58 protein-coding genes and 1 tRNA gene (2 of these 59 cut by a window edge) are annotated in these 54,020 nt (G+C 63.1%); 32 read left to right on the forward strand and 27 right to left on the reverse strand.

Annotated elements, in window-relative coordinates:
• Nucleotides 1–699, forward strand: partial view of an HlyC/CorC family transporter gene (locus IB277_RS18870; protein WP_060518524.1) — the 3' portion only. It extends 609 nt beyond the left edge of the window; only the last 699 of its 1,308 coding nucleotides appear in the window; its start codon lies beyond the left edge, outside the window; its stop codon occupies nt 697–699.
• 15 nt (nt 700–714) lie between these two features.
• Here the strand turns inward: IB277_RS18870 and IB277_RS18875 are convergent, their stop codons facing one another.
• Nucleotides 715–996, reverse strand: coding sequence for a BolA family transcriptional regulator (locus IB277_RS18875; RefSeq protein ID WP_060518522.1), 282 nt, complete (start codon nt 994–996; stop codon nt 715–717).
• A 145-nt stretch (nt 997–1,141) separates the two neighbouring features.
• Between IB277_RS18875 and IB277_RS18880 the strand changes: the two genes are divergently transcribed.
• The 5 genes from IB277_RS18880 (at nt 1,142) to IB277_RS18900 (ending at nt 6,761) form a co-directional block, all read left to right on the forward strand.
• On the forward strand, nt 1,142–1,777 hold the full coding sequence (locus IB277_RS18880) for a J domain-containing protein (RefSeq protein WP_090299898.1): 636 nt from the start codon (nt 1,142–1,144) through the stop codon (nt 1,775–1,777).
• Nucleotides 1,778–1,851: 74 nt separating this feature from the next.
• Nucleotides 1,852–2,847, forward strand: coding sequence for a cobaltochelatase subunit CobS (gene cobS, locus IB277_RS18885; RefSeq protein ID WP_034806552.1), 996 nt, complete (start codon nt 1,852–1,854; stop codon nt 2,845–2,847).
• 105 nt (nt 2,848–2,952) lie between these two features.
• On the forward strand, nt 2,953–4,848 hold the full coding sequence (gene cobT, locus IB277_RS18890; RefSeq protein ID WP_034806554.1) for a cobaltochelatase subunit CobT: 1,896 nt from the start codon (nt 2,953–2,955) through the stop codon (nt 4,846–4,848).
• A 185-nt stretch (nt 4,849–5,033) separates the two neighbouring features.
• The gene (locus tag IB277_RS18895) at nt 5,034–6,038 is read left to right on the forward strand and encodes an esterase-like activity of phytase family protein (protein ID WP_090299925.1); all 1,005 of its coding nucleotides are present in this window, start codon (nt 5,034–5,036) and stop codon (nt 6,036–6,038) included.
• A gap of 270 nt (nt 6,039–6,308) precedes the next feature.
• The gene (locus IB277_RS18900; RefSeq protein ID WP_162731774.1) at nt 6,309–6,761 is read left to right on the forward strand and encodes a GNAT family N-acetyltransferase; all 453 of its coding nucleotides are present in this window, start codon (nt 6,309–6,311) and stop codon (nt 6,759–6,761) included.
• A gap of 103 nt (nt 6,762–6,864) precedes the next feature.
• Here IB277_RS18900 and IB277_RS18905 read toward each other — a convergent pair whose 3' ends face one another.
• Both IB277_RS18905 and rpmB read right to left on the reverse strand, forming a co-directional pair.
• Entirely contained in the window at nt 6,865–7,506 is a 642-nt protein-coding gene (locus tag IB277_RS18905) for a VUT family protein (protein ID WP_034806565.1), read from the reverse strand.
• A gap of 171 nt (nt 7,507–7,677) precedes the next feature.
• A complete protein-coding gene (gene rpmB / locus IB277_RS18910; protein ID WP_034806568.1) occupies nt 7,678–7,968 on the reverse strand; it encodes a 50S ribosomal protein L28 in 291 nt (96 codons plus the stop codon).
• Nucleotides 7,969–8,355: 387 nt separating this feature from the next.
• Between rpmB and IB277_RS18915 the strand changes: the two genes are divergently transcribed.
• Nucleotides 8,356–9,132 (forward strand): DUF3108 domain-containing protein, encoded by a 777-nt coding sequence (locus IB277_RS18915; protein ID WP_034806574.1) that lies wholly within the window; start codon nt 8,356–8,358, stop codon nt 9,130–9,132.
• A 97-nt stretch (nt 9,133–9,229) separates the two neighbouring features.
• A complete protein-coding gene (locus IB277_RS18920; RefSeq protein ID WP_089044491.1) occupies nt 9,230–10,120 on the forward strand; it encodes a DMT family transporter in 891 nt (296 codons plus the stop codon).
• A 12-nt stretch (nt 10,121–10,132) separates the two neighbouring features.
• Here the strand turns inward: IB277_RS18920 and IB277_RS18925 are convergent, their stop codons facing one another.
• The gene (locus IB277_RS18925; RefSeq protein WP_060518510.1) at nt 10,133–10,570 is read right to left on the reverse strand and encodes a cupin domain-containing protein; all 438 of its coding nucleotides are present in this window, start codon (nt 10,568–10,570) and stop codon (nt 10,133–10,135) included.
• Complete coding sequence (gene gloB, locus IB277_RS18930; protein ID WP_090299893.1) at nt 10,570–11,340, reverse strand: hydroxyacylglutathione hydrolase; 771 nt, start codon at nt 11,338–11,340, stop codon at nt 10,570–10,572. The genes IB277_RS18925 and gloB overlap by 1 nt, the downstream gene beginning before the upstream one ends.
• Nucleotides 11,341–11,421: 81 nt before the next feature.
• On the opposite strand from gloB, the gene IB277_RS18935 reads away from it, so the two are divergent.
• From IB277_RS18935 to IB277_RS18945, 3 genes are all read left to right on the forward strand, one after another.
• On the forward strand, nt 11,422–12,186 hold the full coding sequence (locus tag IB277_RS18935) for a class I SAM-dependent methyltransferase (protein WP_089044490.1): 765 nt from the start codon (nt 11,422–11,424) through the stop codon (nt 12,184–12,186).
• A 146-nt stretch (nt 12,187–12,332) separates the two neighbouring features.
• Nucleotides 12,333–13,439, forward strand: coding sequence for a histidinol-phosphate transaminase (hisC, locus tag IB277_RS18940; RefSeq protein ID WP_034806587.1), 1,107 nt, complete (start codon nt 12,333–12,335; stop codon nt 13,437–13,439).
• Nucleotides 13,439–14,362, forward strand: a complete 924-nt coding sequence (locus IB277_RS18945; RefSeq protein WP_034806590.1) for a prephenate/arogenate dehydrogenase family protein — start codon at nt 13,439–13,441, stop codon at nt 14,360–14,362. The genes hisC and IB277_RS18945 overlap by 1 nt, the downstream gene beginning before the upstream one ends.
• Before the next feature lie 62 nt (nt 14,363–14,424).
• On the opposite strand, the gene IB277_RS18950 is transcribed toward IB277_RS18945, so the two are convergent.
• The gene (locus tag IB277_RS18950; RefSeq protein ID WP_090299891.1) at nt 14,425–15,435 is read right to left on the reverse strand and encodes a DUF2125 domain-containing protein; all 1,011 of its coding nucleotides are present in this window, start codon (nt 15,433–15,435) and stop codon (nt 14,425–14,427) included.
• A gap of 202 nt (nt 15,436–15,637) precedes the next feature.
• On the opposite strand from IB277_RS18950, the gene IB277_RS18955 reads away from it, so the two are divergent.
• The gene (locus IB277_RS18955; RefSeq protein WP_060518502.1) at nt 15,638–16,189 is read left to right on the forward strand and encodes a gamma-glutamylcyclotransferase; all 552 of its coding nucleotides are present in this window, start codon (nt 15,638–15,640) and stop codon (nt 16,187–16,189) included.
• A gap of 4 nt (nt 16,190–16,193) precedes the next feature.
• Here IB277_RS18955 and IB277_RS18960 read toward each other — a convergent pair whose 3' ends face one another.
• The 4 genes from IB277_RS18960 to ftsE form a co-directional block, all read right to left on the reverse strand.
• Nucleotides 16,194–16,985: a 1-acyl-sn-glycerol-3-phosphate acyltransferase gene (locus tag IB277_RS18960; protein WP_060605800.1), complete on the reverse strand. Its 792-nt coding sequence runs from the start codon at nt 16,983–16,985 to the stop codon at nt 16,194–16,196.
• A gap of 135 nt (nt 16,986–17,120) precedes the next feature.
• The gene (locus tag IB277_RS18965) at nt 17,121–17,819 is read right to left on the reverse strand and encodes a YdcF family protein (protein WP_060581207.1); all 699 of its coding nucleotides are present in this window, start codon (nt 17,817–17,819) and stop codon (nt 17,121–17,123) included.
• 97 nt (nt 17,820–17,916) lie between these two features.
• Nucleotides 17,917–18,939: an ABC transporter permease gene (locus tag IB277_RS18970; RefSeq protein WP_162731776.1), complete on the reverse strand. Its 1,023-nt coding sequence runs from the start codon at nt 18,937–18,939 to the stop codon at nt 17,917–17,919.
• Complete coding sequence (gene ftsE / locus IB277_RS18975) at nt 18,932–19,591, reverse strand: cell division ATP-binding protein FtsE (protein WP_034806610.1); 660 nt, start codon at nt 19,589–19,591, stop codon at nt 18,932–18,934. Before ftsE ends, IB277_RS18970 begins: the two co-directional genes overlap by 8 nt.
• Nucleotides 19,592–19,898: 307 nt before the next feature.
• On the opposite strand from ftsE, the gene IB277_RS18980 reads away from it, so the two are divergent.
• From IB277_RS18980 to IB277_RS18990, 3 genes are all read left to right on the forward strand, one after another.
• Nucleotides 19,899–20,567: a hypothetical protein gene (locus IB277_RS18980; protein WP_060518649.1), complete on the forward strand. Its 669-nt coding sequence runs from the start codon at nt 19,899–19,901 to the stop codon at nt 20,565–20,567.
• Between the two features lie 64 nt (nt 20,568–20,631).
• Entirely contained in the window at nt 20,632–21,177 is a 546-nt protein-coding gene (hpt, locus tag IB277_RS18985; protein WP_034806612.1) for a hypoxanthine phosphoribosyltransferase, read from the forward strand.
• Nucleotides 21,178–21,399: 222 nt separating this feature from the next.
• Nucleotides 21,400–21,759 carry a response regulator gene (locus IB277_RS18990; protein ID WP_034806737.1) on the forward strand — a complete coding sequence of 120 codons (360 nt, stop codon included), beginning with the start codon at nt 21,400–21,402 and terminating at the stop codon, nt 21,757–21,759.
• A 118-nt stretch (nt 21,760–21,877) separates the two neighbouring features.
• Here IB277_RS18990 and IB277_RS18995 read toward each other — a convergent pair whose 3' ends face one another.
• The 4 genes from IB277_RS18995 to argH form a co-directional block, all read right to left on the reverse strand.
• Nucleotides 21,878–24,538, reverse strand: a complete 2,661-nt coding sequence (locus IB277_RS18995) for a TIGR02302 family protein (protein ID WP_090299887.1) — start codon at nt 24,536–24,538, stop codon at nt 21,878–21,880.
• 206 nt (nt 24,539–24,744) lie between these two features.
• Nucleotides 24,745–26,013: a diaminopimelate decarboxylase gene (lysA, locus tag IB277_RS19000; protein ID WP_034806740.1), complete on the reverse strand. Its 1,269-nt coding sequence runs from the start codon at nt 26,011–26,013 to the stop codon at nt 24,745–24,747.
• Nucleotides 26,014–26,085: 72 nt separating this feature from the next.
• On the reverse strand, nt 26,086–26,280 hold the full coding sequence (locus IB277_RS19005; protein ID WP_034806616.1) for a lipoprotein: 195 nt from the start codon (nt 26,278–26,280) through the stop codon (nt 26,086–26,088).
• A gap of 118 nt (nt 26,281–26,398) precedes the next feature.
• Nucleotides 26,399–27,802: an argininosuccinate lyase gene (gene argH, locus IB277_RS19010; RefSeq protein WP_034806619.1), complete on the reverse strand. Its 1,404-nt coding sequence runs from the start codon at nt 27,800–27,802 to the stop codon at nt 26,399–26,401.
• 26 nt (nt 27,803–27,828) lie between these two features.
• On the opposite strand from argH, the gene IB277_RS19015 reads away from it, so the two are divergent.
• Entirely contained in the window at nt 27,829–28,500 is a 672-nt protein-coding gene (locus IB277_RS19015) for a TlpA disulfide reductase family protein (protein ID WP_090299883.1), read from the forward strand.
• 69 nt (nt 28,501–28,569) lie between these two features.
• Here the strand turns inward: IB277_RS19015 and IB277_RS19020 are convergent, their stop codons facing one another.
• From IB277_RS19020 to IB277_RS19050, 7 genes are all read right to left on the reverse strand, one after another.
• The gene (locus IB277_RS19020; protein WP_034806743.1) at nt 28,570–29,442 is read right to left on the reverse strand and encodes a 3-hydroxybutyryl-CoA dehydrogenase; all 873 of its coding nucleotides are present in this window, start codon (nt 29,440–29,442) and stop codon (nt 28,570–28,572) included.
• A 151-nt stretch (nt 29,443–29,593) separates the two neighbouring features.
• Nucleotides 29,594–30,523 (reverse strand): electron transfer flavoprotein subunit alpha/FixB family protein, encoded by a 930-nt coding sequence (locus IB277_RS19025; protein WP_060643815.1) that lies wholly within the window; start codon nt 30,521–30,523, stop codon nt 29,594–29,596.
• A gap of 22 nt (nt 30,524–30,545) precedes the next feature.
• Nucleotides 30,546–31,295, reverse strand: a complete 750-nt coding sequence (locus IB277_RS19030; protein ID WP_060518495.1) for an electron transfer flavoprotein subunit beta/FixA family protein — start codon at nt 31,293–31,295, stop codon at nt 30,546–30,548.
• 285 nt (nt 31,296–31,580) lie between these two features.
• A complete protein-coding gene (locus IB277_RS19035) occupies nt 31,581–32,378 on the reverse strand; it encodes a rhomboid family intramembrane serine protease (RefSeq protein ID WP_034797866.1) in 798 nt (265 codons plus the stop codon).
• A 77-nt stretch (nt 32,379–32,455) separates the two neighbouring features.
• Nucleotides 32,456–33,034, reverse strand: a complete 579-nt coding sequence (locus IB277_RS19040; RefSeq protein WP_034797864.1) for a cob(I)yrinic acid a,c-diamide adenosyltransferase — start codon at nt 33,032–33,034, stop codon at nt 32,456–32,458.
• A gap of 67 nt (nt 33,035–33,101) precedes the next feature.
• The gene (locus IB277_RS19045; RefSeq protein WP_034797863.1) at nt 33,102–33,305 is read right to left on the reverse strand and encodes a twin transmembrane helix small protein; all 204 of its coding nucleotides are present in this window, start codon (nt 33,303–33,305) and stop codon (nt 33,102–33,104) included.
• Nucleotides 33,306–33,329: 24 nt separating this feature from the next.
• The gene (locus tag IB277_RS19050) at nt 33,330–34,163 is read right to left on the reverse strand and encodes an SDR family oxidoreductase (RefSeq protein ID WP_192371335.1); all 834 of its coding nucleotides are present in this window, start codon (nt 34,161–34,163) and stop codon (nt 33,330–33,332) included.
• Nucleotides 34,164–34,344: 181 nt separating this feature from the next.
• Between IB277_RS19050 and IB277_RS19055 the strand changes: the two genes are divergently transcribed.
• Entirely contained in the window at nt 34,345–35,253 is a 909-nt protein-coding gene (locus IB277_RS19055) for a YihY/virulence factor BrkB family protein (protein ID WP_034797861.1), read from the forward strand.
• Here the strand turns inward: IB277_RS19055 and gluQRS are convergent.
• Complete coding sequence (gene gluQRS, locus IB277_RS19060; RefSeq protein WP_060609800.1) at nt 35,242–36,123, reverse strand: tRNA glutamyl-Q(34) synthetase GluQRS; 882 nt, start codon at nt 36,121–36,123, stop codon at nt 35,242–35,244. The two genes, IB277_RS19055 and gluQRS, sit on opposite strands and share 12 nt — an antisense overlap.
• 54 nt (nt 36,124–36,177) lie before the next feature.
• On the opposite strand from gluQRS, the gene IB277_RS19065 reads away from it, so the two are divergent.
• A complete protein-coding gene (locus IB277_RS19065; protein WP_034797859.1) occupies nt 36,178–36,825 on the forward strand; it encodes a DNA-3-methyladenine glycosylase in 648 nt (215 codons plus the stop codon).
• Between the two features lie 107 nt (nt 36,826–36,932).
• A complete protein-coding gene (locus IB277_RS19070; protein ID WP_034797858.1) occupies nt 36,933–37,490 on the forward strand; it encodes an HNH endonuclease in 558 nt (185 codons plus the stop codon).
• Nucleotides 37,491–37,598: 108 nt separating this feature from the next.
• On the opposite strand, the gene IB277_RS19075 is transcribed toward IB277_RS19070, so the two are convergent.
• On the reverse strand, nt 37,599–38,111 hold the full coding sequence (locus IB277_RS19075) for a disulfide bond formation protein B (protein ID WP_060584437.1): 513 nt from the start codon (nt 38,109–38,111) through the stop codon (nt 37,599–37,601).
• Between the two features lie 212 nt (nt 38,112–38,323).
• Here IB277_RS19075 and IB277_RS19080 point away from each other — a divergent pair.
• Nucleotides 38,324–38,408: transfer RNA gene (locus tag IB277_RS19080), tRNA-Leu, on the forward strand.
• Between the two features lie 118 nt (nt 38,409–38,526).
• Complete coding sequence (locus IB277_RS19085; protein ID WP_090299920.1) at nt 38,527–40,188, forward strand: AMP-binding protein; 1,662 nt, start codon at nt 38,527–38,529, stop codon at nt 40,186–40,188.
• A gap of 84 nt (nt 40,189–40,272) precedes the next feature.
• Here IB277_RS19085 and IB277_RS19090 read toward each other — a convergent pair whose 3' ends face one another.
• Nucleotides 40,273–41,547: a GNAT family N-acetyltransferase gene (locus IB277_RS19090; protein WP_034797746.1), complete on the reverse strand. Its 1,275-nt coding sequence runs from the start codon at nt 41,545–41,547 to the stop codon at nt 40,273–40,275.
• Nucleotides 41,544–42,935 (reverse strand): lipopolysaccharide biosynthesis protein, encoded by a 1,392-nt coding sequence (locus IB277_RS19095; protein ID WP_051659382.1) that lies wholly within the window; start codon nt 42,933–42,935, stop codon nt 41,544–41,546. The genes IB277_RS19090 and IB277_RS19095 overlap by 4 nt, the downstream gene beginning before the upstream one ends.
• A 186-nt stretch (nt 42,936–43,121) precedes the next feature.
• Here IB277_RS19095 and IB277_RS19100 point away from each other — a divergent pair, with 186 nt between their 5' ends.
• Nucleotides 43,122–43,295, forward strand: a complete 174-nt coding sequence (locus IB277_RS19100) for a hypothetical protein (RefSeq protein ID WP_192371336.1) — start codon at nt 43,122–43,124, stop codon at nt 43,293–43,295.
• Between the two features lie 90 nt (nt 43,296–43,385).
• On the opposite strand, the gene secA is transcribed toward IB277_RS19100, so the two are convergent.
• The gene (gene secA / locus IB277_RS19105) at nt 43,386–46,094 is read right to left on the reverse strand and encodes a preprotein translocase subunit SecA (RefSeq protein ID WP_060584443.1); all 2,709 of its coding nucleotides are present in this window, start codon (nt 46,092–46,094) and stop codon (nt 43,386–43,388) included.
• A 243-nt stretch (nt 46,095–46,337) separates the two neighbouring features.
• On the opposite strand from secA, the gene IB277_RS19110 reads away from it, so the two are divergent.
• The 6 genes from IB277_RS19110 to IB277_RS19135 all read left to right on the forward strand — a co-directional run bounded on the left by IB277_RS19110 (nt 46,338) and on the right by IB277_RS19135 (nt 50,687).
• Nucleotides 46,338–47,204 carry a peptidylprolyl isomerase gene (locus IB277_RS19110; protein WP_034797733.1) on the forward strand — a complete coding sequence of 289 codons (867 nt, stop codon included), beginning with the start codon at nt 46,338–46,340 and terminating at the stop codon, nt 47,202–47,204.
• 211 nt (nt 47,205–47,415) lie between these two features.
• Nucleotides 47,416–48,657, forward strand: a complete 1,242-nt coding sequence (gene argJ, locus IB277_RS19115) for a bifunctional glutamate N-acetyltransferase/amino-acid acetyltransferase ArgJ (protein ID WP_060518380.1) — start codon at nt 47,416–47,418, stop codon at nt 48,655–48,657.
• 56 nt (nt 48,658–48,713) lie between these two features.
• Nucleotides 48,714–49,532, forward strand: coding sequence for an N-acetyltransferase (locus IB277_RS19120; RefSeq protein WP_060518378.1), 819 nt, complete (start codon nt 48,714–48,716; stop codon nt 49,530–49,532).
• A gap of 4 nt (nt 49,533–49,536) precedes the next feature.
• Nucleotides 49,537–49,950 (forward strand): 8-oxo-dGTP diphosphatase MutT, encoded by a 414-nt coding sequence (gene mutT / locus IB277_RS19125; RefSeq protein WP_060518377.1) that lies wholly within the window; start codon nt 49,537–49,539, stop codon nt 49,948–49,950.
• Between the two features lie 179 nt (nt 49,951–50,129).
• Nucleotides 50,130–50,450 carry a hypothetical protein gene (locus tag IB277_RS19130; protein ID WP_034797725.1) on the forward strand — a complete coding sequence of 107 codons (321 nt, stop codon included), beginning with the start codon at nt 50,130–50,132 and terminating at the stop codon, nt 50,448–50,450.
• Between the two features lie 69 nt (nt 50,451–50,519).
• Entirely contained in the window at nt 50,520–50,687 is a 168-nt protein-coding gene (locus tag IB277_RS19135) for a Flp family type IVb pilin (protein ID WP_082566310.1), read from the forward strand.
• 32 nt (nt 50,688–50,719) lie between these two features.
• Here the strand turns inward: IB277_RS19135 and IB277_RS19140 are convergent, their stop codons facing one another.
• The gene (locus IB277_RS19140; protein ID WP_090299873.1) at nt 50,720–51,598 is read right to left on the reverse strand and encodes a methyltransferase domain-containing protein; all 879 of its coding nucleotides are present in this window, start codon (nt 51,596–51,598) and stop codon (nt 50,720–50,722) included.
• A 101-nt stretch (nt 51,599–51,699) separates the two neighbouring features.
• Between IB277_RS19140 and IB277_RS19145 the strand changes: the two genes are divergently transcribed.
• The 4 genes from IB277_RS19145 to IB277_RS19160 form a co-directional block, all read left to right on the forward strand.
• Complete coding sequence (locus tag IB277_RS19145; RefSeq protein ID WP_234824480.1) at nt 51,700–52,431, forward strand: ComF family protein; 732 nt, start codon at nt 51,700–51,702, stop codon at nt 52,429–52,431.
• A 47-nt stretch (nt 52,432–52,478) separates the two neighbouring features.
• On the forward strand, nt 52,479–52,736 hold the full coding sequence (gene grxC, locus IB277_RS19150) for a glutaredoxin 3 (RefSeq protein WP_034797718.1): 258 nt from the start codon (nt 52,479–52,481) through the stop codon (nt 52,734–52,736).
• 66 nt (nt 52,737–52,802) lie between these two features.
• Complete coding sequence (locus IB277_RS19155) at nt 52,803–53,660, forward strand: carbon-nitrogen hydrolase family protein (protein ID WP_090299866.1); 858 nt, start codon at nt 52,803–52,805, stop codon at nt 53,658–53,660.
• A protein-coding gene (locus IB277_RS19160) for a DUF1178 family protein (RefSeq protein ID WP_034797716.1) crosses the window boundary here: on the forward strand, nt 53,657–54,020 show its 5' portion. 65 nt of this gene lie beyond the right edge of the window; 364 of the gene's 429 nt are visible here — the first part of the coding sequence; it begins with the start codon at nt 53,657–53,659; its stop codon lies beyond the right edge, outside the window. The genes IB277_RS19155 and IB277_RS19160 overlap by 4 nt, the downstream gene beginning before the upstream one ends.

Genomic DNA, 54,020 nt, shown 5'->3' on the forward strand with positions numbered 1-54,020 from the left:
GGCGTGCTCGATCTTGGCGAGCTTGAAATCTCCGACATCATGATCCACCGCACCAGCATGCGGGCGATCAATGCCGACGAGCCGCCGGAAACCTGCGTCCGCGATATTCTCGAAAGCCCGTTCACGCGGCTGCCGCTCTGGCGCGGGTCGACGGACAACATCATCGGCGTCGTGCATTCCAAGGATTTGCTGAGGGCGCTGGCCGAACCCAATGTCGAGCCGGAAAACCTCGATATCGTCAAGATCGCGCAGAAGCCCTGGTTCGTGCCGGACACGACCAACCTCAAGGATCAGCTCAACGCGTTCCTGCGTCGCAAGCTGCATCTGGCGATCGTCGTCGACGAGTATGGTCAGGTTCAGGGTCTGGTGACGCTGGAGGACATTCTGGAGGAAATCGTCGGCGATATCGCCGATGAGCACGACCTCGACATTCAGGGCGTGCGCCAGGAAGCCGATGGCTCGATCGTCGTCGATGGCTCGGTGCCGATCCGCGATCTCAACCGCGCGCTCGACTGGTCGCTGCCGGACGAGGAGGCGACGACGGTGGCCGGTCTGGTCATCCACGAGTCCAAGAGCATTCCGGAGGAACGCCAGGCCTTCACCTTCCACGGCAAACGCTTCATCGTGATGAAGCGGGTGAAGAACCGCATTACCAAGCTGCGCATCCGCCCGGCGGAAGAGGGCGCTCCGCTGGCCTGATGGCCGCGATTGCCTCTACCAGCGGGTCGGCTCGCCGGGGGCTGCCGGCTCGACGGCGAGCGCATGCAGGCCGGCGTCGAGTTCTGGCTTCAGGAGATCATTGATGGCGCGGTGGCGGGCGACACGGCTCATGCCGGCAAAGGCGCTAGAAACGATACGCACGCGCATGTGGGACTCGCCGGTACCATCGAAGCCCGGCTGATGGCCGGCATGCTGATGGCTCTCGTTGATGACCTCGAGCCGTTCAGGGTGGAAGGCCTCGATCAGCTTCTTTTCGATGGTCTCGGTGAGCGACATTCTTCCGTCCCATTTTGCTGTTTGCTTGGCGCCCCCTCGCAGTTAAGAACCCGGTAATCGCTGGCACGGCGGCGCAAAATGCCCGCACAAAGCCAGCAACATTCCGCTTTGTCAATTCTTGTTGTGACTCCCGCCAAACCCCATAATGAGCGCCATGAGACTCGATTCAAAATACTTCGATCGCATTCGAACCCGGCGCAAGGTCGAGCCGCAGGCAGAGCCGGCGGCTCCCGTCTGTCAGTGGGACGGCTGCGATCAGAAGGGTGTGCACCGGGCGCCCGTCGGTCGCAACGCCGAGGGGCAGTACTTCATGTTCTGCTTCGAGCACGTGAAGGAATACAACAAGGGCTACAACTTCTTCTCCGGCCTCTCCGACAGCGAGGTCGCCCGCTACCAGAAGGAAGCGATCACCGGTCATCGGCCCACCTGGACTGTCGGCGTCAACAAGAACGCGAAGAACGGCCCGACCCAGTCGCAGACGCGGTCTGGCTCTGCCGGCGCCCAGGCCCGCATGCGCGATCCCTTCGGCTTTGTCAGCGAGGCACGGGCGCGATCCGGTCGTCCCGAGCCACGTCAGCGCAAGCTGAAGACGCTCGAGGCGAAGGCCTTCGAAACGCTTGGTCTCGGAGCCTCGGCGACCACTCCCGACATCAAGGCGGCATACAAGGACCTCGTCAAGAAGCATCACCCCGATGCCAATGGCGGAGATAGAGGATCGGAAGAGCGTTTTCGCGCGGTTATTCAGGCCTACCAATTGTTAAAACAGGCTGGTTTCTGCTAACAACCCGGATTAATACAGAAGCACTTTTGCAGGCGAATGCGCGGGTGCCGTCCGGTGGCCGCTCTGGAGACATGATGAGCAAGATTGACCTCGACATTTCCAACCTCCCCGACACCACGATTTCCGTCCGGGAGGTTTTCGGCATTGATACGGATTTGCGCGTTCCTGCCTATTCGAAGGGCGACGCCTATGTCCCGGATCTGGATCCGGACTACCTCTTCGACCGCGAAACGACGCTCGCCATTCTCGCAGGCTTCGCCCACAACCGACGCGTGATGGTGTCGGGCTATCACGGCACCGGCAAGTCCACCCATATCGAGCAGGTCGCCGCGCGCCTCAACTGGCCGTGCGTGCGCGTCAACCTCGATAGCCATGTCAGCCGTATCGACCTCGTCGGCAAGGACGCGATCGTCGTCAAGGACGGCCTGCAGGTCACCGAATTCAAGGACGGCATCCTGCCCTGGGCCTACCAGCACAATGTCGCGCTCGTCTTCGACGAATACGATGCCGGCCGCCCGGACGTCATGTTCGTCATCCAGCGCGTGCTGGAATCCTCCGGCCGCCTGACGCTGCTCGACCAGAGCCGTGTCATCCGTCCGCACCCGGCCTTCCGCCTGTTTGCGACCGCCAACACCGTCGGCCTCGGCGACACGACCGGCCTCTATCATGGCACGCAGCAGATCAATCAGGCGCAGATGGACCGCTGGTCGATCGTCACCACGCTGAACTACCTGCCGCACGACAAGGAAGTCGACATCGTCGCCGCCAAGGTCAAGGGCTTCACTGCCGACAAGGGCCGCGAGACCGTCTCCAAGATGGTACGTGTCGCCGACCTCACGCGCGCAGCCTTCATCAATGGCGATCTCTCGACCGTCATGAGCCCGCGTACGGTCATCACCTGGGCCGAGAACGCCCACATCTTCGGCGACATCGCTTTCGCCTTCCGCGTGACCTTCCTCAACAAGTGCGACGAGCTGGAGCGGGCGCTGGTCGCCGAGCACTACCAGCGCGCCTTCGGCATCGAGCTGAAGGAAAGCGCTGCCAACATCGTGCTCGAAGCCACCGCCTGATCCCACGGCCTGCCGTCCCCTTTGGGAGGGTGGGCCATGACGCTGTGGCAAACCGGATGACGCCCCACTGGGGCGCCGTCGCCTCTGGCTGAAGAAGGAACTGTCGTGAGCTCGAATTCGAAGGCAAAGCCAACCACGCGCGAGAATGCTGCGGAACCGTTCAAGCGGGCGCTTTCCGGCTGCATCCGATCGATCGCGGGCGATGCCGAGGTGGAAGTCGCCTTCGCCAACGAGCGGCCGGGCATGACCGGCGAACGCATCCGTCTACCGGAACTTTCCAAGCGCCCGACCCTGCAGGAACTTGCCGTGACCCGCGGGCTCGGTGACAGCATGGCGCTGCGCAAGGCCTGTCACGATGCGCGTATCCACGCGACCATGTCGCCGCAAGGCGCAGATGCCCGCGCGATCTTCGATGCGGTGGAGCAGGCGCGTGTCGAGGCGATCGGGTCGCTGCGCATGGCGGGTGTCGCCAAGAACCTCAACGTCATGCTCGAAGAGAAATACGCCAAGGCGAATTTCGCAACGATCGAGCGCCAGGCGGACGCGCCGCTCGGCGAGGCCGTAGCGCTGCTGGTGCGCGAGAAGCTGACGGGCCAGAAGCCGCCGGCATCTGCCGGCAAGGTGCTCGACCTCTGGCGCGAGTTCATCGAGGGCAAGGCTGCCGGCGACATTGAGCACCTGTCGTCGACGATCAACAACCAGCAGGCCTTTGCCCGGGTCGTTCGCGACATGCTGACCTCGATGGAAGTCGCCGAGAAATACGGTGACGACGACAACGAGCCGGACGAGCAGGAAAGCGAGACCGACGAAGACCAGCCGCGCAGCCAGGAGCAGGACGAGAACGCCAGCGACGAGGAAGCCGGCGACGATGCCGCACCCGCCGACGAGAACCAGGCTGCCGAAGAGCAGATGGAAGAAGGCGAGATGGACGGCGCGGAGATCTCCGACGACGACCTCCAGGACGAAGGCGACGAGGACAGCGAAACGCCCGGCGAGGTCAAGCGTCCGAACCAGCCCTTCGCCGACTTCAACGAGAAGGTCGACTACGCCGTCTTCACCCGCGAGTTCGACGAGACCATCGCCTCGGAAGAGCTTTGCGACGAGGCCGAGCTCGACCGGCTGCGCGCCTTCCTCGACAAGCAGCTTGCCCATCTGCAGGGTGCGGTCGGCCGGCTTGCGAATCGGCTGCAGCGCCGCCTGATGGCGCAGCAGAACCGCTCCTGGGAGTTCGATCTCGAAGAGGGCTATCTCGACTCGGCGCGACTTCAGCGCATCATCATCGATCCGATGCAGCCGCTCTCCTTCAAGCGCGAAAAGGACACTAACTTCCGCGATACCGTCGTGACGCTGCTGATCGACAATTCCGGCTCGATGCGAGGCCGCCCGATCACGGTTGCCGCCACTTGCGCCGATATCCTGGCGCGCACGCTCGAGCGCTGCGGCGTCAAGGTCGAGATCCTTGGTTTTACCACCAAGGCGTGGAAGGGTGGGCAGTCACGCGAGAAGTGGCTGGCCGGCGGCAAGCCACAGGCCCCGGGTCGCCTCAACGACCTGCGACACATCGTCTACAAGTCTGCCGACGCTCCGTGGCGCCGCGCACGACGCAATCTGGGCCTGATGATGCGGGAAGGCCTGCTCAAGGAAAACATCGACGGCGAGGCGCTGATTTGGGCGCATGAGCGGCTGATGGCGCGGCGCGAACAGCGGCGCATCCTGATGATGATTTCGGACGGCGCGCCGGTCGACGACTCGACGCTGTCGGTCAATCCCGGAAACTATCTGGAGCGTCACCTGCGCGCGGTCATCGAGCAGATCGAAACGCGCTCGCCGGTGGAACTGCTGGCAATCGGTATCGGCCACGACGTGACGCGCTACTATCGCCGTGCCGTCACGATCGTCGATGCCGATGAGCTTGCCGGCGCGATGACCGAACAGCTGGCCGCACTCTTCGAGGACGAAAGCCAGCGCCGCGGTTCTTCGCGTCTTCGCCGCGCCGGGTGATGCTTCCCCCTTGGGGGCGGTGGAACATCGCCTCCGAGCTGCCAATCGGCACCTGCACGCATCGCTGGCGGCCGAAGTCAATTTACGGACATAGTTTTACAGTCTACCAAGCTACCATGCGTGGCGGGCTCACTGTGAGCGCACGCCGCGTCATTCCCGATGCCCCCCTGAAGGTACTTCTCTTGATGCTTGGCCGCGGTCTCCTAGCCCTTTTCCTCCTGACTTCGGCCTGCCCGGCATGGTCCGCTTCCGATAGCGAAGACCTGCCGATCCGCAGCCGCCAGATCAGTAATTTCGCTGTCGGCTCCAGCGCCACCCGGTTTGGCGCCCTGGAGTTTCTCGGCGGTCTGGAGATGACCTCGTCAAATCCGCTGTTCGGCGCGGTTTCGGCAATCCGCTTTCGTCCTGACGGCAGCTCTTTCGTTGCCGTCATGGATACCGGCCACTGGCTGGAAGGTGCGGTAACCCGCGACGAGCAGGGACGGCTTTCCGGTATCACCAACCTGACCGCCACGCCGATGGCGGATCGTAACGGTGATGTCGGCCTGGCGAAATGGAAGGTGGATTCCGAAGGGCTTGCCCTTCGAGAAGGCCAGGCGATCGTCAGTTACGAGCAGGCCCATCGCATCGACATCTATCCGGATCCGGGTTTTGCCGGCTCGAAGCCGATCGGAAGCCTGGCATTGCCGTTTCCGATCAGCGAGCTGCGCAGCAACGCCGGCATTGAGACGATCGCGGTCTCGCCGAAGGATAGCCCCCTCGCGGGCGCCATGATCGCCATTGCCGAACGCAGCGTCGACAAGGCGGACAATCTTTTGGCCGGCATCCTCGACGGGCCACAGCGCGGCGCATTCAGCGTCGTGCGCAAGGATCCCTATGCGGCAACCGATGGTGCCTTCCTGCCGAACGGCGACCTCTTGCTGCTGGAGCGACGTTTCTCCTTCGGCTCAGGTCTCGGCATGCAGATCCGTCGGATCCCAGGCGATAAGATCAAGCCCGGCGCGGTCGTCGACGGCGAAGTCCTCCTCGAAGCGGACATGGGCTACCAGATCGACAACATGGAAGGCCTCGACGTCGTCGTGCGTCCCGACGGCGAAGTGCGGGTCATCGTCGTCTCCGACGACAACCATTCGATCCTCGAGCGCAACCTGATGCTGGAGTTCCGGCTCAACACCGCGCTGACACAATAAGCCAGCCAACTCCTGAATAGTGCGATCCGCCCGATCGTGTGGAGATCCGGCCAAGAGCCGGTGAAGGATCGAGCCGTCTCGCTCGGCGGGGCTGCGCAGAGGCCCGAACAAGCTCGTCCGATGCTTGACGGTGTCCCGGCAAAGGCCTATTGGCCGATTGTCCGTTGAAGGAGATTTATGCGCAGAGGCTGAAAATTTACCCGCATTCGCGGTTGTTCAAGGCGCCGAACAGGCGTCCCTCTTGACGCATATCTATTGAACGGAAAAACCATGAAAAAAATGGGTGTGATGATCCGCGCCTATCGTGCTGCGGATTTGGAAGAACTGTCGGCCATCTGGTTCGAGGCCTCGATAACGGCGCACGCTTTTGTCGGCGAGGCGCGGTTGTGTGAACAGCGCCTGTTGATCGAGACCGTCTATCTGCCGAACGCGGAGACTTGGGTCGCCATCCGGGACGGCGAACCGGCCGGGTTCGTCAGCTTGCTCGACGATTTCATCGGCGGGCTGTTCGTCTCGCCGCGACACCAGGGTGCCGGCATCGGCCGCTTGCTGGTTTCGCATGCCCTGCAGCTGAAGGGGCAGCTCCGCTTGGAGGTCTACACCGCCAATTCGCAGGCCTATGCCTTCTACGAGAACCTCGGCTTTGAAGAACAGTCCCGGCGGTCGGAAGACGACGAAGGGCTGCCATTCGAAAACGCTCAGATGCTTTTGAAGCAGCGCTAGAAGGTGAGGCGCGGGGAAGGGCGGCTGCTGCTCTTCCCCGCGCCTTGCAATCGACGCCCGGTCGCCGCTTCGGCGCGGGCCGAGGCGTGCCGGCAGGCGGCCCTTAGGCCGCCTGCTTTTCCGCAGCGGGCATGGGCTTCACGATGCTCATCAGCGCGCCATAGGGGAGCAGCATGACGAGGCCGCAGAGGATCTTCACGCTCAAGTCACCGACCGCCCAGGAGATCCAGCGCGGTGCTTCAGCCGCAAGTACGCCGAGGAGCGGTGCGGTTTCCAGCGCAAAGCTGTCGTTCGGGCCGAAGAACACGAAGAACGGTGCGAACGCAAAGGAGAAGAACATTGCGGTATCGAGCGCCGAGCCGATCAGCGAGCCTGCGAGCGGCGCATGCCACCAGCTCTGACGGCGGAGCCGGTTGAACACCGATATGTCCAGGAGTTGACCGAACAGGAAGGCCGAGCCCGACGCGATAGCGATGCGCGGCGTGGCGGCGACGATGGAGAGCAGAATGGCGACGATGAAGCCTGCGACTACCACGCGACGCGCGATGCGCGGCCCGAACTGGCGGTTGGTAAGGTCGGTCACCAGGAAGGCGAAGGGATAGCTGAAGGCGCCCCAGGTGAGGAGATCGCCGAGCTGCATACCGGCAATCGAGCCCGGTAGCGGAAACTGAACGAGGATGTTCGAGGCGACGACCACGAGGGTCATCAGCGCGACATAGACGAAGAAAGTGCGGTTGATCAGCATTTTTTTATCCTGGGGTATGCCACCAGCTAGAGGGATGAAAGCAGGGCAGTGCACCCGGCCGATGAAGGCAAAAGCGCGTATCGGTTAAGAAACGTGCGCACGAGAAAAAGGCTTGCCGGATGAACCCGCAAGCCTTTTAAACGCGTGTCAAAGACGGTGCGCTGGCGCCGATTAGGCGGCTTCAGCAACCTTCTTGACGATCTGGCGACGCAGCAGGCGAGCGCGCATGCTCAACTCGTTCTCGTCCGACTTCAGCAGGAAGGCGTCGAGGCCGCCACGGTGTTCAACCGAGCGGAGAGCAGCTGCGGAAACGCGCAGGCGGTAGCGCTGGCCGAGAGCATCGGAAATCAGCGTGACGTTGCACAGGTTCGGAAGGAACCGGCGCTTGGTCTTGTTGTTGGCGTGGCTTACATTGTTGCCCGACTGGACGCCCTTGCCGGTCAATTCGCAACTACGGGACATGGTACACCTATTCTCTTTATCGCCGCCGGACAATGCGGTAGCGGGCCCAGAGCCCAGGCCGCGTTCCTAGGCCATTATTGGAAAGTCGCGGTTCTATAGTCAGAGACGGCCCGCCCGTCAAGCCAAACCTCTTGCATTCTCGGAAAACCGCGGTTTTTCCCGGCCGATCTGCCCATGCGAAGCGCTATCCGGGCAACAATAATGGTGCGTGAGACCCATTCCAAGCGGTTTTGCTATGCGCTATTTCTTGACCGAGGACACACGACGGTTTGGTTCCGTGATTGGACCGACCGCGTAGCCGGCGACAGCGAAATGGCGCAGAAAAGCCGTAAACACCCTGCATTTCAGGGTATTGCGGCGATGTTCAAGTGATGGATTCCTAAAGGCATGAAGTTGCGAAATGGCTTTCGCGGGGCAATGCTGCTTTCGGCGGTCTTGTTTTCCACAGCATCATCGGCCGCCGATGCCGAGCATCTGACGGATTACAGCATCTCGCTGTCCGGTCTGCCGGTGGCGCGCGCCTCATTCCACACCGAGGTTCAGAAGAATCGCTACACGATATCGGGGACGCTGAAATCGGCGGGCCTGCTCGATATCCTCAGCCGCACGTCGGGCCAGACACAGGTTTCCGGCGTTGTCGACAAGGATTACCTGCGCGCGTCGCAATATTCGATGTCCTATCGCAGCGGCTCGAAGAGCCGGGCGATCAGCGTTACCTACCGCAACGGCAATGTCGTGCATGCGAGCATGACGCCGAAGCGCACGCCTTTGCCGAAGAACTGGGTGCCGGTCACCTCGCGCGACATGCGCAACGTTCTCGATCCGCTTTCGGGGCTGATCATTCCGGCGCAAGCGCGCGTCTGCCCCAACACCCTGCCGATTTTCGACGGCGAGTCGCGGCTCGACATCAAGCTTTCGCCGAAGGGCACCAGGCCTTTCAAGACGAAGGGCTTCGAAGGCGAGGTGATCGTCTGCGGCATCCGCTTCGTGCCGAAGGCCGGCTACAAGAAGGGCCGCGAGGACGTCGAATATCTGCGGCGACTGCAGACGATGGAAATCTGGTTCGCCAAGGCTGAGACCATGAATGTCTATGCCCCCGTCTATGTCCGCATCCCCACCAAGCTCGGGCCGGTCACGGTCTCGGCGACGCGATTTGGTGGTTGACGCGCGATCGCGTGCAACTAAAAGGTTAAATACCAGCAAGCACCGTGATTTTGACGGCGCAGGTTTCCGTTGAGAGAAATCGCGCCCGGGGACGACTATGAAACTCAAGGCAACTCTGATCGGTTTTTCGGCCATCCTGATGTGGTCGCTGCTCGCGCTGTTCACGGCGGCATCGGGCAAGATGCCGCCGTTCCAGCTTTCGGCAATCTGTTTCCTGATCGGCAGCCTGCCCGGCCTTGCGGTGCTTGTGGCAAAACCGGAGCGCCTGGCGCTGCTCAAGCAGCCGGCGAAGGTCTGGATCACGGGCATTGCCGGCCTCTTCGGCTATCACTTCCTCTACTTCACGGCGCTGCGCAATGCGCCGGCGGTGGAGGCCGGGCTGATCGCCTATCTCTGGCCGCTCTTGATCGTTGTCGGTTCGGCACTGCTGCCGGGGGAGCGGCTGCGCTGGTATCACATCGCCGGCGCGCTTGCGGGCCTCGTCGGCACGATCCTGATCGTCGCGCGCAACGGCGTCGCCTTCGACGATGCCTATCTCATCGGCTATGGCGCGGCCTTCCTCTGCGCCTTTACCTGGTCGGGTTATTCGCTGATCACACGCCGCTTCGAGGCGGTTTCGACCGATGTGGTCACCGGCTTCTGCCTTGCCACCTCGATCCTGTCCTTCGTCTGCCATCTCGCGCTCGAAACGACGGTCTGGCCGGCGACGACCTTCGAGTGGCTGGCGGTCGCGGGCCTCGGCCTCTTGCCGGTGGGGGCGGCCTTCTATGCCTGGGACTTCGGGGTGAAGAACGGCGACATCCAGCTTCTCGGCGTTTCGAGCTATGCAGCACCGGTGCTCTCGACGCTGATCCTGATCCTCTTCGGCTTTGCCGAGCCATCCTGGCGCATAGCGCTTGCCTGCCTGTTCGTCACCGGCGGGGCGGTGCTCGCCGCCCAGGATCTGATCTTGCGCAAGGATGCCGCGGCCACCCAGCCGGCGGAATAGTCCGAAAGATCGCTATCGGGTTGGCGGCTGCCAGTCGGGGGCTGCCATCTCGAAGGCGGCAAAATCGAAGGCCGGCGCGACCGTGCAGCCGACCAGCGTCCAATCGCCGAGCGAGGCAGCCGACTGCCACCAGTTGGCCGGCACCACGCCCTGCGGCCGCTCACCGTCCCGGATGTCGGGCCCAAGCCGCAACGTCTCGGCGGGCTTCCCGTCCTCGGCAATGCTGAGTTCGAGTGGCGCGCCGGCGTGGTAGTGCCAGATCTCGACGGCGTCGCGGACGCGGTGCCAGTGCGAACGGTCGCCACGCTCAAGCAGATAATAGATCGCCGTCGAATGACCCCGCGGGCCGCCGGCCGTGTCACGGAAGGTCTCGATGTACCAGCCGCCCTCCGGATGGCGTGTGAGGCCGAGCGCCTCGATGACCTCTTCCGCCGTCTGTGCTTCAGCCATCAGAAGTTATCCTTCCGCTTGCGGATTTCCGCAAAGACCGCGGCATCGTCGGCATCTCGCAGGCCGAGATGGGCGCGAATGCCGGGATCGGCGGCGCGCAGGAACGGGTTCGTACGCTTCTCCAGGCCGATTGTCGTCGGCGCGGTGAAGCCGCCGTCGCAGCGGATTTCCTCGATCTCGGCAGCGCGCGCCTTGAGTTCGGCATTGTCGGGATCGACCGTGACCGCGAAGCGGGCATTGGAGAGCGTGTATTCGTGGCCGAAATAGACGGTCGTGTCGTCCGGCAAGGCCATCAGCCGGCTGAGAGACTGCCACATGGTCGCCGGCGTCCCCTCGAACAGACGGCCGCAGCCGAGCGCAAAAAGCGTGTCGGCGGCAAAGAGCAGCTTGTCCTGTGGAAAATGGAAGCAGATATGGCCGGCGGTATGGCCGGGTGTTTCGATCACCTCGACGTTGCGGCCCGCAAACTCGAAGCGTTCGCCATGACGCACCGTCTTGTCGAGGCCCGGAATTTTCGCGGCCTCGTTGAACGGACCGATGATGATGGCGCCGAAGCGGGCTTTCAACGCGTCATTGGCCGCGACGTGGTCGCCATGATGGTGCGTCGTGAGAATATGGGTAAGCGTCCAGCCGCGGCGTTCCAGCGCCTCCAGGATTGGCGGCTCCTCGGGCGCGTCGATCGAGGCGGTCAGGCCGCTTTCGGGGTCGTGGATCAGCACGCCGAAATTGTCGGTGCGGCAGAGGAAAAGATCGAGTTCGAGCGCGGCCATGGCAGGTCCTCCGGTCAGGAGAGGGGAGATGCTGCCGAATGTAGCGAGCCTTACCTTGAAGTCTACCGCTTCGAAGCTAACATGTTGCGAATGCATACCGATATTGTCGACCTTCGCGAATTCTATCACTCCGAGCTTGGCCGGATGGCGGAGCAATCCGTCACCATGGCGCTTTCGTCCGTCTGGGCGCGGCTGCCGGACGAGCGGCTGGTCGGCCTCGGCTATGCCGTTCCCTATCTCGAGCGGTTCCGCAAGGACACGGAGCGCACCTTCGCCTTCATGCCTGCGGGCCAGGGCGCGGTGAACTGGCCGGTTGCCGAGCTTTCCTCGACGGCGCTGGTGTTCGACGAGGAATTGCCGCTGCCGGACGCATCGATCGACCGGGTGCTGATGGTGCATTCGCTGGAATTTGCCGAAAGTCCGCGCGAGACGATGAAGGAGATCTGGCGGGTGCTGGCGCCGGGCGGCCGGCTCGTGATCGTCGTGCCCAATCGACGCGGCGTCTGGGCACGCATGGAGCATACGCCCTTCGGCTCCGGCCGACCCTATTCGCGCGGGCAGCTGACGGCGCTGTTGCGCGAGACCAACTTCACGCCGGGGGCTACGGCCGACGCGCTGTTCTTCCCGCCGTCGAAGCTCCGGGCGATCCTGCGGCTGCGCCGAGGCTTTGAGCGGCTCGGCCGCTGGCTCTGGCCAGTGTTCTCAGGCGTCATCGTCGTCGAGGCGCAGAAGCGGCTTTACCAGGGGCTACCGGTTGCAGCGCGTGCGTCCCGCCGTGTCTTCGTGCCGGTGTTGGCGCCGCAGGGCGTGCCGAGCACACGCGAACGGCCACGCCTCACCCGATAAGGCGCTGCGTACAGGCGGCGGACCCTCGACAAAAGCCGCTTGCGCCGGTAATGGCTTGACCTCTTTTCCTGCCTATAGCGCCCCGCGCCTCCCAAGGCGCGACAAAGGTCGCTGTGGCACCTTGATGGCCATAGAAAGCTGACCCGATGAGCCTTGCTTCGAAGAGCCCTGAGCCGCGTCCCGGCATCCTTGACATTGCCGCCTATGTGCCAGGCAAGGAGCATGCGCCGGGTGTCGCCAAGGTGCATAAGCTCTCGTCGAACGAAACGCCGCTCGGTGCCAGCCCGAAGGCGATAGAAGCCTTCCAGGCGATGGCCTTCAATCTGGAGCGCTATCCGGACGGCCAGGCGCGGGCGCTGCGGGAGGCGATCGGGGCCGTTCACGGGCTCAATCCGGCAAACATCATGTGCGGCAACGGCTCGGACGAATTGCTCGGGTTGCTGTGCCACACCTATCTCGGCCCCGGCGACGAAGGCATCATCACCGAGCACGGTTTCCTTGTCTACAAGATCCAGATCCTGGCGGCCGGTGCGACGCCCGTAACCGTCGAGGAAAAGGATGCGCGCGTCGATGTGGACGCCATCCTTTCCGCGGTCACCGAGCGGACCAAGATGGTCTTTCTCGCCAATCCCGCCAATCCGACCGGCACCTATATCCCGGTCGACGAAGTCCGCCGGCTGCATGCGGGCCTGCCCGAGGGCGTGCTCCTGGTGCTCGACGCCGCCTATGCCGAATATGTGCGCCGCAACGACTATGCCGCCGGTCTTGAGCTCGTCTCGGCCAGCCGCAACGTGGTAATGACCCGCACCTTCTCGAAGATCTATGGTCTTGCCGGCCTGCGCATCGGCTGGATGTATGCGCCGCCGGAAGTGATCGACGCGGTCGACCGTGTCCGCGGGCCGTTCAATCTCAGTGCGCCTTCCATTGCGGCGGGTGCGGCGGCGATCCGCGATCAGGCTTTCGTCGCAACGGCGGTCGATCACAATCTCACCTGGCTTGCCCGCGTTGCCGAAGCGCTCGAGGCGATCGGGCTCCGCATCACGCCGTCGGTCACGAATTTCGTGCTGATCCATTTCCCCGACGAGGCCGGCAAGCGGGCGGAGGAGGCCGATGAGTTCCTGACCCGCCGCGGCTATATCCTCAGGGCAGTCCGCAGCTACGGCTTCCCGAATGCGTTGCGCATGACCATCGGCTCCGCGGAAGCCAACGAGGGCGTCATCGCGGCGCTGACCGAATTCATGGGACGGAAATAATGGCTCAGCAGTTTGAAACGATCGCCCTCATCGGCATTGGTCTGATCGGCTCGTCGATCGCGCGCGAAATCCGCGAGAAGCAACTCGCCGGCACGCTCGTGGTCTCCACGCGCAGCGAGGCGACGCTGAAGCGGACGCAGGAACTCGGGCTCGGCGATCGCTATACGCTGTCGGCCGCCGACGCCGTTCGCGACGCGGATCTCGTTATCGTCTCGGTGCCGGTCGGCGCGTCCGGTGCCGTTGCCGCCGAGATCTCAGCCCATCTGAAGCCAGGCGCCATCGTCACCGACGTTGGTTCGACCAAGGGTTCGGTGATCGCACAGATGGCGCCGCACTTGCCCGAGAACGTGCATTTCGTGCCGGGGCACCCGATCGCCGGTACCGAGCATTCCGGCCCGGATGCCGGCTTCGTCGGCCTCTTCCGCGGCCGCTGGTGCATCCTGACGCCGCCCCCTGGCGCGGATGAGGAAGCGGTGGCGCGGCTGCGGCTTTTCTGGGAGACGCTCGGCTCGATGGTCGAGGAGATGGACGCCGAACACCACGACAAGGTGCTGGCAATCGTTTCGCACCTGCCGCACATCATCGCCTACAACATCGTCGGCACGGCTGATGATCTCGAGACCGTTACCGAATCCGAAGTCATTAAATATTCGGCTTCGGGCTTCCGCGACTTCACGCGTCTGGCGGCATCCGACCCGACCATGTGGCGCGACGTCTGCCTGCATAACAAGGATGCGATCCTGGAGATGCTGGCGCGGTTTTCGGAAGATCTCGCCTACCTCCAGCGGGCGATCCGCTGGGGCGACGGCGACAAGCTGTTCGATCTCTTTACCCGCACCCGGGCCATTCGCCGCTCGATCATTCAGGCCGGCCAGGACACGGCGATGCCGGACTTCGGTCGCCATGCCATGGATCAGAAATAGCCTGAGCAGATCAAGGAAGACCGTGGAGCGGTCTTCCTTCCTATGAGGCGTATGATCGTAGCCTAGAGGGTCGGCAGGACGCCGATCGGGATGAAGGCGAGGAATGCCGTGCCGTCGCGCACGTTGAGCTTCACGGTCGCCTCGTTCTTGCCGTTGGCGAGAGCCTTCAGCATGTTGGCGGTGTTGTCGACGAGGTTGGCATCATCCGGGATCAGGGTGACCAGATTGGCGCGCCAGGCCTCGATATTGGTCATCGTCAGCGAGAACTCGCCAGAAATCAGTCCCTGATCATTGACCGAGAACGGCCCGGAAAGCTTGGCGTTCATGCCTGAGCCGAGGTCGAGGGTGAGCTGTCGCAGCTCGCCCTTGCTGCCGCGAAACATCTCAGGCGTCGGCGGGGTTGTCATCCATCCGGCCCGGTCGGTGAAGGTCAGGTCGGCGGCGACGGTCGCCGGCGGTGCGAGGCTCGGGCCTTCCTCGGGCCGAACGTCCAGTTTGTCGACGCTCAAGGCGGCGTCGAGATCCGCGCCGTTCTGGCGCAGGTGCAATTCGCCGTGGCTGGCGCCGAAGCCAAATCCGTCGCCTTCAAGCGGCAATCGCAACCGGCCCGTCAGGTTGTCGTAGGTTAGCGACGTGCGGTCAACGCCGGACAGGGTCGCGCGCACGCTCGCATGCAGCAACGTCCAGTCGGCGAAGATGTTGAGGCCGGGGGAAGCCCGGATCTCGGCCGGGCCGTCAAGCTCGATCACCGCATGGCCCGGCTGGTAGACCTGGGCAGCGGTCCTCAGCGCTCCGAACGAGGCCGAGGTGCCGTTGCGGGTGTCGTCCAGATGGACCTTGTCGCAGAAGAGGCCGATGCGGAACGGGAAGCCGCGCACGTCCATGTTGGTGCATTCGCCGCCGAGGCCGGCCGCCTGTCCTTCAGCGAGGCGGGTCGCAAACCGCTTCTCGATCTGGTCGGCGGCGAGAAACCAGCCGGCCGAATAAACGCCTGTGACAAGCACGATGCCTGCCAGGAGCCAGCGGAATTTCCGGCTGACCGGCGATGGGTTGGAGACTGCGGTGGCCGACATGGGCGGGGGTACCTCACTCAAAACAGGATGGAGGCTGCCTTTCGGGTGGCGCCATCGATCCGCAAAACTATTCTTTCCTTCGGCCGCAGGAGGACGACCTTGTCTCTTTCGTGCCGGGATGCTGTGCCGTAGAAACCGAAAATGGCTCACCGTCCCACGCGACCGATCGTGATTCGGCAGTGAGAACAGCAGCGCGGGTTGAATGACAGTGGATATGGACGAATTTTGGGTCTTTGGCTACGGCTCGCTGATGTGGAACCCGGGCTTTGCCTTCGAGGAGAAGCTCACGGCACGTGCCTTCGGTTTTCGCCGCTCACTCTGCGTGCATTCCTGGGTTCACCGTGGCACCGAACAGCGGCCGGGGCTGGTGCTTGGGCTCGACCGCGGCGGCTCCTGCATCGGGACGGCGTTTCGCGTCCAGCGCGGGCAGCAGGCGGATGTCGTCGATTATCTGCGCGAGCGTGAACTGGTGACCCACGTCTACAAGGAACGCACCATGCCGGTGCTGCTTGCCGACGGCCGACGCGTTCCGGCGCTCGCCTACGTCATCGACCGCGCCCACGTCCAGTATGCGGGCTCGCTGACCACCACGGAGGCGGCCGGAATCGTCGCGGTTTCGACGGGAAAATCCGGGCCGAACAGCGAATACGTGTTCAACACGCTCGCCCATCTCAAGGAGATGGGCATCCGCGATCACTGGCTGGAAGAGGTGGTCGGATTGCTGCGGCAGGCGCCGCGTTCAGCCCGGGCCTGAAGGCTCAGGCCCGGCCTTCTGCCTTCAGTTCCTTCAGCCGCTGCTCGGCGGTCGGCGGCAGTGGCAGGTGCGGATTGGCCTTCACGGTTTCGACGAGCAACTCGTCGCTCGCCCTCTCGGTTACCTCGACGAGCTTCGCCAGGAAAGCGTCCGGGTCCATGCCGGCCTCGATGGGCGGCAGGATGCGAACCTTGAAGTGGCCGGGAAAGCGCAGGAACTTGCGGCGCGGCCAGAAGAGGCCGGGATGCATGGCGACCGGCACCACCGGCACGCTGAGGTCGCGGTAGAGGCGGGCGATGCCGTATTTGTATTCCGGCGGAGCGCCCGGCGGGCGACGCGTGCCTTCCGGGTAGATGATGAGCTCGCGGCCGGTTGCCATTTCCTGCTTGGTGCGGTCCATCACGCCGGTCATCGCCTTGCCGCGGGCCGCGCGATTTACCGGAACCATGCGTTGCTTGAGCACATACCAGCCGAAGAGCGGGATCCAGGTGAGCTCGCGCTTCAGGATATAAAAGGGATCGCTGAGCCAGGGGAGCAGCGCATAGGCATCCCAGAAGGACTGGTGTTTGGGAGCGAAGATATAGGGAACCTCGGGGATATTCTCCAAGCCTTCGATCTCGAAGGTCGTGCCGACCATCTTTTCCATGAGCCAGTGGTTGCTGCGTACCCAGTTCTTCGGCACGAACCACGCCTTCTTGCGCGGCAGCAGGAAGTAGATCGGGGTCAGCACGATCATCTGCACGATCAGATTGGCGTAGAACACCATGTTGAAAAGGATCGAACGCAAGACGATCATCAGGCACGCTCTCACAGGCGAGGTCTCAAGGGGACCGGCGTCTTTGAGCCGGTTGATCGCTGCCTACACGATTAAGTGCTGAAGGAAAACTGCTCTGTTTCACTTTGCAGTGGCGAAGGCTGTTCCTGCCGGCCCTTATTCTTCGGCGGGCGTCGCGCGCGATGCGTCGGTGCGCAGGCCGCTGGTCGGGCGGGCGCCGGCGAAGTCGCGTATCGAAGCCACCGTATACTTGCCGAATTCCAGAAGGATCGACTTCAGCACCATCGGATTGCGCAGCCAGTTTGTGGTCTTCAGATCGGAGTTGACGACCGGGTAGGGGATGAACTCCGTTTCCGGCCGGGCGCGGCGCAGTTCCAGGAGGCTGCGCGGCATGTGATAGTTGTTGGTGACGACGAGCACGCTCGCATAGCCGCGATCATGGATCCATTGCGCCGCTTCCGTGGCATTTCCGATGGTATCGATCGCCTCATGGCCGATGTCGACGCAGCACTTGAAAAGGTCGGCCGAGCTCTGGGTGTTGCGGCGGATCTGGCTGCCTGTGGTCGTTGGGTGAACCCCGGAGATCAGCAGGCGCTTGCCGGCGCCACCCTTCAGAAGATCGACCGCCTGGTCGATGCGCTGGAAACCGCCGGTCAGGACCACGATCGCATCGGCCTTCGGATGACCCGGCGGCTGCAGGGAGGCGACCGTGTCGGCAAAGTTCAGGAAGGCGGCGATCAGGATTGCCAGCGGCAGGAGCAGGACGAAGAAGGTTCGGCGGAGGATTTTGCGCAGGAGACTGCGGGACCGCCGGCGATCGTCGGCTTGCCCGTGCCATTTATCTCCTCCGGCCATTCCGTTCCCGCGTAGCTCTCGCGCCATCATGATTCTCTTCACATAGCCGCAGATTGCGGCAAGGAATAGATCGAGTGGCGGCGAAACATCAGGCGGCTCAGCTTTGGTAGAGGTCGGTACGGCCGGGGTCCGAGCGGATGAGGTCGATTTCGTAGATCGTGCGGGTAACCGTCAGCCGCGCCGTAACGGTCGTCAGGATGGCGATGACGACGATGATCGCGGCAATGCCGAGATAGCCACCATAGCCGATGGTGAAGGTACCGAAGAGGGCGGTGGCCTGGTCTGTCTCGGGGGTCGCCAAGGTCCGTGACTGCCAGAAACCCGCGATCGCAAAGAAAAGTGCTGCGAGCAGACCGCCGGCGCCGGCGCCCTTGAGGCTGATCCTGAGGAAGTGCTTCTGGAATTCCGACGCGACGAAGCCGGCTTCGGCACCGACGAAATGCAGCACCTCGACGATATGGCGATTGCCCGACAGCGCGCCGCGCGTTGCGAAGACCACTGTCAGCACCATGGCGGAAAAGACCAAGGTCAGCACGCCGGTGCCGATCATGGCCGTGGTGTTGGCCATGGCGACCAGCCGGTCGACCCAGGTGCGATGGTCATCGAGGAAAGCCTGCGGGATTATTTCTGTCAGCGCCTTGCGCATGGCCGCAAAGTCCGGCGGGTTGCTTTCGTCGATGGTGATGATGACGAGGCGCGGCACGGGCAATTCGTCAAGATCGAGGCCTTCGCCGAGCCAGGGTTCGAGCAGGCGGGCGGTGGCGGCCCGGTCGACGATCTTGCCGTCCGTCGTGCCACTGAAGGTCAGCGCCAGGTCGCGGGCATCCGCCAGCGCCTTTTCCATGTCGAGATTGTCGTCGGGCTTGATCTGGATGGTGATCTCGCGGGAGATCTGCGATTGCCAGCTCTGGGCCGTGGCTCGCACCATGCTGACGCCGCCGAGCGTCAGGCAGGCGAGGAACGACATGATGGCGATGACGCACATCAGCGCATGGCCCGACACATTGCTCGACGGCACGATCGGGCCGGTCGGGCGCACGCGCATTTCCGTCCGGCGCTGTTGTGCCTCCGGTGCCTGTTCGGGCACATCCTTTTGGTGTTTCGTGCGGCTGTCACTCATAGATGTCGAGCCGCCCTTGCGAAAGGATCATGCGCCGCGCCTCCACCTGGTCCATCAGCGACAGATCGTGGGTGGCGATCACGACCGCCGTGCCGAGCCGGTTGAGCTCGAGGAAAAGATTGAGCAGGCGCCTTGCCATCGGCGGATCGACGTTGCCGGTCGGCTCGTCGGCAAGCAGGATCTCCGGCCGGTCGATCAGCGCCCGAGCGATGGCGGCGCGCTGTTTTTCACCGCCGGAAAGGACCGGTGGCAGCACGTTGATGCGCTCGCCGAGACCCACCCATTTCAAAAGCTCCAGCACGTCTGCACGGTAGCTCGTCTCCTCCTTGCCGCGCACGCGCAACGGCAGCGCGACGTTCTCGTAGGTGGTGAGATGATCGAGCAGGCGAAAGTCCTGGAAGACGATGCCGACGCGCCGGCGCAGCATCGGGAATTCTTCGCGCGGGATCGACGAAATGTTGCGGTCGAACATCCGGATCAGGCCGCGTGTCGGCTGCAGCGAGAGGAAAAGAAGCCGCAGCAACGTGGTCTTGCCGGCGCCCGACGGACCCGTCAGGAACTGGAATGAACGGCGTGGAATGTCGAAGGTCAGGTCCCGGAGGATTTCCGGTCCCATGCCATAGCGCAGTCCGACGTTCTCAAAGTGAATCAAGCGGCAGCCCAGTCTCTCTCACGGCCCTGCAACCGACGGCCGGTTCCGGTCCTCCGCGCATAGGACGACCAGCCAAGAAAGGCAAAACCGCCAGCGGAATCATGGTTAAGTGACGGTTAATTTTTCATGAAAAGGCGCCGCTTTCGCGACGTCTTTCCGAAACATTAACCATTCCGGTTTACGTGTCGGAAAGATTTGATGCAATGCCTAGTTCTTGCACCGCATGAGGCTTGGCATTGCCCGAGGGTTTCGCAGACAAACTGGCCGCCTGCGGCCGTGTTCTCTTGCGGGACAGGAGGAAATGATCATGCAGGCATTCCGGACCAAATCCGCCAGCAACAACGCCGATACAGATTTCCTGCCGCCCGAGCGCGGCGGACGCGACGGGGCTTCAGCGCCGAGGCGCGCCGACTATGTGGATGCGGAATTCGAGGTGATATCCGCTTCGTCGCGCCGCACGCCCTATCCTGTTTTCAACGACAATGCACAAACGGGCAGCCGCAGGCGGCCGACGCTGACGGTCGTGGAGCAGGAGCCGTCGCTCGGCGCTCGATTGTTGCGTCTTGCCGAGACGCGGCTGCGCGACATGCCGGCACGCCGCTTTGCCGGGATGGTCGCGGGCGTTGCGCTTGCTTCCTTCCTGGCGATCGTCGGCTTTGCCGGCGATGGACAGGCCGACGTCCAGCCGCTGACGATATCGGGGATCAAGAGTGGGCTCGACTACTCCGGCGGCATGCGTGTGCTGTCCGTCTATGGTTCGATCGACAATCGCTCCGATATCGAGCAGCGATTGCCGCTCGTCGTGGTGGAGATTGCCGCCAACGGGCGCAAGGTCACGACGACACGGGTGATGCCCGAGGGTGCTGCCGTCGCGCCCGGTGAGAGCCGTCATTTCATGACGAGACTGCCCTATGCGGGTGGAAAAATGCCGGATGTGACGGTTTCCTTCGCCGAAAACGGTGTTTCGGCCCGCTGATTGTGCTAAGCGGCGCCAAAGGGAAGGCTTAAGGTCTTCCGGATGAAACGCTGGAGAAGCCTTGATGCCCGTTGTTCGCGGTAAGAATATCGAACCTCTCTATACGGCCGAAACCATCGCTGCCCGCAACAGCGAGCTCGCCGGAATGATCGTCAACGGCCCGCACAAGGATCTGCTGGTGATCGCGGTGCTCAAGGGATCGTTCATCTTCGCGGCCGATCTGATCCGCTCGATGCATACGGCCGGTCTGGCACCGGAAGTCGAGTTCATCACGCTGTCGAGCTACGGCACCGGCACCGTTTCGCAGGGCGTCAAGATCACCAAGGATATCGACAGCGACGTGCATGGGCGCGACGTTCTGCTGATCGACGACATTCTCGAATCCGGCCGCACGCTGCGTTTCGCCAAGGAACTGATGTACGAGCGCGGCGCCCGCAACGTCACGATCGCCGTGCTGCTCGACAAGCGGGTCAAGCGCAAGGTCGAACTCGAGGCGGATTATGTCGGCTTCGAATGCCCCGATCACTTCGTCGTCGGCTACGGCATGGACGTCGCCTATGCCTTCCGCGAGCTGCCTTTTGTCGGTGTTGTCACCGGCGACGCCGAGTAAATGTCTCGATTTGGGGCATGCGCCCTGAAATCCAGTCGTTCGGCGTTTACGGAACACAAACGAAAAACTGGTTGTTTTGGTGCGTGCCGCAGTGATTCTCGACGGGGATCGGCGGCGCTGCAGCGCCAGTGTGTCTCCCGATGATCCACGCCCGCTGTACTTTTGGATCAGGTGCGGGTGCCGGCGTGAACGCCGGACTCGGAAGCGAACGCGGAGGCCATGATGGCGAAGATCCTGATTACCGAGGACGAGGATGCATTGCGTTCCTTCGTTGCGCGGGCCCTGAGGCTCGACGGCCACGAGACGGTCGAAGCGGGCGATGGGGCCGATGGCCTTGCCTGCCTGGAGGCCGAGGCGTTCGACCTTCTCCTCTCCGATATCCGTATGCCCGTGATGGACGGCATCGAGCTGACGCACCAGGCGTCGGCGGCCTTTCCGGCCATGAAGATCCTGCTGATGACCGGCTATGCCGAGCAGCGCGAGCGGGCTGACGATCTCACCGACAAGATCGTCGACGTCATCTCCAAGCCCTTCTCCCTTCCCGATATCCGCAAGGCAGTCGCGCTGGCGCTGGCCGCCTGACGGCCAGACCTGCCGGCCCACAGCAACAGGACTGCGACCCGGCGCATCGATTGGATGCGACGGGAGCCGTTGTCATGTTCTGCCGTGATGAGGCAAAGGGCTCAGCCGGGCGCTCGGCTCAGCGCATGTCGAGCAGGCGTTCGAGGTACTGGCGCTCCTGCTCCGGCGACAGGCTGTCGCCCAGCCTGCGGCGAATCTCGTCAAGGATTTGTCGGGCGCGCTGAGAATCGATCTCGTCTGGAACCTTGACCTGGTCGCCGAAATTCGGGCCGAGATTCTGTTGCCGCCTTCCCAAAGGATCGCGGCCGTTTTGACCGTATTGCGGAACACCCATGCCAGGGCCGCCCTGACCTTGGCCCTGCATCTGGTTCATCATATCCTGGGCGCCTTGGCGCAGGGCCTGTAGCGCGCGGCCCTGATTGCCGACGGCTTGTTCGCCCTGGCCCTTGCCGAGCGCGCCGGAAGCGCCGTCCATTTCGCGCTTGGCTTCGCCGAAGCCCTTGCCGGGCTTGATGCCCATGCTTTCCAGGCCCTTGTTCAGCTCACCGAGCTGTTTTCCGAGCGCGTCCTGCTGCTCTTTCAGCTGTTTCAGTGCATCCTTGAGCTGTTCGGCGGTCATGTTGTCGAGCGGGTTGGGCTGACCATTCGGATCGCCCTGCTGACCTGGGTCCTGCGGCATTTCCTGACCGAAGAGCTCGTTGTCTTCGCCCTGCAGCGGGTCGCCCCGCTGCATCCGGTCACGCAGGGCCTGGTCGAACTTGAAGGTCTCGTCCATCAACTGCTGCTGTTGCTGCATCAGCTTGCCGAGCTTGTCCATCTGCTGGCGCATGGCGTCGTTCTGTTCGCCCATCTGCTGCTGGCTGCGGCCAGCCTGCAGGTTGTTCATCATGCGCTGCAGTTCCGAGAGCATCTGCTGTGCCTGATCGCGCGCGCCCGAGCGCGCCAGATTCTCGATCTGGTTCATCATCTTCTCGAGGTCCTGCTGGCGCAGGATGTTGTTCGGGTCGAGCTTGCCGGTCATGCGTGGATTTTTCATCGCCTGCTCGGCGAGCGCCTGCATGTATTCCTGCATCGCCTGGCGCAGTTCCTGCATCAGCTTGGCGATTTCCTGGTCCGAAGCGTTGCGCTCCAAGGCGTCCGACAGCGCCTGCTGGGCTTCGCGCAGGCGGCGCTCGGCAAGCGACAGGTCGCCGTCCTCGATGCCGAGCGCGATCTCCCAGAGGTATCCGGCGGCATCGCGCAACATGTCGTCGTTATAGGCGAGCGCCATCCGGGTGCGCGCCGATTTCAACAGCAGGAAATGAGTGAGGTTCGGGATCCAGTCCTCGGCAAGCGAGGTGACGGCGTCGTTGAGGTCGATGGCGCGCGGCAGGTCGTTGGCATTGAGCGCGAAAACCTGACGCTGTTCGGCGACGGCGCCGGCGAGCGGCTGCGAGAACTGGCGGGCAGGCAGGATCATGTCGTGCGGCGGGCTGCGGCCTTCCTGTCCGGCAGCATCCCGGGCGACGAGCGTCACCGCTACCCGCTTGCCGGCGAGCGGATGCTCGCTGAGGTTTCGGCTGGTCGTGCCCTTTGCCTCGCGCGCGTTACGGCGCGGCAGATCGAGCCGGTATTCCGGTAGCGGATAGAGCGCGCGGGCCCCTTCTGCCGGTTCGTCGAGCGGCTTGATCTCCGCCCAGGCCTGGGCGATGCCGTAATCGTCGTTGGCCGTAAACGTGATTTCGAGCGCCGCGTTGATGGTCGGATGGGGGATTCCGTCAAAGGCGATCTGAGGCACGCCGTCCGGGGTGATCTTGAACGCCCAGCGCTGGCTGCCGACGATAAGTTCGCCATCCTTGACGACCTTGTAGACGTGGTTGCGCACGGCATTCGGACTGCGTGCCGGCTCCGTTGCAACCATTTCGGCGACCTTCGGGCCGGCATCGTCCACTTTCGGCTTGCTCTGCTTTTCCTCGGCCTTTTCGCCGGCCACCGGAATGGCGATCGGTTTGCTCCCGCCGGTTTCCGCGTAGCGCACTGGCGCGTCCGCACCGGCGCCGGTGATCCGTACGGTGATGTCGCTGAACTGCGGGATGGTGATCGCCGCGGCGTCTTCATTCACGGCAGCGGCGGCTTCCGGCTTGCCCGTCAGAAAGATTGGCGCCCGCCCGGTATAGGGCGGCGGCGTTACCCAGGCATCGACGCGGATATTGGCAGCTTCGATCGACGTCTGCGGCAGCCGGAACGCATCGCTCAGCAATCCGGCGCGGTTGGAATAGGAATAGGCAAAGGCGACGCAAGCGAGCAGCACAGGCACGGCCCTGAGCGCGAAGGGATCGTGCCTGGCGATATCGGGCCGCGGCAGGCCAGTCTCGAGGGTGCCGATCATGCGTGCCATGCGCGCCTGGTGTTCGCGCCAGAGCGCCTCGCCCAGAGGGGTGTCGGTCGCGGGGCGATCGTCCTGGACGCGGATGGCCTGATGCGGCAGCGCATTGCGCTCTTCGAGCATGCGATCGGCATCGGCATTACCGGGAAGCCGCAACCGGCTGAGCGGTACGAGAGAGGCGAGGAAGGTTAGCGCAAAGGCAAAGAGCGCCACCGCATGCAGCCAGAAAGGTGCAGCGCGAAAGAAGCCGAGCCAGGCGAAGGCAAGAAACAGAAGGGCGATCGCACCGGGCAGAAGGATACGCGGCAGGACCTGCTCGGCGACCAGCACCGCGCGCGCCAGCCATCTCTTCAGCGCCAGAGTTCTCGAAAACGGCTTCGGTTGTGGCGTTTCATCCTGCCGGAATTGCGTCATCCGCCCAAGTTTCCTTTCGGTCGCCCATCAACGCTTGTGGCTGACCCAATGTAGTGAGGCGACGGCCGAGCTCAAAAATGCACGCAACTTCGCCTATCCCGCTTGCGTTCAGGATACCATCGTTTGTGGCGAAGACGAGGGCGCAAACACAATCGTGATCGGCCGGGCGGCCGATCCACAGATTGTCGTTGTCATGCCCGGACGGGTCAGTCGAGCCAGTCCGGCACCGAATCGAGACCGATCAACGCGTCATAGTCCTGACGCGGGCGAACGACGTGGAAACGGTCGCCCTTGACCAGAACTTCCGGGATCAGGAGGCGTGAATTGTAGGTGCTGGCCTGCACGGCGCCGTAGGCGCCGGCCGAGCTGATGGCAAAGAGATCGCCAGGCTTCGGCATCGCCATCTCGCGGTCGAGCGCCAGATAGTCGCCGGTTTCGCAGACCGGGCCCACGACGTCGGCGCGGATGCGCGGCGCGTTGGCGGCGGAGATGCGGACCGGGCGGATCTCGTGATAGGCCTCATAGAGGGTCGGGCGGATGAGATCGTTCATCGCACCGTCGACGATGACGAAGGTCTTGTCGCCACCGTCCTTCACGTAGATGACTTCGGTCACCAGAATGCCGGCATTGCCGACGATCAGCCGGCCCGGTTCGGTGACGATCTTGCAGCCGAGCGACTGCAGCTGGCTCTTGACGATTTCCGCATAGGCGTCCGGCAGCGGGGGCGGATTGTTGTCGTCCTTGTAGGGAATGCCGAGGCCGCCGCCGATGTCGACATGATCGATCGAGTGGCCGTCGGAGCGCAGCGTATCGACCAGTTCGCGCAGCAGCTTGAAGGCGTCGTCGAAGGGCTGAAGTTCGGTGATCTGGCTGCCGATATGCATGTCGATGCCGGTCACCTCAATGCCGGGCAGCGTTGCGGCATGGGCGTAGACCGCGCGGGCGCGCTCCCAGGAAATGCCGAACTTGTTTTCCTTCTTGCCCGTGGAAATCTTGGAATGGGTCTTCGCGTCAACATCAGGGTTGATGCGGAAGGACACATGGGCGCGCTTGCCGGCGCGAACGGCGCGCTGGTTCAGGACCTCAAGTTCCGGCTCGGACTCGACGTTGAAGCAGTAGATGCCGGCTTCCAGTGCGAGATCCATTTCCAGCGGCGTCTTGCCGACGCCGGAGAACATGATGCGGTTTGCCGGGATGCCGGCCGCCAGCGCCCGGCGCAGCTCACCGCCGGAGACCACGTCGACGCCGGCGCCAAGGCGGCCGAGCGTCTTCAGTACCGCCTGGTTCGAGTTGGCCTTCATCGCATAGCAAACCATCGCATCCACATCGGCGAAAGCCTTGGAGAACACCGTATAGTGGCGCTCGAGTGTGGCGGTCGAGTAGCAGTAGAAGGGTGTGCCGACGGCGCGGGCGATATCGGTCACCGGCACATCTTCGGCGTAGAGAATTCCGTCGCGGTATTGAAAATGGTTCACGTCACGCAGCTCGACTTTGAGCAATTCCAGGAAAGTGCGAAGCGGCTTCCGTTCGGAATTGCGTAATTTCTACTAGAGGAGGGGATCGAGCAGGAACGAACGCTCGTCTGCTTTTTCCTTCTGCTCGACAGTTCCTGCCGGCGCCTTGGTGTTGATCGGCGCGGTCGAGCCGGGGCGATCGAGGTCGCCCTTGCGTCCACAACCGACAAGAACCAGCCCGGGGATCGCCAGCAGAAGTGCAAGCCGGGCCGCCTTCGTGAATGTCATCGTGATTTTCCTTCGCGGGAACTGATGCAGGTGCGATGTCTTACCGATTTTTCAGGCACTTGTGCACCCTGTTTCTGCGGGCGAAGAGCCGCCCGCAGCGGGCTTACCTGCGGATGCCTTAGTTGCGGGCGCGCCACCAGGCGATCTGCTTGCGAACCTCGTTGGGCGCCGTGCCGCCGAAGGAGGTACGGCTGGCCACGGAGGCTTCGACCGTCAGGACATCGAAGACCTTCTCGGTGATGTCGGCGTGGATCGACTGCAGGTCGGCAAGCGAAAGATCCGCGAGGTCGCAGCCCTTCTGTTCAGCAAGCGCCACGGCGCGGCCGGTCACATGGTGGGCGTCGCGGAAGGGCAGGCCTGCCTCACGCACCAACCAGTCGGCAAGGTCGGTCGCGGTCGAATAGCCGGAGCCGGCGGCGGCCTTCATGCGATCGCTACGGATGGTCATGTCACGAACCATGCCGGTCATGGCGGCGATCGCCAGCTCGAGGCTTTCGGCTGAGTCGAAGACCTGTTCCTTGTCTTCCTGCATGTCCTTGGAATAGGCGAGCGGCAGACCCTTCATGACCGTGAGCAGCGCGATCAACGAACCGTTGATGCGGCCGGTCTTGGCGCGCACCAGTTCAGCGGCGTCGGGATTCTTCTTCTGCGGCATGATCGAGGAGCCGGTCGAAAATGCATCCGACAGGCGGATGAAGCCGAACTGCGGCGTCGACCAGATGACGATCTCTTCGGCCAGCCGCGACAGGTGCGTGGCAGTGATCGAGGCCATCGACAGGAATTCGAGCGCGAAGTCGCGGTCCGATACCGTGTCGATCGAGTTGCGGGTCGGGCCGGCAAAGCCGAGCGCCTTGGCGGTCATGTGACGGTCGATCGGGAAGCCGGTACCGGCAAGGGCGGCGGCGCCTATCGGGCTCTCGTCCATGTGCTCGATGGCGTGACGCACGCGCGAGCGGTCGCGGCCGAACATCTCGACATAGGCCATGCAGTGATGGCCGAAGGTGACGGGCTGCGCGGTCTGCAGATGGGTGAAGCCGGGCATGACGGTATCTGCATGTTCCTCGGCGCGGTCGAGGAAGGCGGCGATCAGCGCCGTCAGCGCTTTCTCGGTGCGCTGCAGCTCTTCCTTGACCCAGAGGCGGAAGTCGAGCGCCACCTGATCGTTGCGCGAGCGGGCGGTGTGGAGGCGGCCGGCAGCCGGACCGATCAGGGTCGCGAGCCGGGCCTCGATGTTCATGTGGATGTCTTCGAGGCGGCGCGAGAACTCGAACGCACCACTTTCGATCTCTGACAGGATCGTGTTCAGGCCGTGAACGATCTTGTCTTTGTCGTCGGCCGAAATGATGCCTTGATGCGCCAGCATCGTCGCATGCGCTATTGAGCCGCGGATGTCCTGGGCATAGAGCTTCTTGTCGAAGCCGATCGAGGCATTTATTTCCTCCATGATCGCGTCCGGACCCGAGGCAAAGCGACCGCCCCACATCTGGTTGGAGGATTTCGTCTCGGAATTGCCGTCAGCCATGAAGAATGCCCGCCTTGGAGAATGAAATGCCCGACCAGAAGAAATCCCCCCCGGCCGTGAAACTGTTCGCGCTCGCCGCCCTGTTCGGCGTGATCGTCGGTGCGGCAGCGGTATACGTGAAGGAGACCGGGTCTGGCAATGGTGAGGCAACCGAAACGGCCTCCGCCAGTTGCCCGCTGACCTCGGCCAAGGTCGCTGCGCTGACACCCTTCATGAAGGGGCAGGTTGCCGCGATGTCGCCGGCGGCGTCGCCGCGGCCGATCGCGCTCGACTTCAACGGTCCGGACGGCAAGTCGACCAATGTCTCGGCCTTTGCCGGCAAAACGCTGCTCGTCAATCTCTGGGCGACGTGGTGCGTTCCCTGCCGCGAGGAAATGCCGGCCTTGAACGCCCTGCAGAAGTCGCTCGGCAGCGACAAGTTCGAAGTGGTGGCGATCAACATCGACGTCGGCGACGACGAGAAGCCGAAGGCTTTCCTCGACGAGACGGCCGTGCACGAGCTTGGCTATTATCGCGACGCCTCGATGGGCGTGTTCAACAACATGAAGAAGGAAGGCCTGGCCTTCGGCCTGCCGGCAACCCTGCTGCTCGACGACAAGGGCTGCCTGATCGGCTCGATGAACGGCCCGGCCGCCTGGGACAGCGACGACGCCAAGGCGCTGATCAGCGCGGCGCTTGCTCCTGCTGCGGGAAGCTGAAGGAGACTAGATCTGGACAAAGAAAAACCCGGCGGATCGCCGGGTTTTTCTTGTCAAATGCTGACGGAATTAGCGGGTGGGAACCGGCACTTCGCCGCGATAATCGTAGAAGCCGCGTCCGGACTTGCGGCCGAGCCAGCCGGCTTCGACATATTTCACCAGCAGCGGGCAGGGGCGATACTTCGAGTCCGCAAGGCCGTCATAGAGCACCTGCATGATCGACAGGCAGGTGTCGAGGCCGATGAAGTCGGCAAGCTGCAGCGGGCCCATGGGATGGTTGGCGCCGAGCTTCATGGCGGTATCGATCGCCTCGACACTGCCGACGCCTTCATAAAGCGTATAGATCGCCTCGTTGATCATCGGCAGCAGAATGCGGTTGACGATGAAGGCCGGAAAATCTTCGGCGACCGTCACGGTCTTGTCGAGCGTCGCGACGAATTCCTTGGCGGTCTTGAAGGTCTGTTCGTCCGTGGCGATGCCGCGCACGAGCTCGACCAGCTTCATCACCGGAACCGGGTTCATGAAGTGGATGCCCATGAAGTGCTCAGGGCGATCGGTGGCGGAGGCCAGGCGCGTGATCGACAGGGACGAGGTATTCGTCGCGAGAATCGCTTCCGGCTTCAGGATCGGACAAACCTGACCGTAGATCTTGCGCTTGATCGTTTCGTCTTCGGTGACGGCTTCAATCACAAGATCGGCCTGGGACAGGTCGTTGATATCGGAAGAGCCCTTGATCAGGGCAAGGGCTGCCTTGCGGGCCTCGTCGGTCATCTTGCCGGAGGAGACCTGACGGGCAAGGTTGCCGTTGACGGTTGCAAGGCCCGCTTCGATCCGTTCGGCGGCCAGATCATAGATCTGCACCTTGTATCCGGCGATTGCCGAAACATGTGCGATGCCACAGCCCATTTGCCCGGCACCAATAATTCCGACCGTCTTGATCATCGCGGCGAACATCCATCTTCAAGGGTTGGCGGCAAGGCCGCCATCAGACACGCAAACCGGGCCGGTTTGGCCGGCCCGGTAGATTGTTAATGCCAAGTCCCCGCTTTTGCCAGCCCTTTTCATGGGTGCGGAGGGTGGCATCGATTTGGGCTTACAGCGCCTTCTGCAACTCCGGCAGAGCGTCGAAGAGATCGGCAACCAGGCCGTAGTCGGCGACCTGGAAGATCGGCGCCTCTTCGTCCTTGTTGATGGCGACGATGACCTTCGAGTCCTTCATGCCGGCGAGGTGCTGGATGGCACCGGAAATGCCGCAGGCGATGTAGAGATCGGGTGCGACCACCTTGCCGGTCTGGCCGACCTGCCAGTCGTTCGGGGCATAACCGGCGTCGACGGCAGCGCGCGAAGCGCCGACGGCAGCGCCGAGCTTGTCGGCCACCGGCAGGATCACTTCCTGGAACTTTTCCGACGAGCCGAGCGCGCGGCCACCGGAGATGATGATCTTGGCAGACGTCAGCTCCGGGCGGTCGGACGACGACAGGGCGTCGGCGACGAAGGAGGAAACGCCGGGGTTGGCGGCAGCCGAGACGCTCTCGATCGCGGCCGAGCCGCCTTCAGGGGCGGACGCGAAGGAGGCGGTGCGCACGGTGATGACGCGCTTGGCTTCGGTCGTCTGCACCGTCTGGATGGCGTTGCCGGCATAGATCGGACGCTTGAAGGTATCCGACGAGACAACTTCGATGATTTCCGAAACCTGGGAAACGTCGAGCAGGGCTGCAACGCGCGGCATGACGTTCTTGCCGACCGAGGTCGCGGCGCTCACGATCGTGTCGTAGCTGCCAGCGAGCGAGACGATCAGGGCAGCGAGCGGTTCTGCGAGGTTGTTGGCAAGCGAGGCGTCGTCGGCAACGAGCACCTTGGCAACGCCTGCAAGCTTGGCGGCCTGTTCGGCAGCTTGCTTCGCGCCGGCGCCGGCAACGAGAACATGCACATCGCCGCCAATCTTCGAAGCGGCGCTCAGCGCCTTGGCGGTCTGGTCGGAAAGGTGGTTGCTGTCGTGGTCAGCCAGAAGAAGAATGGCCATGATAAAATCTCCCTTCCTTAAATCAGAGCACGCCGGCTTCGGTTTTGAGCTTTTCGACGAGCTCGGCGACCGACTTGACCTTGATGCCGGCCTTGCGGCCCGACGGCTCCTCGGTCTTCAGCACCTTGAGGCGGGCGGCGGTGTCGACGCCGAAGTCGGCCGGCGACTTCTTGTCGAGCGGCTTCTTCTTCGCCTTCATGATGTTCGGCAGTGAGGCGTAGCGCGGCTCGTTCAGGCGCAGGTCGGTGGTAACGACGGCCGGCAGCTTGATGTCGATCGTCTGCAGACCGCCGTCGACTTCGCGCGTCACGGTTGCTTTGCCATCGCCGATCTCGACCTTGGAGGCGAAGGTGCCTTGCGCCCAGCCGAGCAGGGCGGACAGCATCTGGCCGGTCTGGTTCGAATCGTCGTCGATTGCCTGCTTGCCGACGATAATCAGGCCCGGCTGTTCAGCCTCGGCCACACCCTTGACGATCTTGGCGACAGCGAGCGGCTCGACCTGGTCTTCGGTCTCAACCAGGATGGCGCGGTCGGCCCCCATGGCGAGCGCCGTGCGCAGCGTCTCTTCGGCCTTGGCCGGACCAACGGAAACGACGACGACTTCCTCAGCCTTGCCGGCTTCCTTCAGCCTGAGCGCCTCTTCGACCGAGATTTCGTCGAAGGGGTTCATCGACATCTTCACGTTCGCAAGTTCGACGCCCGAACCGTCTGCCTTCACCCGGATCTTGACGTTGTAGTCAACCACCCGCTTCACCGTCACAAGTATTTTCATGGATTCTTCCCTCCAAGAGCTTTCGCAGGAAAATGCGCCTTAACGGAGCCGCCTGATTGTCGGTTGGCGACATCGATACGCGTTTTTTCTCCAATTACAATCGCTGTACATGGCGCTAAATCGATATAATCCCGAGAATTGGAATTACGTTTACGTACACGTAAGAATGATCGATGGCAAGTGGCTTGGGGCCTGATGCGGCACTGTCCCGGCAGGGCCGGGCGCGCTTCAGGCAAGCCATTGAAATAACGGATCATCCTCGTTGAAGGCTGGCGATTGCCGGTGTCAGGATCCGGTCTGGCGTCCCCAGGGAACGGGCGATCTTGTCGCATCTGACGACGGCGGTTGGCTTGCGGTGACCGGTTCGGCCTTGTGCCGGACGGCGCGCGGCGTGACGATCGTGCGGTCGAAAAGCGGCACATCGCGGCGTCGCAAAATGACAACCAGAACCAGGCCCGCGACGATGCCGCCGACATGGGCGCTCCAGGACACGCCGCTGCCGGGATCGACGACCAGCATGAAGAACTGCTGGCCGATCCAGAAGGCAAGCGGGATGGCCGCGGGCAAGGGCAGCGGGATGCGGAAGAAGACAAGCACCCAGACGCGCACCTTCGGGTGTAGCAGGAAATAGGCGGCAACGACGCCGGAGATCGCGCCCGATGCGCCGATCAACGGCGCCTCGGAGGCCGGGTCGAGAAGCCCATGCGCCAGTGCGCCTGCAGCCGCGCAGAGAAGATAGAAGGCGAGATAGCGGAAGTGCCCGAGCGCATCCTCGACATTGTCGCCGAACACCCAGAGGAACAGCATGTTCATGGCGAGGTGCATGAAGTCGCCATGCAGGAAGGAATAGGTGACGAAGGTGAAGCCGTCGGGGACGACGACGAGCGAGGGATCAAGCTGCGCGTAGTCGAAAATGAGCGCCGGGATATAGCCGAAGCCCAGCAGCGCGGCGTTGGTGAATTGCTCGGAGGCAATCGGTCCGGTGATCAGCCAGACGGCAATGTTGATGACGATCAGGCTGATCGTGACGTACTGGACCTTGATGTGCTTCAGGGTGTTCGTATCGTGAAGCGGTATGAACATGCGGTCTCCCGAAGCACAGGTTATTGCCCGTTTCTCCCGCCGAATCTCGATCGGGCGCGACAATGCGCGAGCCGACGTTATCTGTTTTTTCCGGGAATCCAAAGGACGTCGGCTTGACCTTTGTCATTTGCAAAGCGCGCCGCGACGAACAGGAAATCCGACAGGCGATTGATATAGGCGATGGCTTCCGTGCTGACGACTTCACCTTCGATCTGGGCAAGGGCCACCACCTGGCGTTCCGCACGGCGTGCGACCGTGCGGGCGACGTGGAGGGCTGCGGAGGCGGGGCTTCCGGCCGGAAGCACGAAGGAGCGCAAGGGATCAAGTTCGGTATTCAGCCGGTCGATTTCGGTTTCGAGCCAGGTCACCTGCGCTGCGACGATGCGCAGCGGTTCGTATTGCGGCGGCTCGCCGGTGTCGGGTGTTGCGAGATCCGCGCCGAGATCGAAGAGATCGTTCTGGATCCGCATCAGTGCGGCGTCGAGATCGACGTTGCCGGCCGTATGCTGCCGAGCCAGGCCGACGAAGGCATTGGTTTCGTCCACTGCGCCATAAGCATCGACGCGCAGATCGCTCTTCAGCCGGCGCGGGCCGGAGACGAGCCCGGTGGTGCCGTTGTCACCCGTCCGGGTATAGATCTTGTTGAGCTTCACCATGGGCGGACGCAGTCCTCTAGCGCAATTTCAGGAACGGTGTGGAACGGTTGTCCGTTCGGAATTTGCGTCAGGTCGGACGGCCGCCGCCGGTGATCCAAAGGGTCACCATGATGAGCACGATCGCGATTGCCTGCAACAGTACACGCGCCTGCATCAACTTGTTGGACGTGTTGCCGCTGCCACCCTTTGCCATGTTCACGAGGCCGCGGATCAAAACGATCACGACCAGGCCCATGACGAACAGGGTCAAGCCGGTAAAGAAGCTGGACATCGAACTCTTCCTTGCAATTCTGCTTCAGCCAAGTCGGCCGATGATGCGATAAAACAGTGCCGCCGGCAGGAGCTTCTTCAGAAGCGCGCCCTGTCTGGCTGGCCTTGTTACAATATAGTGCGGTTTCGGTTTCTTTGCTGTCAGCGCGTGCTTCAAAACCGCATAAACCGCCTCCGGGCCGAGCTTTCCGGCCGCGGGTTTGCTTTCGCCTTTCAGGCGTCGCATCTGCCGCTCGTATTCGACGCGGTGCACCGAATTCTTGAGGTCGATGAAGCGCTCGATATAGGTAACGGCATTGGCGGTGAATTTCGATGTGATCGGCCCTGGCTCGATCAGGCTCACCTCGATACCGCTGCCGGCCAGCTCCATCTTGAGGGTGAGGGACAGGCCCTCGATCGCAAACTTGGAGGCGTTGTAGGCGCCGCGCCAGCGATAGGGCACGATGCCGAGGATGGAAGAGCACTGCACGATGCGGCCGCTGCCGCGCGCCCGCATCGCGGGGATCACCCGCCGCGTCAGGTCGTGCCAGCCAATCACGTTGGTCTCGAGCTGGAGCCTCAGCGCCTCGGTCGGCAGATCCTCGACCGCACCCGCCTGGCCATAGGCGCCGTTGTTGAACAGCGCGTCGATGCGCCCGCCGGAGAGCGCCAGCACCGTATCGGCCAGGGCAGCGATGCTCTCCGGCTTGGTGTAGTCCATCAGAAAGGTCTCGATGCCCTCGCTTTCAAGCGATTGCAGGTCCTCTTCCCGGCGCACGGTCGCAAACACCCGCCAGCCGTCGGCATGAAGCGCGCGTGCGCAATGGGCGCCGATTCCGGAGGAGCATCCGGTGACAATGATTGTGGGGCGATCCGTCATCCGGTCGAATCCTGTAGAAATCCTGCCTCGGTTTCCCATATTCATCGGCGGGATACAATTGAATTGCGCAAGCCGGAACCCGCCAGCGTTGTCGCCGTTGGGGTCATGCGAAGCCAAGGAAACGGCGCCGAGACGGACGTACTGATCGGGTAGTCCCGGCGCCTCGTAGGATTGGAATGGAATGCCAGCGTTTATACGCATCACCTGGAAAGTCGTGTTCGATGCGCTCTGGCACTTCAGCCTCGACGACGGTTGGGCGATGGCGAGCCATGTGGCGCTGTCGTCGCTGCTCGCCGTCTTTCCCTTCCTGATTTTCGGCACGGCGCTCGGCAGCTTTCTCGGGGCCGACCAGTTTGCCGAAACGGCGGTGCATCTGATTTTCGATGCCTGGCCGGAATCGATCGCCAAGCCCATCGCCGACGAAATCGTGCGGGTGCTGACGATCCCGCGCGGTGGGCTCTTGACCGTTTCGGTGCTGGCCGCCGCCTATTTCGCCTCCAACGGCGTCGAGGCGCTGCGCGTCTCGCTCAATCGCGCCTATCGAGTGACCGAGAGCCGCTACTGGTACGTCACTCGGCTTGCGAGCCTCGGCTTCGTGCTTGCCGGCGTCCTGATCCTGGCCGCACTCAGCATTCTGCTCGTCGCCGTGCCCCTGGCGGTGCGTTATGCCGGACAGTGGCTCCCCTGGCTTGGTGGCGTGCTTGCGACCGTCGACAACTGGAGCCTGCCGCTCGCTCTCGTCGTGCTGACCAGCGGATTGCTCGTGTCCCATCTCTGGCTGCCGGATGGGCACCGTAAAGTGATCGACGTTTTGCCGGGCATCGCGCTGACGCTCGTTTGCTGGACGATCGGCGCTTATGCCTTTGCTTCGTACCTCGCGACCTTCGCCACCTATGTGTCTACCTATGCTGGCCTGGCGTCGATCATGATCGTGCTGGTGTTTCTCTACATGATCGCTGCAATCTTCATCATCGGCGCCGAGATCAATGCGGCGATCCTCAAATACAGGGTCAAGAGCATGGTGCGGCGCAGCTTCCAGCTGCGCAATGGCAACGACGCGGCCCGCGAGGAGCAGGACCTAGCCGATTAGCGCGCGGATTTCCTCCGCTGTGCGACCGGCGGCGCGGAAAGCGGCGATGCCGGTATCCTGGTTGCTCTTCGACAGCTTGCGCCCATCCGGGCCGAGGATCAGCCGGTGATGGTGATAGAGCGGTTCCGGCAGATCGAGAAGCCGCTGCAGCAGCCGGTGCACGGATGTCGCATGATAGAGGTCGCGGCCGCGCACCACATGGGTGATGCCCTGCAACGCGTCGTCGACGACGACGGATAGATGGTAGCTTGACGGCGCATCGGAGCGCGACAGGATCACGTCGCCCCAGGCGGCGGGGTCGGCGATGATGGTGCCGGTTTCGTCCTCAGGACCATGGCCGCTCTCGGCCCAGCTCAGGTGGTCTTTTCCCAAAAGCGCGATGGCCTTCTCCATGTCGAGCCGCCAGGCATAGGCCTTGCCGCCCGCGCTGAGAGCCGCGCGCTCGGTTTGGGGCAATTCCCGCTCACGGCCGGGATAGAGCGGGCTGCCGTCCGGATCGCGCGGCCAGGTCTGGCCGCCGGCTTCCGCATCGGCAACGGCGGCCTTGATTTCGCCGCGGGTCATGACCGAGGGGTAGATGACACCCAGCATGTCCAGCCGTTGAAGCGCCGACGCGTAGGCGTCGAGATGTTCCGATTGCCGGCGCACCGGGCGCTCCCAGTCGAGGCCGAGCCAGGCAAGGTCTTCGAAGATCGCCGCCTCGAATTCCGGGCGGCAGCGGGTCTGGTCGATATCCTCGATGCGCAGCAGGAAACGCCCGTTCGCGGCCTTCGCCATGTCATGGTTCAGCACCGCGGAAAGCGCGTGGCCGAGATGGAGCAGCCCGTTGGGGCTCGGGGCAAAACGGAAAACGGGTGGCGTGTCAGGCATGCTTTCCCTTTGCCATGGAAGGGGTATAAAAATCATCCGCTTTGTGGAGGCGTCATGCGGATCATCCGGACACATGAGGATATCGAGGCCGGGCTGTCAGGCCTGGTGATGCTCGATGCGCGCCTCGGGCACGTCGTTGCGAGAGCCGGCCCGGTGCCGCTCCGGCGCACCGATCCCGGCTATCGCGGCCTTGCGAGCATCATCGTCTCGCAAATGGTCTCGAAGGCAAGTGCGGCTGCGATCTGGCGGCGCATGGAAGAAAAGCTCGGCGAGGTCACGGCGGCAGGCGTCAATTCGCTGAGCGACGAGGATTGCCGGGCGATCGGGCTGTCGCGGGCGAAGGCCGAGGCGCTGAGGCGCGTGGCCGAGGTGGTCGTCAGCGGTCAGATCGATCTCGACGCGATCTGCAACATCGAAGGATCGGAGGCGATCCGGGAGCTGACGGCGATCAAGGGGGTGGGGCGCTGGACGGCGGAAGTCTATCTGCTCTTCTGCGCCGGTCATCCGGATGTCTTTCCCTCCGGCGACGTCGCGCTGCAAAACGCGATCGGTCACGGACTGGGCCTCGAACTGCGCCCGAGCGCACGTGAAATTGATTCGCTCGCCGCTTCGTGGTCGCCCTGGCGCAGCGTCGCCGCACGCCTCTTCTGGGCCTATTATTCACAGGAAATGCGTCGTGATGCTGTTCCTGTGACACCTTGAAGGAAAAAGCGAATCCAGCGCACGCATTTTTGTTTCCGGCTTCACAATCCTGTTGCAACGGGCCTAATATAGAAGGTGCAGATGCCGAATCGATCAGGAGAATACGCTTGACGATTGCAGTCTCACCACAGGCCTTGCCGGCGCTCGTCTTGAACGCTGACTATAGGCCGCTGAGTTACTACCCCTTGTCGCTTTGGTCCTGGCAGGACGCGATCAAGGCCGTCTTCCTTGACCGTGTAAATATCCTTGCCGAGTACGAACATTCGGTGTCGTCTCCGAGCTTCTCGATGCGACTTCCGAGCGTTGTTTGCCTCAAGAGCTACGTGCAGCCCTCACGCCACCCGGCCTTCACCCGGTTCAACGTGTTCCTGCGCGATAAATTCGAATGCCAGTATTGCGGTTCGCCCGACGATCTCACCTTCGATCACGTGGTGCCCCGCGCTCACGGCGGCCAGACGACCTGGGACAATGTCGTCGCAGCCTGCTCGCCCTGCAATCTACGCAAGGGCAGCAAGCTGCCGAAGCAAGCCGGCATGTTCCCGCACCAGAGGCCTTTCCAGCCGACGGTGCAGGACCTGCACAACAACGGCCGGCTCTTCCCGCCGAACCATCTGCATGAAAGCTGGATGGACTATCTCTACTGGGACGTCGAACTGCAGCCCTGACGCTGTTCGTGCCTTCTTGCCGGATCTAAGCCCAAAGCGGGGTCAGGAGAGGTGCGTGCGCTCGCGAACCCCTTGTTGGGGCGTTGCCTGCCCGAGAGCGATCTGGGATCAGCGCGCCTTTGCCGCACCGCGCAAGGCGATTGCTGCGAGGATGAGGCTGGCGATCACATTCCATCCGGCAAAGGAGAGCCCGAGCACCCGCAAGGAGGCTTCGGTGCACGACGGGCCATGCTTGGAATCGAGATCGCCCAGCAGATCACCGACATTCGACGAAATCCCTTGCGCGGTCGTGGCGCAGGTGGACGGTCCTTCCCAGAAGCCCCATTCGGCGCCCGAGTGATAGACGCCCATGCCGGCGCCGACCAGCATCAGGATGCCGACGATGAGAAGCAGCGTGCGTGTCGTCCACGCCGGCAGTTTGAACGCGCTCGTGGCGATTGCCAAAACACCGACCGGGATGCCCCAGTAGTAGGGATCGCGCTGCAACAGGCAGAGCGCGCAGGGAATATAGCCACCGACATGCTCGAAGCCGAGCGCGCCGCCCACGGTCGCCGCCATGCCGAGTGTTACGATAACGGCGATCAGCAAATGCTGGCGGGATTGGGTGGCGGCGTCGATCATCTATACCTCGCGGGCGGCAACTCGAAACCGAGGGATGCCGCAGTGCAAACTGGATGGCGCCTTCTTAGGCAGGATCGTGCGCGCTGTAAATCGCAGCGGCTGTGAGCGGCCCGCACGCTTTCGTGATTGTTGGTCGTGCATCCTGAAAATGATGGTTGACCACGGCGAAATCCTTCGTGTAAATCCGAGCCGCTGATATCGCACTTCCCTGAGCCCCATTGGCGGAATTGGTAGACGCGCTCGACTCAAAATCGAGTTCCGAAAGGAGTGCTGGTTCGACCCCGGCATGGGGCACCACCACGTACACTTTCTTCACATCCATCGTCCGACATGCCTGAACGCCGCCGCAGTCATTGAACTGTCGCTTGCGAAGGTGTTAGGTGCGCTGCAGCAAAAAAACTGTCATGGCAGCGTCATGTTACCGAGAATAGAGACCTACGACGAACTCTACCGCGCCTTCCGCTGGCCGATTCCGGAAAAGTTCAATATCGGCGTTGCCGTCTGCGACGCCTGGGCTGAGCGGGCGCCGGAGCGTGTCTGTCTCCAGCATTTCGATCCTGGCGGTGCGCATCAATCGCTGACCTATCGTCAATTCGCCCGGCAATCCTCGGCCTTTGCCAAGGGGCTGACGGGGGAGGGTATCATGCCCGGCGAACGGGTGGCGATCCTGTTGCCGCAGGGGTTCGAGACGGCGATTGCCCATGCAGCGATCTACAAGCACGGTGCCATCGCGCTGCCGCTGGCGCTGCTCTTCGGCGTCGAGGCGCTCGAATACCGGCTGCGCGACGCCGGCGTGGCGGCTGTCATCACCAACGGCTTTGGCTATGAACGCATCGCGGCGATCCGTGAGCGGCTGCCTGACTTGCGGCTGGTGGTGCTGGCGGATGATCAGCCGCGTCCGGGCACGATTGTCTTCTCTGACTTGGCGTCGGGTGATCCCTCTGGCTTTGTTGCGGCCGATACCGGCCCCGACGATCCGGCCTTGATGATCTACACGTCAGGCACGACGGGGCCGCCGAAGGGGGCACTGCACGGGCACCGGGTGCTGCTCGGGCATCTGCCGGGCTTCGAGTTTCACCATCACTTCCTGCCGCAGCCGGGTGACCGCATGTGGACGCCGGCCGACTGGGCCTGGGCGGGCGGGCTGCTCAACGCGCTGTTACCGTCGCTGCTGCACGGCGTACCCGTCGTGTCGTCGCCGGCGCAGAAGTTCGACCCGCATACTGCCTTTCGCATCCTGGAAGAAATGGACGTGCGCAACGCCTTCATTCCGCCGACGGCGCTCAGGCTGATGAAGGCGGTCGAGAATCCGCGCGAGCGCTATCGGCTTAATCTCCGAACCATCGGCTCGGCTGGCGAGTCCCTCGGCCGCGAGACCTATGAATGGGCAAAGGCGGCGCTCGGTCTCGAGGTCAGCGAGTTCTACGGCCAGACCGAGTGCAACATCGTCATCTCGTCAGCCGCCGATCTCGGCGTCGTCAAGCCGGGGTCGATGGGGAAGGCCGCACCCGGCCACCGGGTGGCGATCATCGACGGCGAAGGCCGCGAACTGCCGGCCGGCAGCGTCGGGCAGGTGGCGGTGAAGCGGCCGGACCCGGTGATGTTCCTCGGCTACTGGGGCAACGCGGCGGCGGCGGAGAAGAAGTTCATCGGCGACTGGATGACGACAGGCGATCAGGGCGTGATGGACGAGGAGGGCTATTTCACCTTCTTCGGGCGTGACGACGACGTCATCACCTCGTCGGGCTATCGCATCGGCCCGGGCGAGATCGAGGATTGCCTCGCCGGCCATCCGGACGTGCAATTGGCCGCCGCTGTCGGCAAGCCCGATCCGGTGCGCACCGAGATCGTCAAGGCCTATGTCGTGCTACGGCCGGGCGTTGTTGGCGACGCGCGTGTGGCAACCTCCATCCGCGAGTGGGTGAAGACCCGGCTCTCGATGCACGAGTATCCGCGCGAGATCGCCTTCGTCGACAGCCTGCCGCTGACGACCTCGGGCAAGGTGATCAGACGGTTCCTGCGCGAGCAGGCGGCGGCGGAAGCGCGCGGGGCGATTCAGGTTTCCGAAGCGTCGTAGTCCCTTGACCGCCGCGCGATTGATTTGAATTGGCTGGAGCGGGATGCGGGCGGAAAACGGCGCACGCTTTTTCCTCATCCCGCTCTAGCGTCCGGCAAGCGCCTTGATCTTGTCGCGCAGGATCCGCGCCATGTTGCGGGTGTTGCGATAGAGGTGGAGCTGGGCTGCCACCTGGCGCACTTCGCGGTCTCGGGTCTGCTGCAGGCCGATCACCATCGTGCCCATGTCTTCGCGCTCCTGCCAGAAACGGCTCATGATCGGGTGGTCCGGCACCGCGCAGGAATCGGAGCGGGCGATGTTGGCGTCGTCGAGATGCCATTCCGTCAGTTCGGCGAGAAGCAGTTTGCCCGGCGAGAACCTGGCATAGCGCTCGTCATAGGCGGTCTTCCAGGTATAGGCCTCGCCCGACATCAGGAAGACGACCATCGAGGCGATCGCCTTGCCGTCGAGATCGAGCGTGTGGATGCGCACGCTGTCGCCGTCGGCCAGATTGGTGATCGCCTCGCGGGCAAAGGCGGCCCGAAAGCGGTCGAGCACCATGGCGCTGCGCGCCTTGCCCTTCCAGCCGGATGCTTCCAGCGCCAGGAATTCCTCCATGCGCAGGCGGACGTCGGCGGGCTGACGGGCGACCGAATAGACGAGCTCGCCCTCTTTTTCGAGATTGTTCCACTGCCGCCGCAGCTCGCGGAAATGCGCCGGGCTAATGGCCTTGCGCAGATAGGTCGGGCCGTCGAGCAGGCTTTCGAGCATCGGCCGGCTGAAGGTGTCGGTCACCGTCAGAGGCAGGTTGCGGCCGATGGCGACGGCGCGGGTGAGGCGGGCGACCTTGCCGTTGAGCCGCATGTCGGGCAGCACCAGGATCGAGGGCAGCCCGGTTGCCGGCGCGGCAAAGGCTTCGAACAGGTTGTCGATGGTCTCGGCCGCATCCTCGGCGTCGAGCAGTGGCACGCCCAGTGGCCCGAACGGGTTCGACCAGGCGCGAATGATCGGCGCGCCGATCGAGAAGCCGGGCTTTTCGATCGAGAACGGCATCAGGAAACGCAGCCGGCTGCGGCGCTCGTCGTTGTCGCGCATGATCGCGAGCCGGATGACTCGCTCTTCCAGGCGTGGCATGGCCGGCGCCAGGAAGCGTCCGGTGAAGAAGACGTTCGGCTCCAGCGCCCGGTTCGACAGAAAGTCGAGTTCGCGCTGCAACTCGTAGCCGGCCCTTGCCGGATAGATGGCAAGATGCCGTCCGGGACGTCCGACCTCGATCAGATGCTCTGCGGTCGGTCCGCTTTCGCCGTCCTGCGCCAGACCGCCGAGAACCCGTGCGGCCCGGCTGTTTGCATCGCTCGGAAGATTGGTATTGCCGATCATGGATGGACAGCCCCGTTGTTTTCATTGCCGGCCCGCGCTCTTGCGAAGGCAAAGAGCGCAAAGCCGAAGGTACGCCGGACGGCGAGGTGCAGCAGCATCGCCTCGACGAACATAGCACCAGCGGTTGCAAAAGCAGCACCGTTCAGTCCGAAAAGAGGGATGAGGCTGAGGTTGAGTGCGATGTTGACCACCAGCGCGCCGGCGTAGAGGATCACGCACAGCGTCTGCTGGCCGGCCATCGTCAGCAGCGTTTCGGCCGGGCCGATGAAAGCCTTGGCGAGGATACCCGCGAAAAGCACCATCATCAGCGGCAGCCCGGTGACGAAGGCCGGGCCGAAGAGCGAAAGCAGGAACGGCCCTGCCAGTAGCACCAGCGCGCCGACCAGAAGCGACGGCCAGAAGGCCCAGCGGGCGCTTTCGACCGCGATGCCGGGGATCTGGCCGGGATCGCGGGCCATCGCGTTGGAGACGCGCGGGCCCGCGGCTGCCTTGACCGCGAACATGACGAAATGCACAAGCGCCATGGTCTTGGCGGCAGCGAAATAGATCGCGACGTCGTCCGGCTCCAGGTAGAGGCCGACGATCACCACATCGGAATTGGTCAGCAGGAAGCCGAAGCCATCGACCAGGAAGACGGGGATCGAGACCTTGAGCCAACGGCGAAGCTCGATGCGTCGCGGTCCCGGAACATAGCGCGAGCGAAGACGGTAGGTGAGCGCGAGAAACTGCGAGACACTGGTGACATAGGCCGCGGCCATGGCTGCCATCATGGCGGTTTGCGCGGTGTGGGGCGCGCCGGCGGTGACGGCGAGCACCATGAAAACGAGCACGAGCAGCGGCCGGATGATGAAGGTGGGGCTCATCGCGGCAATCGGCCAGCCATGGGCACGCGCCGTTCCGTCCATGACGTCGCCCAGCGAGATCATCGGCAGGGTGAAGAGGCCGAGATAGAGGGGCACAAGGTAATAGGCCTCGATGTGCCCGGAAAAGAACCAGAGGCCGGCAAGGCCGAGGACGGCGACCGTGGTGGCGGAGGAAAGCGCGAAGATGCGCACCGTCGTCGTCACGCCGCGGATTTCGTCCATGGCGGCCGACGCCTGGTATTCCGGCAGGAAGCGGATGACGACGGAGTGAAAGCCGACGCAGGAGAGGCTGCCGAACAGGATGACCAGCACCCAGACGAAGACGAAGATGCCGTATTCGAACTCGCCCATCAGCCGCGCGAGGATGATCTGCGACAGGAAGGCGATGGCGGCGCTGACGATGCGAACCGTGAAGGCGACGAGCGCCATGCGGCGCGCAGCGTTCGTGGCGTCGGAACTTGTCAGGATGGGGAGAAGCCGGGCGATAATTGCGGACAGGCGGTGTCTCAGTGCCGACGGCAGCATTCGTCCGGCCGTTTGACATACCGCCATGAACACGAGAACACCCTGAGATTACGCAATACAGGGGTTCAGTACTGCCAGAACAGCGTTAACAAAGGGTGCAGCGCGGTTGTAAGGAATGGGGGCAACCATGCCGATTGTGGACAGCGAGCGGCAGCGGATTATGCAGGCGAAATCGATTGGCCGCACATGGTCGGCGATCTCCAGAAGATCGGCATCGAGCGGCTGGAGGACCTGACGGTCGCCAACGCGGAAGACCTCGCACTCCGTATCAACGCCACGCTCGGTCGCCGCCATATCAACAGCACCGGCATTCGCGCGCTCGAAAACCTGATTGCCAACGCCAGGGCATGCGATCGCTAGCAAACAGGCTCCAGGAAACGAAAATGCCGCCCGGAGGCGGCATTTCTGAAGGGCAGGGGGCGCAGACAGTACCTGCATTCCGCGGCTGGCTTATGCCTCGTAGATGCCGTGGCAGTGCTTGTACTTCTTGCCCGAACCGCAGGGGCAGAGCTCGTTGCGCGAGACCTTGCCCCAGGACAATGGGTTGGTTGCGTCTCGCTGCACTGGCGGGGCGGCCAGCAGCGTGCCGTCGCCGAAATCGTCCTCGCCGGTGAGCGGATCGATATGGTGGCCATGCATGACAGGCGGAGCCGGCTGCGGCGCTTCGGCTGCTTCGCGCACCAGCTCGACGCGCATGAGCTGTGCGGTCACGGCCTGGCGCAGGTTGCCGAGCAGGGCCTGGAACAGCTCGAAGGCTTCGGATTTGTATTCCTGCAGCGGATCGCGCTGAGCGTAGCCGCGGAAGCCGATGACCGAGCGCAGGTGATCGAGGTTGACGATGTGCTCGCGCCACAGATGGTCGAGCGTCTGCAGCACGACCGAGCGTTCGACATACTGCATGATCTCCGGACCGAAGCGTTCGGCACGGTCGGCGGCTTCCTTTTCGGCAGCGGTCATGACGCGCTCGAGAATATCGGCTTCGTCGATGCCTTCCTCGGCAGCCCATTCGGTGATCGGCAGGTCGAGATTGAGGTATTGCTGCACGTCGGCCCTGAGGCCCGCGACGTCCCACTGCTCGGCATAGGCCTTCTCGGGAATGCGCTTGCTGACCATGTCTTCGACGACTTCGGTGCGCATGTCGGTCACGGTTTCGGTGACGCTTTCGGCATCCATCAGCTCGATGCGCTGTTCGAAGATCACCTTGCGCTGATCGTTGAGAACGTCGTCGTACTTCAGAAGGTTCTTGCGGATGTCGAAGTTGCGGGCTTCAACCTTCTTCTGGGCGCGTTCGAGAGCCTTGTTGATCCACGGATGGATGATCGACTCACCTTCCTTGAGGCCCAGCTTCTGCAGCATACCGTCCATGCGGTCGGAGCCGAAGATGCGCATCAGGTCGTCCTGGAGCGACAGGTAGAACTTCGATCGACCCGGGTCGCCCTGACGGCCGGAACGGCCGCGAAGCTGGTTGTCGATGCGGCGGCTTTCGTGGCGCTCGGTAGCGAGAACGTAAAGCCCGCCGGCGGCCAGCGCTTTTTCCTTCAGCTGCTGCACTTCGGCGCGGATCGCCTGTTCGCGCTGTTCGCGCTCGGGGCCGGGCTCGACTTCCGAGAGCTCCTGCTGGATGCGCATGTCGACGTTGCCGCCGAGCTGGATGTCCGTGCCGCGACCGGCCATGTTGGTGGCGATCGTGACGGCGCCGGGCACGCCGGCCTGGGCGACGATGAAGGCTTCCTGCTCGTGGTAGCGGGCGTTGAGAACCTGGAAGTTGGCAAAGCCGGACTTCTTCAGAAGGTCGGCCAACTGCTCGGACTTTTCGATCGACGTCGTGCCGACCAGCATCGGCTGGCCGCGCTCGTGTGCCGACTTGATCTCGTCGATGATGGCGTTCAGCTTTTCGCCCTGCGTACGGTAGACCTCGTCATCCTCGTCGATACGCTTGATCGGCAGATTGGTCGGAACTTCAACGACTTCCAGGCCGTAGATGTTGCCGAATTCTTCCGCTTCGGTGGAGGCCGTACCGGTCATGCCGCCGAGCTTGGAGTACATGCGGAAGTAGTTCTGGAAGGTGATCGATGCGAGCGTCTGGTTCTCTGGCTGGATCTGCACCTTTTCCTTGGCTTCGAGCGCCTGGTGCTGGCCTTCCGAATAACGGCGGCCCGGCATCATGCGGCCGGTGAATTCGTCGATGATGACGATCTCGCCGTTGCGAACGATGTAGTCCTTGTCGCGCTGGAACAGCTTGTGGGCCTTGAGCGCATTGTTGACGTGGTGGACGATCGCGACGTTTTCGATGTCGTAGAGCGATTCACCCTTGAGCAGGCCCGCCTCGCGCAGCAGGTTTTCGAGCTTCTCGGTGCCTTCTTCGGAGAAGTTGGCCGAGCGCTGCTTCTCGTCGATCTCGTAGTCCTCAGCCGAAAGCAGCGGAATGAATTCGTTGATTGTGTTGTAGAGATCCGAGCGGTCGTCGAGCGGGCCGGAGATGATCAGCGGCGTGCGCGCTTCGTCGACGAGGATCGAGTCCACTTCGTCGACGATGGCGAAGAAGTGGCCGCGCTGGACCATCTGTCCGCGCTCGTACTTCATGTTGTCGCGCAGATAGTCGAAGCCGAGCTCGTTGTTGGTGGCATAAGTGATGTCGCAGGCATAGGCGGCTTTGCGCTGCTCGTCGGTCAGGCCGTGGACGATGACGCCCGTGGTCATGCCGAGGAAGCTATAGATGCGGTCCATGGTGCCGGCGTCGCGCTGGGCGAGGTAGTCGTTGACGGTAACGACGTGCACGCCCTTGCTCGCAAGCGCGTTCAGGTAGACCGGAAGCGTCGCGACGAGGGTCTTGCCTTCACCGGTCTTCATTTCGGCGATGGCGCGCTCGTGCAGGATCATGCCGCCGATGAGCTGGACGTCGAACGGGCGCAGGCCGAGCACGCGGCGGGCCGCCTCGCGGGCGACCGCAAAGGCCGGAACCAGAAGGTCGTCGAGCGTCTTGCCTTCTTCCAGCTGCTTGCGGAATTCCACCGTCTTGCCGGCGAGCGCCTCATCCGACAAAGCCTTCATGTCGGCTTCAAGTGCGTTGATGGCGTCCACCCGTGCCTTGTAGCCACGCACGCGGCGATCGTTGGAGGAGCCAAACAACTTGCGGGCTAGGCCGCCGAGACTGACCATACGAATGGTCCTTTCATTTTTGTTGCCTTGGGTCTCATGGCCGCGCCGCGAAAACCGCGCAATGCCGTGAAACGCCCGGAAACTGTTCTGGACGCGAGGTTGCGTGACAGATAAGAGGGGGGTCGAATTATGTCAACGCAATTGCACTGTCGGACGGCTACAGAACCGCCACATTCTGGTGTTGTGCAGCCGCTACAAGCTGCAGGCAATTGCGCCGAAGGCCAATGTGAAAGGTTAGTGAGCATGACCAAGTTGAAAACCCTGGCCGCCGTGGCACTGGTTGCGGCGATGGCCGTACATGGTGGCGCGCGGGCGGAAGACGCCGATCCGGTGGTCGCCAAGGTTGGCGGCGAGGACGTGCGTCAGTCCGAACTCAATCTTGCTCTGGGTGGTCTCGACCCGCAGCTGCAGCAGATGCCGGAAGAACAGAAGCGCGCCGCAGCACTGTCGGCGATCATCGACGTTAAGCTTCTTTCCGCCACGGCCGAGAAGGAAGGCCTGCAGGACGACGCCACTTTCAAGCAGCGCGTCGCGTACCTCACCGAGCGCGAACTTCACAACGCCTACTTCAAGAAGCATGTCGTCGACGCCATCACCAAGGAAGAGGTGAAGGCACGCTACGACAAGGAAGTCGCGGCCATTCCGGTTCAGGATGAAGTGAAGGCCCGCCATATCCTGGTCAAGACGGAAGACGAAGCCAAGGAAATCATCAAGGAACTCGACGCTGGCAAGAGCTTCGTCGAGCTTGCCAAGGCGAAGTCCACCGATCCGAACAAGAACGACGGCGGCGACCTCGGTTACTTCACCAAGGGCCGCATGGTGCCGGAATTCGAAACGGCTGCCTTCGCTCTCGAGAAGGGCGCCTACACCAAGACCCCGGTCAAGACGCAGTTCGGCTTCCACGTAATCCTGGTCGAAGACAAGCGCCCGCAGGCCCCGCCGCCGCTCGAGCAGGTCGAGCAGCAGGTTCGTCAGCTTGTCATGCGTGACAAGTATGTCGAGCTGCTTGCCGCCGCCAAGAAGGATGCAGGCGTCGAAATTTCCGACCCGGCGCTGAAGCAGGCCTATGACGAGGCCAACAAGGCGCAGGAAGCGCAACAAGCCAAGTAATTCGATCGGCGGGCCCTGCCACTGGCAGGGCCTGTTGTCACCGCTTTTTGTCGATGCCCGGCGGTGAAAACCGTTCGGGCATTTGTCGCAAGATGGATCTGGAGCCGTTTCGGTTGTAGACCGCTCCGGATCCTTGTTCTTAGGCATTTCCTGAAGGCCGCCAGGCTCTTTTGGAAATGCTTTGGCTCCAACACGTCACAGCAGGTTTCCCATGTCCGGCTCCGTTTCTCCGCTCGCTCCGAAAACCTTTGCCGAAATGCCCTCCGTGCGCGGCGTCCGCATGGCGACCGCAGCCGCCGGCATCAAGTACAAGAACCGCACCGACGTGCTGATGATGGTGTTCGACCGGCCGGCCGTCGTGGCCGGTGTCTTCACCCGTTCCAAGTGCCCTTCGGCCCCTGTCGATTTCTGCCGCAAGAACCTTGCCGGCGGTGTCGCGCGCGCGGTCGTCGTCAACTCCGGCAACGCCAATGCCTTCACCGGCAAGAAGGGCCGCGAGGCGACGGAACTGACGGCAAAGTCGGCGGCAAAGGCTGTCGGCTGCGCGGAGAGCGAAGTCTTCCTGGCGTCGACCGGCGTCATCGGCGAGCCTTTGGACGCGACCAAGTTTGCCGGCGTGCTCGACGATCTGGCTGTTGCCGGCAAGGAGGACTTCTGGTTCGAAGCCGCCAAGGCGATCATGACGACGGATACCTATCCGAAGGTAGCGACACGCAGCGCCGAAATCGACGGCGTCAAGGTGACGATCAACGGCATCTCCAAGGGCGCCGGCATGATCGCGCCCGACATGGCGACGATGCTCTCCTTCGTGGTCACAGATGCCGACATTGCGCCTTCGGCGCTGCAGGCCCTGCTTTCGGCCGGCGTCGGCCCGACCTTCAACTCGGTCACGGTCGACAGCGACACTTCGACGTCCGATACGCTGATGCTGTTCGCTACGGGCGCGGCATCGGCCGACGGCCAGCCGGCAATCTCCGATGCGACCGACCCGCGTCTTAATGCCTTCCGCGCCGCACTGAACGACCTTTTGCGCGATCTCGCGCTCCAGGTCGTGCGCGACGGCGAAGGCGCTCGCAAGATGGTCGAGGTGACTGTCGAAGGCGCCGAGAATGATGCGGCCGCCAAGCGCATCGCGCTTTCGATCGCCAATTCGCCGCTCGTCAAGACGGCGGTCGCCGGTGAAGACGCCAACTGGGGCCGCGTGGTCATGGCCGTCGGCAAGTCCGGAGAAATGGCCGAGCGCGACCGGCTGGCGATCTGGTTCGGCGACGTGCGCGTCGCCGTCGAGGGGGAGCGCGATCCCACCTATTCTGAAGCTGCGGCCACGGCCGTGATGAAGGAAGAGGACATCACGATCCGCGTCGAAATCGGCCTCGGTTCCGGTCGGGCCACTGTCTATACCTGCGACCTGACGAAGGAATATGTCGAGATCAACGGCGATTACCGGAGCTGAGGCGCCGGTTATGTGATGGTGAGCGGCCTAGCGCGCCAGGCCGTAGAGGTAGCAAGATGACATCGAATGATATTCGGCCCGTGGCGGGCAAGGCACAGGCCGAAGCTGGGGAAGTGGCAATGGTGGATCTTCCAAACGTGCGCCGTCTCGAGGCCGTGGGTTTCCGCGCCTGGCCGGCAGCGTCCGTGCAATATGATGGCAGCTGGCTGATCCGGCTCAATGCAGGCCATGATTCCAAGCGGCTGAATTCCGTCAATCCGCTTGATCCGTCCGACTATCGCGACATCCCGGTCCGTCTCGAAAAGGCTGCCCGGCGCTTTGCCGACTACGGCCGGCCGCTGACTGTGCGCCAGACGCCGCTGACGCCGCCGCAGCTTGTCGCCCATATGGATGCCGAGGGCTGGAATGCGTTCAGCCGCAGCCTGGTCATGAGCGTCGACCTGGTCGAGCGCGAGTTCGGTGACGGCATCGATCATCTGCCGATCAAGGATGTCGGCCGGTTCGTCGATGCGTGCATCGGGATTGCGAAGAGCGATCCGAAGCGCAAGGCGGCGCTGGCCGAAATCATCAACGCGATCAAGCCGGAGAGTGGCCTCTTCCTGTTCGAGGATGCCGAGATGGGGCCGACGGCCGTGGCGCTCGTCGTCCAGGACAACGATCTTGCCGGCATCATGCAGTTTGCCGTGGACGAGCGGGTCCGTGGCCGGGGCGTCGGCAAGGCGATGCTCGACGTCTGCCTGCGCTGGGCGCGTCTGCGCGGAGCCAAGAAGGCCTGGCTGCAGGTGGAAGCGGATAACAGCGCGGCTATGGCGCTTTATCGCGGCGCCGGTTTCTCCGAGGTTTACAGCTACATCTATCGAACGCCGGGAGCTTGAGGCCATGGATGCCAACGGAAAGAAGATCGTGCTTGTCGCGGCCTGCGCGCTTGTCGATTCCGATGGTCGCATCCTGCTCGCGCAGCGGCCGGAAGGAAAATCGCTTGCCGGCCTATGGGAGTTTCCGGGCGGCAAGGTTGAAGCCGGCGAGACGCCGGAGGAAACCCTGATCCGCGAGCTTGAGGAAGAACTCGGCATCCGCACCAAGGTCGCATGCCTGGCGCCGCTCACCTTCGCCAGCCACACCTATGACGACTTCCATCTGCTGATGCCGCTCTATGTCTGCCGCCGCTATGAAGGGGTTGCGATCGGGCGGGAAGGCCAGGCGATCAAGTGGGTCCGGCCAAAGGCCCTGCGCGATTTTCCGATGCCGCCGGCAGACGAACCGCTTATCCCGTTTCTTATGGATTTGCTCTGAACCTACCCGAAATCTGATTGATTATTAATCGATCGTTTATCTCCCTGGCGCAAAGATAGCTCCAATTCAGTTTTGGTACGTATCGTTGGCAACGGCGTATCGATTTCAGGCAGTGCGGTGGAACCAAGCTTGGGAAGGGCGCTTGCGTTCGCCGTATTTTGCGCGTTTGTGAGGCTGGGATGGTGGACGACGATTTCTGGAACACGGTTCAGGAAAAGGATCTGATGAATAATCAGTCCCGCCGGACAGGTGTGCTCAATCTGTCGCTGTTGTTCGGAACGGCGGTGATCGCGCTGACGCTGATCCTGACGCCCATGCTGTCATCCAAGACCGACAAGCGCATCATGGCGAACACGCCCGTCGATTACGACAACATTTCCACCGGCTCCATCCCTTCGAAGGGGACCACCAAGCGCTACACGGTTCGGCGCAGCGTCCTTCAGGAAATGCCCGGAGCGGTTTGCATTATCGATGCCGACGGCCGCAAGAGCGGCTGCTGAGGCGAACGCCATCGGCCCGTTTGGCGCTGGCGTCCGATTCGGATTGAACACAAATCTGGCTGGGGACGCATGGAAACGCTTAGACGCTTGTTTGGTGGCACGGACGGCGGCATCGCCATCGAGTATGCGCTGATCGCCGCCCTCGTCTCCCTCAGCTTAATCTTCGGGGCCAACCAGATCGGCAACGCCCTGACCTACGTCTACGACTCGCTCGCCGCAGCGTTCCCGAGCGCATAAGCACTAAAACCGGATCTGGGGTGGATGCCGCCTTAGAGCGGCTGCTCCTTCGTGCCAAGCGCTACCGAAAGCCGTTGCTTTGCTGAACCCGGCTTCAGCGGCTTCTGCTGGCTTTCGTGCGGCGCCCAGCCGGACAGATAGATGATGGAGAAGGTAGCGCGAACGCGGCCGTCCGGATCGGAGAAGCGCTCCGCGTAAATTTCCGCAGCCCTGAGGAAGAACCGCCTGGAAACGGGCGTGCGGCTGCGCGCCGAAAGCGGGCTGGTCATACCCATGGCGCGCAGGTCGCGGATCAGCGCGAACAGCGAATCGTAGCGCACCGTGTAGGTTTCAGTGTCGGTGACCGGCAGTGCGAAGCCGGCGCGTTGGAGCAGAGCGCCGACGTCACGGACATCGGCGAAGGGAATGACGCGCGGGCTGGCGCCGCCGGTCAGCTCGGCCTCTGCAGCCAGAAGCGCTTCGCGCAGCTCCTGCAGCGTGCCGCTGCCCGGGATGGCGGCGAGGAACAACCCATCGGGCTTTAGCGCCCGCCGCACCTGGATGAAGGCGCCCGGTGTATCGTTGGTCAGATGCAGGGACAGCGGCGAGACGATCAGGTTGACGCTTTCCGGTTCGACCGGAACTTCCTCGAGCGAGGCGATCGTCACCGGCGCCTCGGTCGAGCTGAAGCGGGCGTCGGTCTCGACGCGCTCGATGGCGTCGATCTTGCCGGTCGCCATCAGTTGGCGGGCCGTTTCTCCGGTATAGCCGTGCAGTTCGAGTGCGCGATCAAAATGACGCTCGACCACGCCGACACGCTCGGCGAGCTCTTCGGCAACGATGTCGAGAAGGAAACCGGCCTTCGGATCGGCGTTTCTGAGCGCCCTTGCCCGGTGCGCCTCGACGAGGCTCTGGTCAAAGATTTTTTCCACGATAGTCTCTCCGCGATGGGCAGCAAAGAGACCTTCGGAGGCACAAAGTCAACCGCATGGCATGGGAGAGGTTGCGTATTCCGCAGGCGTGGCGCGCGGGCATGCTGAAACGATTCGGACTGGGGCTCGTCGATCTCGTCTTTCCGCCTGTCTGTTGCGGTTGCGGCCGGCTGGTCGGCGATCATCGCGCGGTCTGCGCCTCCTGCTGGGCGACACTGCCGCTGATCGAACGGCCCTATTGCGATATTCTCGGCATGCCGTTTTCGGTCGATCACGGCGCCGGAGCGGTGTCACCGGAGGCGATCGCCAACCCGCCTGCATTCGATCGGTTAAGGTCGGTGGCGATCCATGAAGGTGTTGCCCGCGATCTGGTCCACGGGCTGAAATATCGCGACCGCACGGATCTCGCGCCGATGATGGCGACATGGATGATCCGGGCGAGCGACGGTGCCGTCGCTTCCGCCGACGCGATCATCCCCGTGCCGCTGCACGCCTTCCGGCTGTGGAAGCGGCGGTTCAACCAGTCGGCGGAGTTGGCGCGAGCCATTGCGCAGCTCTCCGGTCGTCCGTATCAGCCCGACATCTTGAAGCGCGTCCGGCGCACGAGCCCGCAGGTTCGCCTGGGGTTGCGCGCCCGCGAGGAGAACGTCCGCGGCGCCTTCGCCGTCTCGGAAAGCGGCAGGGCGGGTCTCAGTGGGAAAAGCGTGGTTCTCGTCGACGATGTATATACGACCGGCGCAACCGTTGCCGCAGCGACCCGTGCGCTGAAGCGGGCGGGGGCCGGGTCGGTCACGGTTTTGACCTTTGCAAGAGCCGTATCCGGTCTTATATGACAATCAGATGTCCGGCACGGTCGCCGGCAAAGGAGCGGTTCAGGATCATGGCTTCGGTGGTCATTTATACGCGTCAGTTCTGCGGCTATTGCTCGGCCGCAAAGAAACTCCTGGAAACCAAGGGCGTTTCCTTCCTCGAGCACGATGCCACCTATGATCCGAACGTTCGGCAGGTGATGATCGACAAGTCGCACGGCGGGACGACGTTCCCGCAGATCTTCATCAATGACATTCATGTCGGTGGCTGCGACGACCTGCACGCGCTGGAACGCGCCGGCAAACTCGACGCGATGCTGGCTGCCTGAGGCACCGTACCCTTGCATGAGGCGACGTCCCGTTTATCAGCGGTGAGCGCTTAGGAGTTGGACGTAATGACTTTCAAGGCCGCAGCCATTCAGATGTGTTCCGGCGTCGATCCGCGCAAGAATGCGGAGACGATGGTGCGGCTCGCGCGCGAAGCGGCAGCCCACGGCGCGACCTATATCCAGACTCCGGAAATGACCGGGGCGCTGCAGCGGGACCGGGCGGCTCTGCGCGCGATCCTGAAGGACGAGGCCAACGATCTTATTGCCGCGTCGGCAGCTCAGCTTGCCGGCGAACTTGGCGTCTACCTCCATGTCGGCTCGACGCCGATCGCGCTTGCCGACGGTAAGATCGCCAATCGCGGCCTGCTGTTTGGCCCGAATGGCCAAAAGATCTGTGACTATGACAAGATCCATATGTTCGACGTCGATCTCGAGAACGGCGAGAGCTGGCGGGAAAGTGCCGCCTATCAGCCGGGCAGCATTGCGCGCCTGGCCGAACTCGACTTCGGCAAACTTGGCTTTTCCATTTGCTACGACGTGCGCTTCCCGGAGCTTTTCCGGCAACAGGCCGTTGCCGGCGCCGAGGTCATGTCGGTGCCCGCCGCCTTCACGCGGCAGACGGGCGAGGCGCACTGGGAAATCCTGCTTCGCGCCCGCGCGATCGAGAACGGCCTCTTCGTCATTGCCGCCGCGCAAGGGGGCACGCATGAGGATGGGCGTGAGACGTTCGGCCATTCTATGATCGTCGATCCCTGGGGGCGCGTGCTCGCTTCGGCTGGCCCTACGGGCGAGGCGGTTGTGCTTGCCGACATCGATGTCGCGGCCGTGCACGCGGCGCGCGCCAAGATACCGAACTTGAAGAATGCCCGTAGCTTCGTGCTCGATGAAGTGGCGCCGACCGGGAAGGGAGGCGTTGCCGCTTGATCCGCTACACCCTTTCCTGCGACAACGGCCACGATTTCGAGGGCTGGTTCTCGTCGAGTGACGATTTCGACCGCCAGGTCGAGCGCAAACTGGTCTCCTGTCCGAGCTGCAACTCGACCTCCGTTGCCAAGCAACTGATGGCGCCCTCGGTTGCGACCGCGCGCAAGAAGGAGGCGACGCGGGCGGTGATCATGGACCAGGCGCAGAAGGAAACGGTCGCCAAGATCCGCGAGCTGGTGAAGTCCGTACGCGAGAACGCCGAGGATGTCGGCGAGCGCTTTCCCGAGGAAGCCCGCAAGATCCACTACGGCGAGGCGGAAGAGCGCGGGCTGATCGGCAAGGCGACGGCGGAAGAGGCCG

This window comes from Ensifer sp. ENS07, assembly GCF_014852185.1.
GTDB classification, from domain to species: domain Bacteria; phylum Pseudomonadota; class Alphaproteobacteria; order Rhizobiales; family Rhizobiaceae; genus Ensifer; species Ensifer adhaerens.

Excerpts from the sequence above, each read along its gene's own strand:
- IB277_RS18875 (WP_060518522.1), bottom strand. The coding sequence starts at position 996 with ATGTCGCTCACCGAGACCATCGAAAAGAAGCTGATCGAGGCCTTCCAC.
- IB277_RS18880 (WP_090299898.1), top strand. The coding sequence starts at position 1,142 with ATGAGCGCCATGAGACTCGATTCAAAATACTTCGATCGCATTCGAACC.
- cobS (WP_034806552.1), top strand. The coding sequence starts at position 1,852 with ATGAGCAAGATTGACCTCGACATTTCCAACCTCCCCGACACCACGATT.
- IB277_RS18895 (WP_090299925.1), top strand. The coding sequence starts at position 5,034 with ATGCTTGGCCGCGGTCTCCTAGCCCTTTTCCTCCTGACTTCGGCCTGC.
- IB277_RS18900 (WP_162731774.1), top strand. The coding sequence starts at position 6,309 with ATGAAAAAAATGGGTGTGATGATCCGCGCCTATCGTGCTGCGGATTTG.
- IB277_RS18905 (WP_034806565.1), bottom strand. The coding sequence starts at position 7,506 with ATGCTGATCAACCGCACTTTCTTCGTCTATGTCGCGCTGATGACCCTC.
- rpmB (WP_034806568.1), bottom strand. The coding sequence starts at position 7,968 with ATGTCCCGTAGTTGCGAATTGACCGGCAAGGGCGTCCAGTCGGGCAAC.
- IB277_RS18915 (WP_034806574.1), top strand. The coding sequence starts at position 8,356 with ATGAAGTTGCGAAATGGCTTTCGCGGGGCAATGCTGCTTTCGGCGGTC.
- IB277_RS18920 (WP_089044491.1), top strand. The coding sequence starts at position 9,230 with ATGAAACTCAAGGCAACTCTGATCGGTTTTTCGGCCATCCTGATGTGG.
- IB277_RS18925 (WP_060518510.1), bottom strand. The coding sequence starts at position 10,570 with ATGGCTGAAGCACAGACGGCGGAAGAGGTCATCGAGGCGCTCGGCCTC.
- gloB (WP_090299893.1), bottom strand. The coding sequence starts at position 11,340 with ATGGCCGCGCTCGAACTCGATCTTTTCCTCTGCCGCACCGACAATTTC.
- IB277_RS18935 (WP_089044490.1), top strand. The coding sequence starts at position 11,422 with ATGTTGCGAATGCATACCGATATTGTCGACCTTCGCGAATTCTATCAC.
- hisC (WP_034806587.1), top strand. The coding sequence starts at position 12,333 with ATGAGCCTTGCTTCGAAGAGCCCTGAGCCGCGTCCCGGCATCCTTGAC.
- IB277_RS18945 (WP_034806590.1), top strand. The coding sequence starts at position 13,439 with ATGGCTCAGCAGTTTGAAACGATCGCCCTCATCGGCATTGGTCTGATC.
- IB277_RS18950 (WP_090299891.1), bottom strand. The coding sequence starts at position 15,435 with ATGTCGGCCACCGCAGTCTCCAACCCATCGCCGGTCAGCCGGAAATTC.
- IB277_RS18955 (WP_060518502.1), top strand. The coding sequence starts at position 15,638 with ATGACAGTGGATATGGACGAATTTTGGGTCTTTGGCTACGGCTCGCTG.
- IB277_RS18960 (WP_060605800.1), bottom strand. The coding sequence starts at position 16,985 with ATGATCGTCTTGCGTTCGATCCTTTTCAACATGGTGTTCTACGCCAAT.
- IB277_RS18965 (WP_060581207.1), bottom strand. The coding sequence starts at position 17,819 with ATGGCCGGAGGAGATAAATGGCACGGGCAAGCCGACGATCGCCGGCGG.
- IB277_RS18970 (WP_162731776.1), bottom strand. The coding sequence starts at position 18,939 with ATGAGTGACAGCCGCACGAAACACCAAAAGGATGTGCCCGAACAGGCA.
- IB277_RS18980 (WP_060518649.1), top strand. The coding sequence starts at position 19,899 with ATGCAGGCATTCCGGACCAAATCCGCCAGCAACAACGCCGATACAGAT.
- hpt (WP_034806612.1), top strand. The coding sequence starts at position 20,632 with ATGCCCGTTGTTCGCGGTAAGAATATCGAACCTCTCTATACGGCCGAA.
- IB277_RS18990 (WP_034806737.1), top strand. The coding sequence starts at position 21,400 with ATGGCGAAGATCCTGATTACCGAGGACGAGGATGCATTGCGTTCCTTC.
- IB277_RS18995 (WP_090299887.1), bottom strand. The coding sequence starts at position 24,538 with ATGACGCAATTCCGGCAGGATGAAACGCCACAACCGAAGCCGTTTTCG.
- IB277_RS19005 (WP_034806616.1), bottom strand. The coding sequence starts at position 26,280 with ATGACATTCACGAAGGCGGCCCGGCTTGCACTTCTGCTGGCGATCCCC.
- argH (WP_034806619.1), bottom strand. The coding sequence starts at position 27,802 with ATGGCTGACGGCAATTCCGAGACGAAATCCTCCAACCAGATGTGGGGC.
- IB277_RS19015 (WP_090299883.1), top strand. The coding sequence starts at position 27,829 with ATGCCCGACCAGAAGAAATCCCCCCCGGCCGTGAAACTGTTCGCGCTC.
- IB277_RS19020 (WP_034806743.1), bottom strand. The coding sequence starts at position 29,442 with ATGATCAAGACGGTCGGAATTATTGGTGCCGGGCAAATGGGCTGTGGC.
- IB277_RS19025 (WP_060643815.1), bottom strand. The coding sequence starts at position 30,523 with ATGGCCATTCTTCTTCTGGCTGACCACGACAGCAACCACCTTTCCGAC.
- IB277_RS19030 (WP_060518495.1), bottom strand. The coding sequence starts at position 31,295 with ATGAAAATACTTGTGACGGTGAAGCGGGTGGTTGACTACAACGTCAAG.
- IB277_RS19035 (WP_034797866.1), bottom strand. The coding sequence starts at position 32,378 with ATGTTCATACCGCTTCACGATACGAACACCCTGAAGCACATCAAGGTC.
- IB277_RS19040 (WP_034797864.1), bottom strand. The coding sequence starts at position 33,034 with ATGGTGAAGCTCAACAAGATCTATACCCGGACGGGTGACAACGGCACC.
- IB277_RS19045 (WP_034797863.1), bottom strand. The coding sequence starts at position 33,305 with ATGTCCAGCTTCTTTACCGGCTTGACCCTGTTCGTCATGGGCCTGGTC.
- IB277_RS19050 (WP_192371335.1), bottom strand. The coding sequence starts at position 34,163 with ATGACGGATCGCCCCACAATCATTGTCACCGGATGCTCCTCCGGAATC.
- IB277_RS19055 (WP_034797861.1), top strand. The coding sequence starts at position 34,345 with ATGCCAGCGTTTATACGCATCACCTGGAAAGTCGTGTTCGATGCGCTC.
- gluQRS (WP_060609800.1), bottom strand. The coding sequence starts at position 36,123 with ATGCCTGACACGCCACCCGTTTTCCGTTTTGCCCCGAGCCCCAACGGG.
- IB277_RS19065 (WP_034797859.1), top strand. The coding sequence starts at position 36,178 with ATGCGGATCATCCGGACACATGAGGATATCGAGGCCGGGCTGTCAGGC.
- IB277_RS19075 (WP_060584437.1), bottom strand. The coding sequence starts at position 38,111 with ATGATCGACGCCGCCACCCAATCCCGCCAGCATTTGCTGATCGCCGTT.
- IB277_RS19085 (WP_090299920.1), top strand. The coding sequence starts at position 38,527 with ATGTTACCGAGAATAGAGACCTACGACGAACTCTACCGCGCCTTCCGC.
- IB277_RS19090 (WP_034797746.1), bottom strand. The coding sequence starts at position 41,547 with ATGATCGGCAATACCAATCTTCCGAGCGATGCAAACAGCCGGGCCGCA.
- IB277_RS19095 (WP_051659382.1), bottom strand. The coding sequence starts at position 42,935 with ATGCTGCCGTCGGCACTGAGACACCGCCTGTCCGCAATTATCGCCCGG.
- IB277_RS19100 (WP_192371336.1), top strand. The coding sequence starts at position 43,122 with ATGGTCGGCGATCTCCAGAAGATCGGCATCGAGCGGCTGGAGGACCTG.
- secA (WP_060584443.1), bottom strand. The coding sequence starts at position 46,094 with ATGGTCAGTCTCGGCGGCCTAGCCCGCAAGTTGTTTGGCTCCTCCAAC.
- IB277_RS19110 (WP_034797733.1), top strand. The coding sequence starts at position 46,338 with ATGACCAAGTTGAAAACCCTGGCCGCCGTGGCACTGGTTGCGGCGATG.
- argJ (WP_060518380.1), top strand. The coding sequence starts at position 47,416 with ATGTCCGGCTCCGTTTCTCCGCTCGCTCCGAAAACCTTTGCCGAAATG.
- IB277_RS19120 (WP_060518378.1), top strand. The coding sequence starts at position 48,714 with ATGACATCGAATGATATTCGGCCCGTGGCGGGCAAGGCACAGGCCGAA.
- mutT (WP_060518377.1), top strand. The coding sequence starts at position 49,537 with ATGGATGCCAACGGAAAGAAGATCGTGCTTGTCGCGGCCTGCGCGCTT.
- IB277_RS19130 (WP_034797725.1), top strand. The coding sequence starts at position 50,130 with ATGGTGGACGACGATTTCTGGAACACGGTTCAGGAAAAGGATCTGATG.
- IB277_RS19135 (WP_082566310.1), top strand. The coding sequence starts at position 50,520 with ATGGAAACGCTTAGACGCTTGTTTGGTGGCACGGACGGCGGCATCGCC.
- IB277_RS19145 (WP_234824480.1), top strand. The coding sequence starts at position 51,700 with ATGCTGAAACGATTCGGACTGGGGCTCGTCGATCTCGTCTTTCCGCCT.
- grxC (WP_034797718.1), top strand. The coding sequence starts at position 52,479 with ATGGCTTCGGTGGTCATTTATACGCGTCAGTTCTGCGGCTATTGCTCG.
- IB277_RS19155 (WP_090299866.1), top strand. The coding sequence starts at position 52,803 with ATGACTTTCAAGGCCGCAGCCATTCAGATGTGTTCCGGCGTCGATCCG.